Below are 57,671 nucleotides of genomic sequence, written 5' to 3'. Positions count from 1 at the left end.
GACACCGAAACCACCTAAAAGCATGGCTCCTTTATACACCATTCCGAATAATGCCATATAAGAGCTTCTTGCATGATCAGGTGCAATGTTACCCAGATAGGCCTGTTTAATCGGTACATACATGAGCTCCCCAACCGTTGCAATGAACATCGAGACGAGCAGCAGCCCAGGTTGATTGCTATAAGCCAGATAGCTATACCCCAATATGTAACAAGCGTACCCGATGAACAGTACTTTACTATCCGAGAACCTTCGCATCATAACCCCCATGAGGACGGAGAGTACAACGACAAGCACCGTATTTTCGGTGCGGATGAAGCCTAACATTTTCAACCCGTCAATACGCCAAGATTGTTCATTCCATGGGAAGAATGGGATATTCACCATCTCCCTTTCCAGCCTTACACCCACGTAATTACCAAGATGAAACTCAACAGATACAAGCAGCAGTGAAGCCAGTGTGAAGATCATGAAGGTCTTATCTCGCAGCACCATCCGATAATTGGCCCACATCGACGGACTTCCTTTTCGACCGCCTCCACTCTCTTTAGCGGCTTGTGGTTGATACATTTCATCAATAAAGAAATAAGTCACGATCAAAGTAACTAAGCCAATGACGGACAAGCCAATGAACAGCTCGAACAAGTAAGATTTGAATAGGAAAGCGCCTGCAAGTCCTGCAATGGCAAAAGATAAATTGTTCACCCAGTACATGATGGCATACATGAATTTCCGTACATCCGGAGCTGTTACATCGAGCAGCATGGTTTCATTAGCAGGACCATGAATTCCCCAGAACATACTTACAAAAATCATCAGAACAAAGGTCATCCCCGGAGATTCAAGCCAAGGCGAATTAGCCAGCGCCATTCCAATGAAACAGAGCATCCAACCTAATTCAGCAGTGAGCATCAGTTTTTTGCGCCCAATTCGATCTGCATAGTAGCCGCCTATTATCCCCGCGATAACACCAGCAAGAATGCCAAGAATGACGACTAGACCAGCACTCGTATCTCCTAATTTTCCAGAAAAATAAATCGACATGAAGGGAAGCACCATATTATTGGCGGTTCCTGATAAGAAGGAAAGCCCGATTCTTAGTTTGACATTACGATGAAAATCACGAAATCTCACGATATACCTCCGCGTATGCAAGCTTTTGACGACCGTTTTATTCACCATTGTTCAATAAATAACGAAAAAAATTACTGCTTTTCATTACTGCGTAAAAACATACCCACGCCAATTAACAGCAAACAACCGGCTAGCAGTTGAATGGTTGTGATCGTTTCTCCGAGCAAGAAGTAAGCTAATAAAGTGGCACCGAGCGGTTCCCCTAAGACAGTCATGGACACGGAAGAAGCCTTCATATATTTAAGCAGCCAATTAAACACATAATGACCAAATACCGTAGGAACAATCGCCAAAAGCAAGAATATCCCCCACTCTTTAGCTGGGTAAGCTATAAACGACACACCTGTGAACATGTTGCAGACGGCAAGCACTAGACCTGCGAACAAAAAGACGAAAAAACTGTAAACAAAAGCCGATATACGTTCTCTCAAGCTTTTGCCTAAGAGCATATGTAAGGCTACAGTAATCGTACCAACCAGAGATAACATATCCCCTTTAAGCGCTTTACCGGAAAATTGGAAATCTCCCCATCCGATACAAATAGCACCCACAATAGCTACGCACATAGCGATCAAGGCCGCTCTACTGGTCCGTTGTCCATAAAGAAGAAATGCTCCGAGCAGTACAAAGATTGGCTCTAATGTTAAAATAGCCGTCGAACTCGCTACTGTTGTAAAACGAAGGGAATCCATCCAAAATAAGAAATGCAAACCAAGCGCAACACCGGATATTACTGTTTTCAGCCAATCTCTCAGACGAATTCTAGCAATCTCTTTCCTATAATTCCACAGAAAAGGCAGCATCAAGGCATTCGTCATGAGTAGCCGGTACATCGCGATGACAGCAGCAGGCGCATCTGACCACCGAACAAAAATCGCTGAGAATGAGATGGCAATAATGCCGATCAAAAGAAATATAGAGATAGGTATTTTGGTTTTATTCATGGCATTCATGATGAGGAACTCCTTGAGAGGTTGATATCTTATAGTTGCCAAATAAGTATATAGGAGGAAGAACGGCTTGCCAATCTTTTTTAAACTTTGTTCAATTATTTGTAAAATGCATACAACATGTAAAACTTAAAAAACCCTTAGGTTACCTATATGATTATAGGCAGTAACCAAGGGCTTCTTTTTGCGTTAAGTTATAGGATTAATCTAAAACAGCTGTGATATGTTTGTTTGTTACGGACCAGTGAGATGTATTCCAGATGGATTCTTTATCTTTAAAATAAAGGATTTGTGGGGATGCGTGTTTGATTCCAAGATCCTCCGCAATTTGATTCGACACCGGACGTGATTCGATAACTTTCACTAAGAAATAATCCACATCCGCATTTGGTTTGTCGGATAAATACTCCTCATATTCATCAAGCGCGCTTGCACTTACCGGACATGTTGTACTGTGCTTAAGAACAACAGCGGGTTTCTCGGAGGAGCGATTCAGAACTTCCTGCCACTCTTCTACAGTTGTTAACTCTTTCCATGCTGACATATGAACATCTCCCTTCCTATCTAGTTAATAATGATTATAAAGTAAGCTACAACCATATGCAAATCACACAACTCGCACCCCCCCTATCTTACTGGTATAATAAATTGTAAATATTCCTATGGAAGAACAGGAGGAACATATGCAATCACCACCCCCGATCTCAAGACGTTCTTTTCTCAAGAAAGGTACTGTGCTTGCAGGCTCTTTCATCGCTTCCGGAGGTTTACTAGGCAGTTATGCTAGTTTCTTAGAACCCCAATGGGTCGAGATTACCAGAATAACTCTCCCTTTTGAACGACTCCCCAATGCCTTCCATGGTATTAAACTCTTACATTTCAGCGATATACATATTGGGCATCACTTTGACCTTCAGGATTTAGAACGTGTTGTGAAGCTTATTCAGAGAGAAAAAGCAGATATACTTAGTTTTACCGGCGATTTATTTGACGCCAAAATTACGGAAGATCCAGATTTAACCAGTCAGCTGTTGGGCAGCTTAGAGGCACCTTTGGGAAAATGGGCGGTACTTGGTAACCATGATAAGTGGATTGGGTACAACTACACGCTCCCGATCCTGCATAACGGAGGCTTTCAATCTCTCGTTAACGCTTTTCAGACGATCACCTATAAAGGACAAACCATTCAGATTGCAGGCGTTGAGGATATGTTGACGGGTAAGCCGGATATTACGAAAACCTTGCTCGGGGCCAATGCCCAAACATTTACCTTGCTGCTATCTCACTGCCCTGATTTCGCGGATAAGGTAACTGAACATGTCGTCGATTTGCAATTATCCGGCCACACACATGGCGGCCAGATAAGGTTACCGGGAGTTGGAGCTGTCATCACGCCACCGCGAGGTAGAAATTATGTCATGGGACTTAGTGAAGTGCCTAAATCGAAGATGCTTGTTTACACCAATCGCGGTATTGGAACAACAACACTCCCTTTTCGTCTTTTGTGCAGGCCGGAGATTACCGTAATTACTTTGGAAAAACGAAAACCCTGAGCGCCTAAAGCGTCTCAGGGTTTTATGTTTACTATCTAACGTGTAAAAATTGACGAAACAAGAAGACAGCCTTCAATTTTAATAAATCGTTCACTTTTTTGAAATCAACCTGTAAGAGATCACTAATCTTCTCCAAGCGGTACGTGACTGTATTCCTATGAATAAATAATTGCTTTGCCGCCTCGCTTACTTGACCATCATTACGAATGAACACCTCTAAAGTACGAATCATTTCTTGCGAGTACTCGGCATCTTTTTCGAGTAAAGGACGTAGAATTTTGGCACAGTAATCTTCCATCATGTTGGAAGACACGTTCTGGAAGAGATGCGCGAATTCGATGGTTTCATAATGAAGGACACGATCCGGCAGTCCAAGCTTGGACGCCATACGCTGCGTTTCCAAACATTCCATATAGGCTTCCCTTAATGCTGTTGGCTTTAATTTCATAGAGCTGGTGTAAAAAGCCATTTCACCGGCTTCTTCGATACATCCTGAATCACCTGCATACTTGGTCAGAAGCTGTGACAGCTCTTCCTCTGGAAACCCGTCTGTTTGATTCGTTGAATAGATCGAGAACATCATATCCTTGAACACAAAATGGTGCCCTGCCAGACTGCTTGATTTGGGATGTGATTCCATATATTGTTTTAGATTTTTGAACTTTCCTTGGGGCTGCTCTTCCACCAGTTTTTCCGGCTTATTTTTGCCAATCACACATTGATAAGCTCCGGTAAAGATCGATAATCCTCTAACTTCCGCTTGTTCAAGGAACTCCTCTAGTGAGGTTCCTTTTTCCAAGTAGCGCAAGAGATTGTTTTGTAAATCGCGCTGTGCGGATGCTTCAACATGCGATCGGAATGTATAACACATATGGAAAGTCAGGATATCTGCAGCTTGCTGGAATAAGCCTTCCTCTACGTTTGCGAGTAGAACCGCATCCGGTATAATCAACAAATGTCCAAGAGGCTCATCGTCTTGCTGATGCAGTCCTACACGATAAGCGCGTTCTTTACCTGCATACACCCAGCCTGATTTCCGTTTCCACGGCCAATTCTGGGATAGTTGATCGGGACTCCATGCGCTTGTGTTATATAAAATTTGTCCTCTAGCTCCTACTACCGCCATCGGATAACCAAGAATATCGCTTATTAATTGGAACATGGAAAGCATATTATCCTGTTTCAATCCGAATTGCATCAGCTTCTTCTGTTTCTCAAGAACAGATTGCAGCAGCTGTGTATTGCGACGGTATTCTGCGTTAAACAGAGCATTCATTTGATCAGAGAACGTGAATTGGAAGGGCATCTCGATAATCGGAAAGTGCAGCCGATCTGCTTCATCTGCAACAATCTGCGGCAGCTCCGACCAAAAACGCCCCAGCTTGATCCCTAACCCCGCAGCTCCGCGATCATTTAATTTGCGAAGTAAATTAACCGTTTCTTGCGGACTATCCTTCATCACGAAAGCCGTGGTGAAGAGCATCTCACCTGATTTCGTCCAATCCGCAATATCAGGAGCGTCCATCACATTGACTGATTTGACAATGCGGGAATCACCTTGCTTGCCTGCTACTAACTTCGCTTCCGTTAAAGGATATATGGATAATGCCTCACGAATGGTAAGATGCATTGTGCTTCCCCCTTAATGCCTTTTAAATGATTATAGGATGATCTTGCCATTTCAGTCAATGGATTTGTGTTAACTTATATGACATGTATATGAATTTTATGAATGTTTTATGACTTATTGCGTTTTTTATGTAATGTTATATGACATGGCTAGTGGAATCTAACCTTCACAACAAAGAGAGACATGCTTAGCACATGCCCCCCAATGAATCAACCCTCAAATCACTCGAAACGTTCCCGTTCCAATCGTCCCCAAATTACCTTCACGGTCAACAACACGACCTTGCGTAGTTATCATCTTACGGGATTGATGAACAAGCTCGGCCGTCACCAACAAGCGCCCCTCATAAAGCGGAGCTACGAAATGAACATTAAGATTCGTCGTTACAACCTTATCCTCCGGCCTCGCCATCATCACAACAATCCCCATCGCATTGTCCAGCAAGGAAGAAAGTACACCGCCATGTACGATCCCTATCGGGTTCAAGTGATGCGTTTTTGCTTCCAAAGCAATCGTGATGATGTTGTTCTTCATACTCACAAATTCACAGCCTAGAAAGCCCCAAAACGTTGGCTCCGCTGATGCTGCTAATTGCTGCAGTCTCTTATTCATTTGTTCGTTAGAATCATCCATAGGATTCCCTCCACTCTTCTTGTAAAGGGCTTCCCCCTAATTGTTAAACAGGAAGAGGGCCTCAAGCCTTCTTCTCTTCCTCTAGTAATTGCCTGCGCAGCACCTTTCCAATCATCGTCTTCGGCAGAGACTGACGAAATTCGACTTTCCTAGGCACTTTGTAAGCAGCCAAACGCTCACGGCACCACAATTCTAACTCCTTTTCCGTTAGCGTCATTCCCGGTCTCAGCACGACAAATGCTTTCACCGTTTCTCCCCGATATTCATCCGGTACACCTGCAACAGCAGCCTCCATTATGGCCGGATGCTCGAAGAGAACCTCCTCAATGTCACGTGGATAAATGTTGTAGCCTCCGGCGATGATTAAATCCTTCTTGCGATCCACAATCGAGAAGAAACCATCCTCGTCGATGCGCCCCATGTCGCCCGTATAAAGCCAACCATCTCTGATCGTCATGGCCGTTTCGTGCTCGCGCTGCCAATACCCTTTCATCACTTGTGGCCCTTTAATGATAATTTCGCCAATTTCCCCAATCGGCAGTTCCTGACCTGAGTCCGAATCAATAACCTTCGTATCTGTATCTGGAAAAGGGATACCAATGGAGCCTATTTTCCGAAAACCCCAAATGGGATTCGCATGCGTAACAGGGGATGCTTCCGTCAACCCATAACCTTCGATTAATCTACCTCCTGTCAATGCCTCGAAGCGCTCTTGTACCTCTAACGGGAGAGGCGCTGAACCGCTTACACAAACATTAATAGAAGAAATATCCACTTCCTTCACGCGCTTATGATTGATTAAGGCAATGTACATAGTTGGCGCACCCGGGAAAATCGTTGGCTTCAGCGTATGAATCGTGTCTAAAATCATATTGATATCAAACTTTGGAATGAGGATCAGCATCCCCGCCCGATACATAGATTGATTCAACAGTACGGTCAAGCCAAAGACATGGAAGCAAGGGATAGCCCCCAAGAATCTTTCTTCACCTAACCGAATACGATAGCACCAATGACTTGTTTGGTACGTATTCGCAATCAAATTGGTGTGAGTCAGCATGACACCTTTGGATATCCCCGTTGTCCCTCCCGTGTATTGAAGAAGAGCGATATCCTCGTCAGCCTTCACATCTACACAAATCGGGGCGCGAGAAGCTTCTCGGAGCATTTTTTTATAAGAATAAACACCATCTCCGTAAGTGACAGCAAGGTTTGCACCATCTTTTTTCATTTTAATCGGATATAACACATTTTTGGGAAAGGGTAAATAATCCTTAATCGAAGTCACAATAACATGTCGAATCGGTGTTTTCCCTTTCGCCTTTTGCACACGATCAAACAACAAATCCAACGTTACAATAACGGTTGCTCCGGAATCCGAGAGCTGGTGAACCAGCTCTCGCTCCACATAAAGCGGATTCGTCATGACGACGATCCCGCCCATCATCAGGGTTCCGAAGTAGGCAATGATAGCCGAAGGGCAATTCGGCAGCATAATCGATACCCGATCCCCCGGGCTAACGCCTAGTTCTTTTAATGCATTGGCAAAACGATAGGACGCTTCCAATACCTCCCGATAACGCAGCGTTTTCCCCAAGAAATACAAGGCAGGTCGGTCCGGAAACTTATGCGCGGAATCTACCAACAAACGTGCAAGATTATGCTTCGGGTACTCGTAAGTCGGCGCCACTTCAGACGGATAATGGCGCAGCCAAGGCTTTGCCTCATTCATACAAAACCATCCCCTTCAGGTTCTTGACATCGATGACTATACGATGAATTTCTCACCCTGAATAACACGTGCGGCGATGTCGCGCTTCAGACCAACCGTATTGACACTGCTGCGTCTGGACAGCTTTTTCAAAATTGACAATTGAGTCCGAAGAACATCTCCTTCTTCCATCGTACTGAGTGCTTCCTTCGCATATGCCTCTATTTTGTCAAATGCTTCATGAACAAATACTGTCGTGATTTGGATAACATTTTTCGCCTTTTCTTCCCCCGCTTTTTCAATCATCTTTTGCGTACGAAGAAGACCGCTTTCAGCAGCGAAAATTTGGATCATGATATCAGCTAAATTACTTAAAACTTCCTGATTTTTTTCAAGTGCCATGCCATACTTCTGCACCGCAAGTCCACCGACCATAAGGAATACCTTCTTCGCCATCGAAACCAGATGCACCTCTTCGGCTAGCGTGCCTTCGAAAGTTTGGCCAGGAACGATAGAAAGCAGTTCCGCCTGCAGCGCTTGTGCTTTTTGCAGCAAAGGCAGTTCGCCTTTCATCGCTTTCTTCACTAATGTACCTGGAATGAGCAGCCGATTGATTTCATTCGTACCTTCAAAAATTCGGTTAATCCGTGAATCCCGATAAATACGCTCCACTTTATACTCTTGGATAAAACCGTAACCGCCATGAATTTGCAAGCCCTCATCCGCAACAAAATCCAACACTTCAGACGCGAACACCTTATTAATGGAGCATTCCAGCGCATATTCAGAAATCCCTTTTGATGAATGTTTACCGGCATCAGGGCTCGTATGATCAATATCTTTGAGAATGGTATCGAACAATCCAGTCGTTCTATACACCATGCTCTCCAACATATACGTTTGAATATTCATTTCTGCCAGCTTTTTACCAATCAAAGGAAAACGTGAGATAGGTGTATTAAACTGTTGACGAGTATTCGCATATTTCGAAGCTAATTCAATCGTCTCCTTGGAAGCACCTAGACAACCGGTAGCCAATTTGTAACGGCCAATATTCAGAATGTTAAAAGCAATCAGGTGCCCCTTACCAATTTCACCCAATAAGTTCTCGACCGGCACACGGACATCTTCAAAATAAAGCGGACGCGTCGACGAGCCTTTGATCCCCATCTTCTTCTCTTCCGGTCCCATCGTAAAGCCAGGATCACCTTTCTCCACGATAAAGGCAGTGAAATCAGTTCCATTGATTTTGGCATAAACGATGAAAATATCAGCAAATCCGGCATTTGTGATATATAATTTGGATCCGTTTAAAAGGTAATACTTTCCATCTTCAGACAAACGAGCTGTCGTTTTTGCCCCCAAAGCATCCGAGCCGGATGTTGGTTCCGTTAAACAATAGGCCGCGATTTTCGCGCCTGTCGCAAGGTCGGGTAAATACTTCTTCTTCTGTTCCGTGGTGCCAAAAAATACAATCGGCAGCGTGCCAATCCCGACATGCGCCCCAATGGACAAGGCAAAGGAAGAAGCACGGGCGAGATTTTCACTAATCACAGTTGAGCTTACTTTATCCAACCCTAGTCCACCATAAATCTCGGGCACATCAGAGCCAAGTAATCCGAGATCACCCGCGCTGCGCATCAGCTTTACCGTTAAATCATAATCGAGCTTTTCCAAATGCTCATCATTCGGCATGACTTCCCCTGACACAAAATCACGCGTTGTTTCCGCAATCATGCGATGCTCTTCGGTAAAATCCTCCGGGGTCACAATATCATGAAAATCCGTATCTGAAATAACAAAACTACCGCCTACGACTTTCTCCGCCATGGTTCATCTCTCCTCTAAATTAATTGTACAAGGGTAAATATTAGGATTCATGAGGGCCTAGATAGACTCGCATGAATCCGTTCTTTTTCCATTTATCTGCTTCAATTAAACGGGATGCACTTCAAATACTCCGGCAGCTCCCATCCCGCCGCCGATACACATGGAAACTACACCATAACCGCCGCCACGACGCTGCAGCTCATGAATTAAGCTCGTTGTCAGCTTCGCGCCCGTGCACCCGAGTGGATGCCCGAGGGCGATGGCGCCACCATTCACATTCACCAAATCTTCATTTAAGCCTAACTCGCGAATAATATGAACACATTGCGAAGCGAACGCTTCGTTGATTTCAAACAGATTCACTTGGTCTTGCGTGATACCTGCCATCTGCAAAGCCTTCGGAATCGCCTTCACAGGCCCGACGCCCATAATTTCCGGCTCCACGCCGGAAAGCGCGAAGGCCTTGAACGTCGCCAGCGGCTTCAACCCGAGCGCTTCTGCGCGCTCGCGGCTCATCAGCACGGCCGCCGCTGCGCCGTCCGACGTCTGTGACGCGTTGCCCGCCGTCACAGAGCCACCCAAGCTGAACGCAGGCTTCAGCTTGGCAAGCCCTTCCACGGATGTATCGGGGCGAACGCCCTCATCCATGGCAAACACGAACTTCCGCTCGAACGCTTTGCCGCGTTCGTCAACGCCCTTCACGCTCGTGCTCACCGGCACGATCTCGTCTACGAACTTGCCTGATGCGATTGCAGCAGCAGCCTTCTGATGGCTCCGCGTTGCGAAGCCATCCTGCGCTTCGCGCGAGATGCCGAAGCGCTGCGCGACTTCTTCGGCTGTGTGGCCCATGCCCATATACACCTCGGGCATGCTTTCAACCAGCCCCGGATGCGGCGAGAGCTTGAAGCCCGTCATCGGGACGTGGCTCATGCTCTCAACGCCTCCGGCGACAATCACCTCCGCGTGGCCGAGCATAATGCGCTCCGCCGCATAAGCGATGGCTTGCAGCCCGGAGGAGCAAAAGCGATTGACCGTGATCGCCGGCACGGTCACCGGGAAGCCCGCATACAGCGACATCGTGCGGGCGAAGTTCAGCCCTTGCTCGCCTTCGGGCATCGCGCACCCGATAATGATGTCCTCGACATCACCTTTGTCGAGCCCAGGAGCACGCCGCACCGCTTCTTCTAATACGGCTTTCCCCAGATCCTCCGCTCTGGTTTGAGCGAAACTGCCTTTCTTCGCGCGACCGACTGCCGTGCGCGTTATCGATACAATGACTGCTTCTTTCATCGATTTCACCTCATTATGAGTAATAGGCATACACCATTCGGGGCTTTCTAATTAGATAGGCAAGTTCTTCTCTCTTAGTTCCGCAGTGCTTTCCCTTTGGAAAGCATGTATTGCATACGCTGCTGTGTTTTCAGCTCTCCACAAAGACTAAGGAAAGCTTCACGCTCTAAATCGAGCATATATTGCTCTGTGACTAACGTTCCTGCTGGCACATTCCCTCCTGCAAGTACGTGCGCAAGCTTATTCGCGATCAATTGATCGTGCTCACTGATATATCCGCCTTGGCGCATCGTATAGGCAGCAATTTGCATCACCGCTTTGCCATTCTCGCCAACGACACGGATTTTCTCTTGGGCAGGAGGTATATATCCCGCTGCTTCCATGCGAAGAACCGCTTGCTTCGCTTCATAAATACGATGATCCGGATTCACAACGACCGTATCCCCAGCACGCATATAGCCAAGACGTTTCGTGTCATGACCGCTCGTCGACACCTTTGCCATTGCCACCGTTTCAAAAATCGCATTAATCCACGGCTGAAGATCGACCTCAGGATCACGAACCTGTTGACTTGCTAGAAGTGCTAACTCCTTACAACCGCCACCGGCAGGAATTAAGCCAACTCCCACCTCAACGAGTCCATAATACGTTTCCGCTGAGAAAATGATTTGGTCTGCCGGCATGCAAGCCTCAACTCCGCCACCAAGCGTCATCTTGTGCGGAGCAGCAACAACTGGCTTTTCCAGCCTTTTGAGCTTCAGCATGGAGTTTTGGAATAAACGAATGATGCCGTCCACTTCATCCCACTCACCATCCTGCGCTTCCATTAACAACAGCATCACATTGGCGCCGACACAGAAGTTTTTACCTTCGTTAGCGACAACCATTCCGCGATAGTTGCTGCGTACTTCGTCCACGCTTTGCTGAATCATCGTGAGAATATCGGCACCAATGGCATTGTTCGGCGAGTGAAACTCTAAGCAAGCAACCCCGTCACCAATGTCAATCAAGCTCGCTCCGCTATTGGAGCGGATGACTTTATTTTGCTGTTTTAAAGAGGCAAGTGAAATGAGTTCTGGCCTTGTTTCAACGCCGGAAAACTCATTTTTCAGATAGTAAAAAGTTTGGCCTTCCCTGCTCTCATAAAAGCTGTCATGACCCGCGGCAATCCAAGATTTTACCCAATCAGGCACCTTACTGCCTTCCGCTTCCATTCGTTCCACAGAACGTTTCAATCCAATGGCATCCCACGTTTCGAAAGGACCGAGATCCCAGTTAAAGCCCCATTTGAGCGCATTATCAATCTCGACAATTGAATCTGCAATCTCATCTAATTTCTCTGCGGAATAGAGGAGCACTGGCTTCAAAATGTTCCACGCCAGATCCGAATAGCGATCTTTGGCACCGAGCAAGGCCTTTATCTTCCCTACCGTACCTTTGGCCTGCTTCGAAGCTTCCAAAGAGCCTGAACTGATTTTGCGGCTTGCCGAATATTCCATGGTATTTAAATCTAGGGATTGAATTTCTTTGCCAGCTTCGGACTTCACTTTTTTATAAAACCCTTGGCCTTGCTTCTCTCCGATCCAGCCTTTTTCTACCATTGTTCTTAAAATGGCCGGTGTATTGAAAACTTCCTTCTCCGCAGGGTCAGTCACAAGATCAAACACGTTATTGGCCACATGGACGAATGTATCCAGACCCACCAAGTCCAGCGTACGGAACGTCGCGCTCTTAGGACGGCCCATTGCCGGACCGGTTACAGCATCCACTTCTTCGACGGTGTATCCATTTGCAAGCATTTCACGCAAAGTAACCAAAAGCCCATAAGTGCCAATTCGGTTGCCGATAAAATTCGGCGTATCTTTCGCTTGAACAACACCTTTTCCAAGCTTCCTCTCACAAAAATCGGTCATACAAGCAACAACTGCAGGGTCTGTCTGTTCATTTGGAATCACTTCCAATAATTTCATGTAGCGAGGCGGATTAAAAAAATGAGTGCCAAGGAAATGCTTTTTAAATTCAGGGCTGGCGCTTTGGACCATGGCGTTGATTGAAATGCCCGATGTATTCGAGGAAACAATCGTTCCCGGCTTCCATACATTTTCAATACGGCTGATGAGCTGCTGCTTCGCCTGCAAATTTTCCACAATAACTTCAATAATCCAATCCACGCTTCCAAGCTTCGCTAAATCATCCTCCAGATTACCTGGTGTAATGCGTTCAGCGAAAGCTTCACTGTATAGGGGAGCTGGGTTCGTCTTCTTGAGCTTATCCATCGCATTAAGAGCAAATCGATTACGCACCTTAGGATGATCTAACGAAAGGCCGGCAGCTTCTTCTTGCGGCTGCAGCTGGGCAGGCACCATATCGAGCAATAACACAGGAATGCCTACATTTGCCAAATGGGCAGCGATACCGGAGCCCATCACACCGGAGCCGATAACGGCCGCTGTACGAATCTTTGTCATATGGAAATTTCCTCCTACATGATTTTTTCAGTTTTCGCATCAACCTTGACAAAAACGCTCGCCCTTTGGGCTGCGAAGTCGTTAATCCTAAGGCGTTCCAAACACAGACAAGGCAAGAATTTCAGCGATGTCTCTCGCTTTAACCTGTTCCTCGACCTCCTTAAGCTTCGTTCCATCCTCCACCATCGTTAAGCAATACGGACAAGCAGAACTGATAACGGTGGGTTTCACACTTAAAAGCTGTTCAGTGCGTGCTACGTTAACGCGCGTTCCTGCGGTTTCTTCCATCCACATCATGCCGCCTCCGGCACCGCAGCACATACTGTTTTCGCGAGAACGGGCTTGCTCAACCAACTCAACCCCTGGAATCGCTCGTAGTACATTGCGCGGCTCTTCATACACTTCGTTGTAGCGGCCTAAATAGCAAGAATCATGGTACGTAATACGCTCTCTAACTTCATGTTGCGGCTTAAGACGCCCCTCTTTCACCCACAGATCCAACAGCTCGGTGTGATGGAATACGTCTGCCGTAAGGCCAAATTCGGGATATTCATTTTTGAATGTATGATACGTATGCGGGCACGTCGTTACGATTTTCTGAACCTTATACTTTTGAAAAGTCGCAATATTGTCCGCACACAGCTGTTGGAATAGAAATTCATTGCCCATCCGGCGAGGTGTGTCCCCGGAATTCTTCTCCTCATTGCCCAAAATGGCAAAGGTGACACCAGCTTCCTTCATCAATTTCACAAAAGAATGCGTGATCTTGCGGCTGCGATTATCGTAAGCGCCCATGGAACCCAAGAAAAACAAGTACTCGAATTCAGGATTTTCCTTCACCGTGCGCACACCGAGTTCATCATCCGGATCTACTTCTTTGACCCATTTCACACGATCATTCCGGCTAATACCCCAAGGGTTTCCTTGTCTCTCGATGTTTTGCAGAGCACGCTGACCATCATGAGGCATGATGCCTTGCGTCAGTACAAGATGTCGGCGCAGATCGATAATCTTATCCACATGCTCATTCCCAACGGGACATTGATCCTCACAATTGCGGCAGGTTGTACAAGCCCACAGCTCTTCTTCTGTTATAACGCCGCCAATGAGCTCAACCTCAAGCGGGTTTTGAGTAGTTGGACCAGCGAAAGCAAAAGCTGGAACCCATGGTGACTTCGAGGTAATGGCGGCGCCTTTTTCCGTCAGATGATCACGAAGCTTCGTAATCAAATGCATCGGCGACAGCATCTTGCCTGTTGTATTCGCGGGACAAACATTCGTGCAGCGACCGCATTCCACACAGGAGTAGAAATCAAGCATCTGTTTCTGCGTGAAATCCTCGATTTTGCCTACACCGAACGACTCCGCCTCTTCATCCTCTAGATCAAGCGAAGCCAATTTACCAGTAGGTTCCGTGCGGCGCAGCAAGATATTGATTGGTGCTGTAATAATGTGAAAATGCTTCGACTGCGGTACATAGATTAGAAATGAGAGTAGGATCAGCAAATGCATCCACCAGCTTATATAGAAACCAACCGTAGCCGCTGTATGCGACATACCGCTAAAAGCTGCTGCGAACAGAGATGAAATTGGTGCAAATGCAGATGTCTCCATCCCTTCTTTTATTTGTTCAAACCCACCGCTGACGACGACAGATAGCATCAAGAAAAAAATGAAGAATATAACGATACTAGGCTTCCAACCGCGTTTCAGCCGTTTTAGCTTTTCTACATAACGGCGATAAGTCGCATATCCCATGGCCAGTAGAATCAGCGCTACCGTCACTTCCTGCATCAATGTGAAATAATCGTAACCTGGCATTGGTAACCCATGGCCAATTAATCCCTTCAGAATGAGATCCAGCGCCCCAAGCTGCAATATAATGAATCCATAAAAGATCACAATGTGCATGATGCCGCTCTTCTTATCCTTCAAAAGCTTGGTCTGGCCAAATACTTGAATCGCAAACTCCTTCAGACGCGCCTTCGCTTCCGTTTTCAAATTCACTGACTTACCGAGTCTAATGTACAAATAACGATGATAGACAACACGGCCAAACAAATACACCGCAAACCCCGTAACCGCCAGAAATATTAGAAACTGAATGAGTGAACCGGTCATTGAAGACCCTCCTTAGCGTTTTGCTTTAGCAAAACTTTCTTCATAAGCGTGTTCTGCGTTTTCGTAAGACTTCGTATGATTTCGTAAGATTTCGTAAGAAAAAGCGTAGCAAGTTCCATTAGTAAGTTCCCTTTCTAATCCATTTAAAGTCGACGAAAACTCGATTGTTTTGAGCGAACCAGATAATAAGAATCGAGCGAATCACACCTTCTTGCTCGAAATTCAGATAAATAAGAGCCTCTGGAGACTGCTATTTCCTCATTTTCTTTGACTTCTACAGATATAGGAGTCTTTAGGGACTCTTATTCCACTTGAATCACACCATCTCGCTCGTCATTCATTATCATTCAGATAAATAAGAGCCTTTAGAGACTGCTATTCACTCATTTTCTCTGACTTCTACAGATATAGGAGTCTCAAGGGACTCTTATTCCACATGAATCACACCATCTTGTTCGAAATCCAAGTAAATAAAAGCCTTTGGAGACTGTTATTTCCTCATTTCCTTTGACTTCTACAGATATAGGAGTCTTTAGGGACTCTTATTCCACTTGAATCACACCATCTCGCTCGTCATTCAGATAATTAAGAGCCTTTAGAGACTGCTATTTCCACATTTTCTTTGACTTCTACAGATATAGGAGTCTTTAGGGACTCTTATTCCACTTGAATCACACCATCTTGTTCGAAATCCAAGTAAATAAAAGCCTTTGGAGACTGTTATTTCCTCATTTCCTTTGACTTCTACAGATATAGGAGTCTTTAGGGACTCTTATTTCACTTGAATCACACCATCTCGCTCGTCATTCAGATAAATAAGAGCCTTTAGAGACTGCTATTTCCACATTTTCTTTGACTTCTACAGATATAGGAGTCTTTAGGGACTCTTATTCCACATGAATCGAACCATCTTGCTCGAAAGCCAGATAATAAGAGCCTCTGGAGACTGCTATTTCCTCATTTTCTTTGACTTCTACAGATTTAGGAGTCTCTAGGGACTCTTATTCCACATGAATCAAACCATCCTGCGCGAATCCAAACAATAATGAGCCAAAACCTCTATCCACCTACTGAAATCCGGAGCCTCACTCACCCCAAAAAGTAACCGCTTACATTCAACTATCGTAAAAAAGCAAGTTCCATTTGACCCTATTTCCAGAGTTGAAAAATGCTTCATTGTGAAGTGTAAGCCGGCAAATCTTCCTACTTGCTTAATCAGCTGAATAAGTCGTTGACAAGGCGTACTGCGTATTTTATGATGAGATTACGAAAATGAATGAGTATTCATTCACCGATATTTGTATTCTAACACCGAGGTGATCTCCTTGACAAGTGGCAAAAAACCAGACAAGTATTACGCAATACTCGAAGGCGCTCTGAAAGTGTTTGCTGAGCATGGCTTTCACAAATCCCAAGTATCCCGAATCGCCAAGGAAGCTGGAGTAGCCGATGGCACCATCTATCTTTATTTCAAGAAGAAGGAGGATATCTTGACCAGCCTGTTTCAGGAGAAATTAGGCGAGCTTGTAGAGAAGCTCAATCATGGGCTGAACGAACAAATGACAGCTAGAGAAGCACTACACAAAGTATGTGAGATTCATTTCAGTGTACTGGAAGGGAATATTCATCTTGCTTACCTCACCCAAATCGAGCTCAGACAGAGTGATCTCGAGCTACGCAAAGAGATTGGTCTTGCACTAAAGAGATATATTATCCTCATTGAAAATATATTAGAAAAAGGTAAGAAAGACGGCAGTTTCCGTCCTGATTTTGAAGTGAAGCTTGTGAGGCTTCTCATTTTTGGCGGCATGGATGAAGTCGTTACTTCTTGGCTCATTTCCGGGCAGAAGTATTCCTTAACCGCTCAAGTTGGGCCTACCATTGATTTTTTCATGAAAGGCATCGAGTCTTAAGGTCTGTATAACATGTATATTCAGGAAGGGGCTTGACTATGGACATTTTTGTATTGTTGAAGCAAACGTTTGATACGGAGGAAAAAATCGTCCTGCATAATGGGGCCGTTCAAGAAGATGGCGTGAAATTCGTTATCAATCCTTATGATGAATATGCGGTTGAGCAAGCGATTCAAATTCGAGATGAGCTCGGCGGCAAGGTTACTCTGCTCTCCGTTGGTCCCGAACGTACCGCTGAAGCACTACGTACTGCTCTGGCGATGGGGGCTGATGAAGCCGTTCTTATCTCCGATGAGCGCATTAAGGGCGATGAGTTCGAAGTAGCTGAAATTTTGGCCAACTATTTGCGTGGGCAGTCCGTCGATCTTCTATTGGGCGGTAATTTCTCTGTCGATAATGGGGCTGGGCAAGTCGCTATCCGACTCTCCTCCCTGCTAGGCTTACCTCATGTTGCCTCTATTACGAAGTTGGAAATTTCCGGAGGAAAAGCGGTTGCCCACCGCGATGCAGAAGGCGACATCGAAGTGATCGAGGTACCTCTCCCTGCTCTGTTCACAGCACAGCAAGGCTTGAACGAACCTCGCTATCCTTCACTTCCTGGGATTATGAAAGCAAAGAAAAAACCGTTCCAGCACTTATCGCTTGATGATATAGAGGGCGCTGAATCTGCAGTCGCCAAAACAGAACGATTGGAATTAACCCTGCCACCTGAACGCAAGGCAGGCCGCATTCTAAAGGGCGACCTTCCACAGCAAGTTACCGAACTCGTGCAAGCATTACGCAACGAATCCAAAGTGATCTAAATAAGGGGAGGCTACATTTATGAGCAAAACATTTCTCGTTGTTGCAGAAGCACGCGGCGGCAAGCTGCGGCAAGTATCTTTTGAAGCGTTACGCGCAGCGCAGCTTTCCGCTGCTGAAGGCGATGCCATCGCCGCAGTATTGATTGGTGGCGCTGGAAGCAAAGCGCTTGCTGGTGAGCTTGCAGCTTATGGCGCAGACACCATCTATGTCGTCGAAGACAACCAGCTGGACAGCTACAGCTCGGAAGCCTATTCGAGCGCTTTGCTGGCTGTCACGGACATCGCCCGGCCAGGCGCGCTCTATTTCGGCCACACAGCAGCAGGCCGAGATCTCGCACCGCTGGTCGCGGCGAAGCTCGCAGCTGGCCAGCTCTCTGACGTAACGGCTATCTCGCGCAGCGGGGATAGCGTGCAGTTCACGCGACCGCTTTACGCTGGCAAAGCCGTCGAAAAGAAAGCGTTTACCGACCCGAATGGCACATGGGTCGTCACGATAAGACCGAACAACATCGCTGCATCCGAGCCTGACACTTTGAGTCGTCAAGCTGAGGTCATCGATGTTGCTTACCCCGCTCCCTCCCTGCGCAGCATCATAAGGGAGGTCGTCAAGAAAACGTCCGGCACCATCGACTTGGCAGAAGCCAAGATCGTTGTCTCCGGCGGACGGGGCGTGCGCAGCGCCGATGGCTTCCAGCCGCTCGAAGAGCTGGCTGCCGTCTTAGGCGGCGCTGTTGGGGCTTCCCGCGGAGCCTGCGACGCGGGCTACTGCGAATACGCGATGCAAATCGGCCAGACCGGCAAGGTCGTGACGCCGGAGATCTACATCGCGTGCGGCATTAGCGGCGCCATCCAGCATCTTGCCGGGATGAGCTCTTCGCGCGTGATCATCGCGATCAACAAGGATGCTGAGGCGCCGATCTTTAAAGTCGCCGACTACGGCATCGTCGGCGATCTGTTCGAGGTCGTGCCGCTGCTGACCGAAGAATTCCGCCGTTTACTCCAGTAGCTTTTACGAAAACAGCCTGATTACAGATCATTTAAGATCTGCAACCAGGCTGTTTTTTCTATCCTAGAATTTCCGCATGACCAATTCCAGCGGTCCTCGCTTAAATTTACGTTTCCAGATTAGTGAGAATACAATTGCGACAACGAAATAGGTCACAGCATACAGCATCGAGAAGATTAAGGAACCATTTTCTAGAATACCGAATATTTCAAGAATACCTAGCCCCACAATGACATGCGTGACATAGTGTGTCAATGTCATCTGCCCTGTCTCGATGAGCGCATGGACGATACTGCGAGCATATTTGCTTTCAGCAAGATAAATGCATAATAAGATAACTAGAATTGCCGAACTCGTTGCTGAGGACATGTAAAGCATATTCGGCGGCATCGGCTTTGTTTGAAATAGATACACGGCTATTTCCGTCCCGAGATAAGTACCTCCTATTTTCAAAGCAGCTAAGGAAATTATCTCACTCCCCACCCATGCAATCAGCGAGATGATAAGCCACTTTTTCCTAACGCTTGCTTCCGAAAATTTTAGCCTACCGAACCACATCCCGACTAGAAAGAAGCAAAACCAGGGTATCGCTGGGTGAAAACCATTGAACCATGTATTCCGTAAAAACCCATTCACAGTCCAGAAATCCAAATAAGTATGAAAAGATGAGTCCCAGCCTGCTGTATAGTCGTATTTCAATAGGAACCACTGTGCACTTAACCAAATAATAACAGCTGCACCCAGCAGCATTTTACCAAAAGCACGTATCAGAAAGGAGGCTATAAACAAAAACAAAGCATAATAATGCAAAATGTCAGCGCTCCATCCAAAAAGGATCAATATAAAACCTAAGAGAAGTAGGTATAACGATCTTTTCCAGACGATAACTCTTTGCTTACGCAGTAATCCCGTATCTCCTACTCTTGCCTTTCGTGTCATAATCGTAAAACCAATCCCTGCTAACACAACAAAAACGGCAGAAGCCCTTCCCTCGAATAAACTGGCGAACCAAGATAGCCACGCAGGGCCACTGCCCTCTGCCCCCATTGCGATTTTGAAATTGACAAACATCATACCCAGTATGGAAATTGCTCTTGCCAAGTCAAGCCCTGTTATTCGTTCTCCGCTCACGTATTTATCTCCTATTCCACACTTGCTCCACACTATATTGCCACAATCGTTCGTAATCAAAAGCGAGTCCAAGCGTCATATAGTTGTCGATTTGGTCGATCACTAGTGTCAGCATCTCGGCTTTTACACTTAGATTTTCCCCACTAATTACGCCAAGATTCACTCCGTGCATGAATAAAGCAGTAAAGCCTTGAACATACGTATCAATGACAGCTTTAACAGCTTCGAGAATCCTCTCATCTCTAGTGCTTTGAATCATAAATTCTTTCATTATCAATGAATAATGAGGATCGTTACGCTGCTCTTGAATCATTTTCAGGCCGCATGTAATGAAATGCTCTTTGAAGTTGTCGGTCGTAAATTCCTTTATCGGGAAAAAGGAATCAAACCGAATCTCCTTGCACACCTCTTGAAGCAGCGAATGAAACAGAGCCTCTTTCGAGGAAAAGTGGTAATACAATGCTGGTTTTGTTATGCCAACTTCCTTTGCAATCATGGATAAGCTCGTTTTCTCAAACCCATTTCGGGCAAATAGGCGATAGGCTTCATTTAGAATTAGGTCGTAGGTCTGCATCGTTTCCTCCTTGTTTTTACTTACCGTTAGGTAAAATAATACCCATATTTTTCTAGTAGAGCAAGATGTTTTTGTATCCTAGTAAAAAAAACGAAAATCTCTCTGAAATTAATCAGTGAGGTTTCGTTTTCATGTACAATATATGCATAAATCAATTTTGTGAAGAGGTGCCCTATGACCACATTACCATCAGAAATCATACGCCAATTTTTTGAAAAAATTCGCTCCGGTCTTGCGCCGGATACAGCTAATCTCTACATGGCCGAGCAGGTGCTTGCTCATCAAATGACCGCAGAAAACGAAACCACCGTTCGCCGAACACCAGCTAATTATGCGGATCACGTTAGGGAAATGATCGCAGCCTACGGTGATTTCCACTTGGAGGTACAAGAACTTATTGCACAGGATGATCGTGTTTACGTACGCTGGAAACAGACCGGCACTCATATTGGAGAAGTTGACGGCTTTCCGCCAACTGGCCAAACTGTTATAGAGATCGCCAGCGCTGTTTATCGCATCGAAAACCAACGTATCGTAGAATATTGGATTCAAATCGATCGTGAAGGCATCCGCCTGCAGCTCCAAAGAAATGCTTAAGTCACTTCTGTTTTCCCATTGTTTATTTGTTATGTGGCACGCGAACTGTGCTTATCGATGTTGCTTGATTACCTGCATTGTCGGTTATCGTGTAAGTAATCGTGTATATTCGCTCCGTTCCATTACCTAATCTTTCCGCCCGTAACTGAAATGAAGTAACGGGCATGCCTATGTTAGCCTCAATGTCACCCTGACCACTATCCGGTTCATTACTTGTAATGGAGGTTAACACTACGGAAGCGACACCTGACCAAGCATCACTCGCGTACACCGCAGCATGAACCGTCACCATTTCATGATTCGGCGGCCAATTTGACGTTTTATCTAACTGAACAGTGAGTAATGGTGCTGTTTGGTCAATTTTAAACTCCATTGTTTTGACCTGTTCGACATTGCCTGCGTGATCCGTGCTGCGATAACTGACCTTATAAGTTCCTTCAACAAAGGCAGGAATGGAACCGGTATAGGTTATCCAAGCCCCGTTATTTACTTGATATTCTGTTTTTGCTACACCAGATAAATGGTCATACACGGCTATGCTTACCGTTACTTCAGATGTATACCATCCGTTGCTGCCGTTTGGAGTAACCGTACTTAAGGAGGCACTGCTTACAGGAGCTTCCATATCCCCCTTAAAATAAGCCCAATCCGTCTGGATTCCTACTAGCAATGCAGGTGCGCTGGCGTTTTCAATCAAACTCCCAGCTTGGGTTCCAATGGAAATCCGGGTTCCTTTCATTAAGCTTCCTGTAAATCCATTCAATTGACTTTTTTTCAAGATCCCTTCCGTCAAGACTCTTCCCGACTTCCCTGGTATAATCCGCTCTAGCGCGATGCCTACGAAACTCCTAGGTGAATCAGCAGCGCTCATGAGCCGCAGCGTGGTATTGTCGGAATCAAAACGCACAGCGGCAAATCGAGGAATGCCAACCTGGGTATTATTTTGTAAGGTTAACTGCTTATCTAGCACCTGAGGATAGTATTCCGTACCTGTAACGTTATACTCCGCCGCTCTCCCTGAAGTGCCTAGAATGCCATTCATTTTTGCCAAAATGTACGTATTGGACTGATTTGTATAATTTTCATTAAAAATAATCGTTTTGGTTGTTCCATCTTCAAAGATCACTTGAAGTGTCTTATTAATGAGGGTACAGTCCCCCAGCCTTCTTCCGAGCGTATTATTAACTTCAATGTTAGAATTCAGACCTACTTTGATGCCGGATATGTCCCAATAGCCGTATAGATAACCGCTCAGGCCACCTCCTCCGTCTCGAGTTTCATACTGACCTAGAATAGCTGGTACTGCATCACCGCTGACCCTTACACTTGAACTACTGCCTGTGGATTTACTGAACAAGGCTAGCGCTCTTCCCCTGTGCTCATCCGAATAGCCAATAGGTGTACTGTTATTAAAGGTAACCTTATAATCCGCATGATTCGCATATTGGTTTTCTGGTTTTTGTGTAATCCAAGGCGAATCGTCCTGAACCATGTAAGTCCCAATAATCTCTGTGTTGTTGAAAATAACCTCATCTTTGGTCCCACTGCCTAGCGATTGTATGATAATTGGTTTCAATGTCTCCGTAGAAACAATTTTGCTGTCGTTAATGATATTAATCTGGGGTTTGGTGAAATCCTCCCGATTATGCACATACCAACCATCAGCTTTGGATACAAACGTGCTGCCATATACAATCTCCGTTACGCCGCTGGCTGAACCATAACCCCAAGCATGGGAACCTACCCCGCTGATCCCTCCCCATACCTTGGCCGGGTCTAAGTCTGCGGGTGGAGTAACCCCCGGATGCGCTGCCATCCAGTTCTGACGATACACGACAGCTTCCAGATTGCCGTAATGCTCAATATGGGAATTTTTCACGATATGGATAGCATCCTTATTATTGCCATTGTCTTCGCTGTGAATCGGATATCTCATGTTTTTGGCGGTGACGGTGAGATTCTCCAGATTTGCGGTCCCCTTCAACCATACGGTCGATTGATTAGTAATTTCACTATTTGTGGCCGATGCGGCGTTCTCTCCTTTCAAGATAACTTGATCCCTATCAGTTCCTCGAAGCGTAGTAAACGGCTTTACCACCCAATTTTTCTCCGTGTACACGCCCGGATAGATCAGAATGACATACTGCTTGGCAGAGCTGCTATCCAGAATGCTATCATTAGCCAATTTTGGAGAGATATAATCGCCGGTTCCATCAGGCTTCACCGTCAAGGTGACTGTTTCGTAAACCCCTTCTCGGACTGTTACAGATGTAGTAGCCGTTTTGCCGCCATCCACTGTTGTAACCGTGATATGAGCGATTCCCTCCTTTTTCCCGTAAACAGCGCCATTCACGTCCACTATAGCCACCTCAGGATTGTCCGAGCTCCAAGAAACTGTCCTTTCTACCGCATTCAGAGGCTCAATGATAGCCCTCAACCTCGCTGTTGTTCCAGGATTAATTTCCATAGCCGTTTTATTCAGACTAATTCCCGAGACTCTAGCAGGGATAGGATCATTGGCATAAGTCACCGGCCGAATCTCCACGTCGTCCAGATAGTAGCTATCTGCCGCTGCTGGAAAATCCGTATAGATATACATGGTCAAATTGGTAATAGCGCCGGTTTCATTTAGCTTGAAATACCCTTCTGCCTTTTTCCAAGTAGAGGCATCCATCGCAGGCCCTGTTACCATCACCACCTGTTTGGTCTCTCCATTCACTTTGTACTGCAGACAAATCCGCAGCTTCTCCCCCGCTGTGGAGCCAGCAGCCAGCTTACCCCAAGCCGAATAATAGTATTCTTTACCATTTTCGACACCGGGGAAAAGAATTTTTCCATAAGCATACTCCTTGGTTACTTTTACTGACTGATGTCCGGAATGGTACTCCGTGGTATTTAGCTCAGCAGCGACTCTTTCACCCGAGTATGGCAGAGTACTCATTTCCATCCCTGGGTCTATTAATATATTATCTCCTGCTATCTTAAATGGGCCGGAAACATACAAGGTCTCTTCTAGCGCTTCCCAAGCAACGTTGTAACCAAATAGTTCGTTTAAATCATCAGGTGAAACCAACAGATCATAGCTCGTCGTCACAGGAACATGCTGTAAGGTTACAGTTGTATTTCCTTTATAAGCTGTAAGCTGTCCAGGTACGACCCGAATAACGTGGCCATTCTTTATCGCTAGGATAGCTCCGGTATCATCTCGTTCCGTCATAATCCCGTCCTTCGCCAGAACTTCAGCCAGCGGCAGCATGACGCTGCCGTCGATCATTTCCAGCGGAGTTACGGTTTTTATCGGTTGTCCATTCAGGTACATTTTCACTCCCGCAATGGGAACCTTCACCAATCCAATCTGGTCAATGCTGAAATCACCCGTGGCCGTAATGGGATCGAACCGGATTGCTTCGATATTTCCCGTCCACTTCTTGTTGCTCCACATGGGAACATAATAGTCCGTGTAACCGCTGTCATTTGGCTTTACAAATAAACCGATTCCTTTGGCTTCATTCCATGTTTGATCCGTTTCCGTAATGAAATAAATTTGTCCTGCCGTATCACTGGAACTATTTTTCATCCGGATATGGATATAGGGGTTTTCTTCTGCTGATATCCCTAACGCAGTCGGTGAATGAAGGCCTGGATCACTTCCCGTTGATGATCCTAAATAGTGTCCTCCTGCTATGCTTACCTGAGAGACTTGCTTCGCTACCGTCCAGCCTTCACTGTCCCCATCTGTGTTAAAATCCCACAACTTGCTGTACGTAATCGGACTAATATCCGTTATGGGAGGTACGTCCACTGTTTTTGAAGGAACAATCCGCCCTTGGGGATATAAGCCTTGGACTCTCTCCTTCTGCGCCTCTGTAGGTACCCCATCCGAATGTTCTCCGCCCTCCGTAAACACATTACGAATCGCGTTCAGATACTTGTACCCGTTTAATCCGGCAGGCATGATAAAGTGGCCTTCTCCATATTCATTCCAGTTGTCCAGAAGAACCATTTTCCGGCCCACACTGTTTGCTGGCAAAGATGGCACAAAAGTGTCCTTCACCCATTGGCTCGTTGACTGGAACTCCTCAGGCGTCGCATAATATCCGGCTGGGCCATCCCAGGCACGATCGTCCCTTCCCATGCTGACAACGGGAACCACATCCATGGAACCAGCATCTCGTTGCTGCTCCAGCTTTGTCTTTTGCAATTCTTCTTTCCCTGCAAAAGCTCCCCATGAGTAGGCAAACATCGCATCTAGTCCGGCATCATTCTTCATTTCTTGTATCAAGGAAGCGTCAGAACTTGAATTGGATATTAGAATAATAACATCATCGAAACCGGCATCTCTGGCTGCCTGTCTTACATATTCCACTTCTGCCTTAACACCTGCCGCAGTGCCTCCAAAATTCCGTTTCAAGCCAGAGTAACTAAAAATCCCAATGACAGGCTTATTGTCAACAACGACATACCTGGGATCTTTAAAATAGTATTCCATCCAATAAGGCACTACATTATTTCTGAAATCCTGGCTTCCACTAACTTTGGAGGATGAAGCCTCCCACATGATCATAAAATCGGCTTTGTCGCTGTACTTGGCATTGAAATAACCATCATGAAGCGCCGCACCCAGGCGAGGCTCCTTAATCGGCTTTCCTTCTGAGCCTGTCGGTCTGTACCAACAATACATCTGGAAGTCAATGCCATGCTCCGCCATCCATTTGATTTCCCAGTCTGCTACTTCCGGGTTGCCTTCATCATAATAACCAAGATAAGGCTTCCTTTCTGGATATGGATTGATCCGATCCCATCCAAGGTGCTGCCCTTCTCTCCACAAAGAACAAGCCTGAGCTCCTACCAGCTCATCATCCGAGTTAGCGGGAATAGGTGCGGGCACATAATCCAGAGGCTCTGCCTCCTCGTGATACAAGAAGATATCATCCAGCGACATGCTTCCCTTATTTGAGCTTCCGATTGAAAAGTTAACGCGATTAACACCGCTAAACGGGATGTCGATTTGCTCCACTTTCAATTTGCCGTTGAGATAGAGATCCGCTTTGCCGGTCATTGTATTTAATTTGATTTTTACATGATACCAGAGGTTTGGAATGTAGTCGTAGAAGGCCACATTTTGGCCGCTTGCGTTCTTATAAGCAAATTTCCCGTCTGCTGTAAGCCATTGGAAGACTGTCGAATTTTCATTTTTTAGCGTTGCTGAGAAACCATCCATTTTAACGGGAATCAATACTTTGTACTCATAAATCAAGCTTCCTTCCTGGGAAGGAAGGGATTTCTCCATACTCATCTCGCCAGTCGAATTCGTCGCGTTCATCTTCAGACTAAACACATCCGGCGGCTTTGAATTATCCATTTTCTCCACAGCAATCACACCGCCGTTCGTCTGGGACTGCCAATCTTCAGGTAAAGGGCCTTGAACCGTGGATATCAATTTCTCATTAATGGCATACCCTTTGTGAATCTTTACCGGAGCAAAAAATAGGTCTCCCGTTGTTACATCACCCGTAATAACGAGAAAGTTATCTATCAATGCCACATCGTTCGTAAAACTCTTCTCCGATGCTTTTACGATACCGTTTACATAAACCTGAACTTTTTTTGCATCCAGATTAACGATTACTTTGACTCCATATTCGACATTAGCGTTGATAGTCTGGAGATTGTGACTTACTTCACCAGTTTCCAGAACTAAACTTCCATTCATCACCCCAAGGCCGACCCCTTCGGTTCCTCCGCTTCGAAGCTGCCACTTTACGCCGTTTACGACCGTTGGCATCTTAAAACGGTATTCCAGGGTAAGGGTTCCCGTATTCTGAGATCGCATTTTTTTATTCATGGATACGGGAAGTACATCACTTGTGTCACTGATTTTAAACCAATTGTTAAAACTGTAGGAAATCGATCCTCCAGCTCTTCTCACATCCCATCCGCTGGGTACGATGTCACTCGGTTCGTAGGAAGTGGCAAGGTTAGAAAAATCTTCATCCAACAGGTATTCCGCTTTGTCCGGAGCAGTTGTTGTTTCTGCATAAACCGTGGATGTTTCCCATGGATTTACAGTTAAAGTGGCCAACATGCATACCATCATAAGAATCGCAAACAGCTTGCGCCTTGTCTCCATATCACTTACCCCCTTCATGAGTTAAGTTGTTTCATGCGCCTCTTGGCACAGCATCAACAATGTAATTCCTTGACCCCATGGCATGATAGACTGTCGGGGAATCGTGTTATACTCCTGTATACTATTTTGAATACCCGTTCCAACCGAAACATCCAGCACCGTACCCTCTTCCGTAATATGCCGAAGTACAGCCTCATACCCTTTCTCCGCACAGAGCAAGTATTTTTTATCCAAATAGCCCAAACGCACACTTTTAGATATGCCGTAGACAAAGCCCGCCGTGGCAGAGGTTTCCTCATAGGAGGAGGCATCACTTAAAATGGTAGGCCACATACCATTTTCCTTTTGAACTGCCGCCAGTGCCTCAACTTGCAGTTGGATTCTATCAAAAAACCATCTCTTCTCCTTTTCATAACCTATCAATGTTGCGAATATTTCCGGTATGCTGATCGTTACCCAGCTGTTTCCTCTAGCCCAGAGACAGCCGCTAAGATGATGATTACCCGCCAGACTGTAGCCATGGTAAAGCAATCCATCTCCCTCCTTTTGAAGGAATTCGATATGAAGCCTTGCCTGCAGCAGCCCTTCTTCAATATAAGCTGAGTTATTCAACATCTGTCCCAATTCCGTTAAGAACACACCAGCCATAAATACGGTATCTACCCACATTTCTTCGGCAAACTTATCGTTAATGACCGTATGCTCAAGAGCCCCGTTTGATAAACGTGGAGCTTCCTTCATGATCCAACTGGCAAACTTTTCAGCAAAAGCAAGGTAATGAGGTTCTCCCGTTTCTCGATAGAGCAGCAAAACCGAGAGCAACGGCGCTGTGGTATTGATGTTATAAGAAATCTTCTGGCTTTTCGCCAAGTTAGCGTCGATAAACGTTTTGATGAAGTTATAAATCTCCTGGTTTCCGGTTGTCTCATACACTTTCCGCAATCCGTACAAAGCGACGCCTGCCCCCCAGTCCCAATCGCCTTTCTTGTCTACATTAAAATCCATCTGCATGGTTGCTCGTGCTACTTTTTCCATAATTCCATTCACTTTTCACACCTCCGGTTACTCTTGCCTGACTGTTATCTGATTAAAATCGTAGGTTGATTTTTTTTCGTTAGACCTTACTTCAATAATTCCACTGTTAAAAGCTGAAAACATATAGGGCCCGTTATAGGTAGGATAAGGAAAGGTCACCTTTTCTCCATTTACGGTTCGCTTAGATTTGTCCATCGATAGTTCCCCCACCGAGGATGAGCGATACGATAACTGCATATTTACAGGATCGAAAACAACACGGTTCTGCAAAATCGTCCTGCGAAACGTTGCAAAATCCGGAATGCTCATGTCATCGCCTACTTCGCAAATGACCGCATTGCACCTACCCTGACTTCTAATTTCCCTTCTTGCGTACTCTCCATCTTCTGTCCAGTCATACCCATTGTGGATAAATAAGGAGATATAAACCTCGGACTTTCGTAGAAAAAGGTAATTCCCTTCTTCCTCAACTTCATCAAAGGCATCCCTTGGAACATGGACATGAATCCAATGCAGCTCTTGCCCCTGGGGAATCTGATACATGGTCAATACCACATTTTTTTCGCCAAAAAAGTGCCCGCAACCGCAACCCAAATCTCCCGTCCAGTAGCCATGTTCGCTTCCCTCCGTGCCTTGATGCCCAGGATGATGACTGAATATTTTCAAAGTGGTGTCCTCCACAAGGCTCAGATCCCATTGGTGCTGCTGATGATGGGCATACCAGCCCGCTTCACTTCCTAGACGGTATGAATCTTGGAAATTCACGGCTCCTATGATATACCGGGGAGTGAAATACGTATACTTATTGATACTTCCTTCCTCCTGCGGCAGCTTTTTGTGAGGCGTTTCACAAGTTATGCAATGTAAGTGCTTGCTTTCCTGGTGAACATAGGGCTGCGTTCGCCCTAGTGCAATCTCGTAAATCTGCTTACGGGGCCGATAGCCCGAACAAATGGCAGCAATGAGGCAGGGACCCTGGATTTCCCCCCGATAGCCATGCCCGAAATACAGATAGTATAGAGGAAAGGTACCGCTTCGGGCATGATCCAACGCTACTGGAGCATAGATGCGGCCATGGGCCCCTCCGTATAAACCGTCGAGGCTATCGCATAACATGTCCAGCAGCAGCAAATCCAGCATCATCTCTGCAAGCTTAACCAGTTCCAAATCGGAGGCAAAATCATAAAGACACAGCAGACACTCCATGACCTCAGGCATATAGCTGGAGGAATCAAACTCTGCCCATCCCCGCTTGGCACGAAAAACAAGGTATTCCCGGAGAAGTTTTCCTTCCTCCTCCAGAAGCTCTCTACCTATTTTTCCATACGCCTTGAAGCAATCGTGCGGATACTTTTGTGCAGCTAGATACCGGGATGTATGAAAAAGCAGCATGTGATTCTCTGACTTGTATTTGCTTTCAAAATGATGATTCAGATAAAAATTTCGAATGGAGTTGGTCGTCTGCTCTTGTAAAAGTCCAGTAAGCTCAAACTGGTAAAGAGCGCGTATAAGCTTTATGGCGGCAAAATCCGATTCCCCTTGCGGATCCCGACCGTAAAGATGGGGATGCTCAAACCACTCAGCTGATCTCACCAAACTCTGATTACTTGCCTCCACATACATGGTTTTACTCAGGTTCGCAATGGCCATACCTCCATATAAATCCTTGGACAAATCCTTCTGAATTTGCTTATCGAGCAAAAAGGTGCTTCTTTCTTCGAAGCTAATTATGGCCTTGCTTGCCAGAGATTCTGCATCGTCGGACAATGGAATGAAATCCATTTCTATCTCACCTAATCTGTCATTTTTCATTTTTTAGCAAGGAATTGGTAAATATCTTTCGTCAGGAATGCATTCTTTTTATTTTGCTCGTACCACTTCGCATACCAATCCAACGTCTGATTTTGTCCAATCTTCTGCTTCAAGCTCTTAAGGTCGTTCATCGCTTGATCAACCGAATAACCATTTCCACTAACTACTGTCTTAGCAATAAGATCCTTGCTTTGTTGGATCCAATCGTTGTTAATCTTTAACAAATCAGCCGGAAGCGTAGGCATATGCTCATTATGTGTTAACGTATACAGCGGAACTGCTGGATTCTCGTACAGGTCACGTGTTGCATTTCTGATTTTGCTCCATTCCTCAGCGTTAGGAATATCCTTGTTTATAACAGGAATGTTGCATACCTCTTTGGAATCAATGGTTGTCGCTGACATATACAAATCGGTATTATAGCCTATTTCAATTTTACGTAAATCCGGATTAATTGCTCTTGGACAACCAAGTTCATCATTTTTCCAATGTACGTTTTCCGTGCCGAATTTGAGCATTTTCCACGTCGGTTCAGCTATCATGAAATCAATCGTTTTCACTGCGGCTGCTGGATCCTTCGAGCCCGCATAAACCACCGTTGTCATCTGAAGCGGATTTAACATTCTGATCGTGTATTGTCCAAACTCTGTCTTAGGCAGCAGCATAGGAGAGATCGTTGCATCTTTATTGGTGCTGCGGAGCGTCGTTAATAAATCTACGTTAGCGTTGTCAGCCACATAAATTCCGAGCTTGCCAGACAAAAAGTCTTTCTTTGCCTTCTCGCCGTTCTTGTCCGTCAAATAATCACGATCAACAACGCCTTCGTCGAAAAGTCGTTTCTTGAAGGATACAGCCGCTTTCATCCTCGCTTCCTCTTCGATCAGCTTATCATCTTTAATAAACATCGAATTGCCATGCATAGCATCAATGGCCTCATCCCCTAAATACGCGAGTGAATAGCCGTAGGTGTCCTTCTTCCCATTGCCGTCCGGGTCTTGTTCGGTGAACGCTTTCGCCACTTTTAACAGATCTTCCGGCGTCTGCGGTATTGGCAGTGAGAGCTTTTTTAGCCAGTCGGTACGGATGAATACGGCTATTTGTACGGTGCTAGGGATAACTCGCCCGATTTCGTACAATTTGCCGTCTGGCTTTGTTCCGATCTTGCGCATAATGGGATACTTTTCCAGCATCTTGGTGTAGTTTGGCGCGTATTGTTTGACCAAATCATCCAGCGGCAGCAGCTGCTTCTGGGTATAGAGTTGATCCCGATAGCCCGTATCAAATTCATTGATTACGTCAGGAGCTTCTCCGGAAGCAAACAACGTATTAAACTTCTGCTTCGATTCAAATCTCGGAACGGCGACAAATTCGACATCCGCTGGCCCGTTTTCGTTAATCCATTTCGTCCAGCGATTGTTCGTAATCGATCCTTCCGCCGCCGGCGTGTTACCACGATCGTAGAGGGACATTTTGAGCTTGCCTCGCTTCTCTGGTGTTGATGACGATGTTCCCGATTTTGCTGGTGATACTGAGGTTCCACTACCCTCTTCTTTTGATTTACTGCAAGCCGCAAGTACCGTCCCTGCTGCCAACAAAGTCACCACTGCCATTAACGTACTTTTCTTCATTTTGTCTTCCATTTCTTTCATCCCCTTTATAAATTCATTGACTGCTATCGAATCCGTTCGGTCGTGTCGTCATCTTTCGGTTTATCCTTTAATGGCTCCAAGCATCACGCCTTTCACAAAATACTTTTGCAGAATCGGATATACGATCAGCATGGGTAGTGTCATGATCACAATGCCACCGGCTTTCACAGCCTCAGGCGACATATTCTCCAAATCTTCCGGCTGCAAGGCGATCGTCTGAATCAGCATGCTCTGACTTTGCACCATTTGCTGAACGAATACGGTCAAATTCATCTTCTCCGCATCATTGATGAATATGAGGACGCTTATAAAGGAGTTCCAGTAACCAACAGCTAAAAATAGACAAACCGTCGCGATAACAGGTAAGGATAAAGGCAGAAATATTTGTACAAGAAGCCGCCACTCCCCACAGCCGTCGATGCGTGCAGACTCCTCGATCTCTGCTGGAATGCCTTCGAAATAGGTACGCATGAGCAGCAAATTATAGGCGCCAACCAACCCTGGGAGCCATAGGGACCAGTAGGTATTGATGAGCCCAAGACTTTTCATCAGAAGAAAGAAGGGAATCAGCCCACCACTGAACATCATCGTAAACACCATGGCCAGAGTAATAAATTTGCGCCCATAGCAGTAATTACAGGACAACGCATAAGCGGCAAGAGTCGTGCAGAGCAAGCTTAACCCCGTTCCAACAATTGTAATGTACAAGCTATTCAGAAAAGATGGAATGACTCTTGATCCGATAAATAGGGTTTTATACGCTTCCAAATTGAAATGAATCGGCCAAAGCCAGACGAACCCGGAATCGATGGCCGCTGAGTCGCTGAACGATACAGCGATAATATTAAGCAGTGGAATGAGGCAGCTGACGGCAGCCAGCAGCAGAATAGTATGAACCGTAGCATTAAACCATTTTCCAGCGTAATTTTCTCTCACGTTTTCACTTCCTTTCAAGTCCGATTACCATAGGCTCTGGTTGAATTTACGGGCAATACGATTTGCAGTTAACACAAGTGTGAAGCCTACTAATGATTCGAATAACCCCATTGCAGCGGGAACGCCGAATTCGCCTCCCTGAATTCCCGTCTTGAACGTGTACGTGCTGATGACTTCCGAAATATCGGCGACTACCCGATTCTGCATCACATAGATGTGGTCGAAACCAACCTCCATGACGCGTCCTACACCAAGGATCAGCATCAAAATGATCGTGGGTCGAATGCCAGGAAGCGACACATGCCACATCTGACGCCATTTGCCAGCGCCGTCCATTGCAGTCGACTCGTATAAGCTCGGATCGATCGTCGTAAGCGCCGCTAAATAAATGATCGCCGAAAAGCCAGCTTCTTTCCAAATGCCTGCACTCAAAAACACGGCAATCCATGAGAACGGTTGATAAAGGAAGGCATACCTTTCACCGCCAAGCTTTTCCAGTATGTCGTTCACCATCCCGGAATCCTGAGAAAACAAGGTGATAAAGATGCCGCCGACAATAACCCAGGAAAGGAAATGGGGCAAATACAACAGTGTTTGCACGATTTTCTTGAACCACATTTTCCGAACCTCGTTCAGCAGTAAAGCAACTACTATCGGGAATGGAAACCCAATAAAGCTTAATAGGCTCAGCATGAACGTATTGCGAATGATCTTCCATCCTTGTGGATTGTTAAACAAATAATCAAAATGCTTTAAACCAACCCATGGACTCCCCCAGATCCCATCCCAAAAGTTATAATCCTTGAATGCAAGGACGATCCCGCCCATCGGCGCATACTTGAATAGGAGAAAACAAATAATGGCTGGAGTGAGCATGATATACAGCGGAATATTTTGCTTCAGATACTTGCTTTCCCGCTTCTTCGTATCTCTGGATCGAACCGTTTTTTTCATTTCCATAGCTGTGTGCTGCGAAGAAACTTGCATGTGACTTTACCTCCTATGTCGCCCTGCCGAGCGTGTATCGCATGGTTTGTGATCGTTGCTATCCGCTCACAACTCAACACTACATGGAATTCCCTTAGCTCGGCAATTCACACATTTAGATGTGATGCACAACTTCAATAATCCGCAGCAGATAGGGGTTTAAAAGGTATGCAGCCACGCTTGGTGGTATCACATGCACAGTTTTCACACAAGACTCCGTATCTACAATTCACTTGGATATTGGGGATAAACGGCTTATCGGCCTTCAATAAACAAAAAACGACCCATTCAGGGACTTTGTTAATCTTTCCCTGAATCGATCGTTTTCGATACTTCCTGATTATAATTGTTGGAACTCCTTGCGGTAATCGCCAGGTGTCCGGCCCACGAGTTTCTTAAAAACACGAATAAACGAAAAGGTATGTGTATACCCGACCTTCACTGCGATTTCCTGGATCGCAACGGATGTTGTGACCAGCAAATATTTAGCCTGTTCGATTCGTAGGCCAGCCAAATAATCAATGAATTTCTCACCGAATTCTTCTTTAAATAAGCGGCTTAAATAATTCGGTGTCAACTTAAATTTCTCACTCAGCATGACGAGCGAGAAATCTGGATTGTTATACTCGTTTTCGATATACACTTTCACTTGGTCAATCAGATCGTGCTGGCTTCGCTGTTCACGAAGGATATCCAACCTCTGGGAGGCATCCTCCAGAATATCATGCAGTTCTTTCTCCAATTCATCTACCGTGTCGAAGGCCGCAATCCATTCGTTAATTGGATTCATGGCATACTCTCGCCAACATTCCAGATATTCTACAGACAACCCTGACATTTCCTTATAGAAGTGAAACAATAAATAATTCATTAGATTAACAACTTGTTCCCGTGAACAAAGCTGTATGCGAATTTCCGTAAACAAGGCGCTATAATGGCGTTCCCATTCCACTTCGCCGATCCTGTAAAAATGGACCAGTTCACGAATATAAGGAAGAGATCGGAATATTTCTTCGCCCGACTTATTAGTGATATCCTTGAATTCAATGACGCTGCTGACTCCGAACGTAGTCTTATAGCTGAGTGCTTCTAAAGCTTCTTCATAGGAGCTAGATACCCTATGAATGCCCGACACTTTCGTTCCAAGTCCACAGGTGACTGTAATCGCCACATTTTTGTAGATCCAATCCACCGTTTTGCGCATGATCTCTAGGAACGGATCATCAGCTCCAGTCACATTCGGCAATTGACAGACTACGCATAACCGATGTTTTTCGATCCATTCTGGACAGATTAGGATCCCCGCATTCTGATTCAGTTCTTGAACGACGTTATCAATGATAAATTTAATCAAATATTGATCCTTATTACTATAAGTGGAGGTAAAATTCGAATACTTGTCGATCTCGAGAATGGCCACAATATATTGATCGTATGTCTCTTGAAATCCGAAACGCGATAACTCCTTTTCCCATCCCTCTTCCAGCTGAATCTGCGTCCCAGACAGTAATTCTTCGAACAAGTATCTCCGACGGTAGCTGAAATTCTCGTCGTTCTCTAGCCGATACTTGCCAAATTGCTCGAGCAAATGATCAAGGAGATTGTCAATAATTTTGAATTCATCGTGCTTAACTTGTCCTAGTATATGCGGTCTCTGCAGCGGAACGGATGAGAGCCGCTCCAGAAGTGACTGAATCGGCTTGTAGTTCTGCCGACTCGCGTATACGATCCATAGTGCACCCCCGAGAACCGTGATGATACCAATCACAAGCCAGAACGCATTGAGGTTTGACAGAAAGCGAAAAAAGACGCCATCGATGAATCCGCTGCGGATCGTCCAACCTGTGTAGTCCGATTTCATTACGGTAAAATCTTCCCGATCTAGGCTAGCTTCTCCGTCGATCGTGTCATCACCGAGGATATAATCGCCATTGGCATCAAGTAAGTGAAGATAACTGAATTTAGAACTGGACACATTGTTGACAAGCTTAGCGATCGTATGTAATTTTATATTTGCAACAAGAACCCCATCCGTTCCCAACGGCAACGGCATCCGCATGACTAGAGATACGACGGGCGTTATCACTCCGGCGTTGTCGATATACTGGCGACTTATACTCCAGCGATTAGCAGGGGGAGCGGCAATTAGCGTATTCAAATATTGGCTGTTGGAGAATTGATCGAGCCCCATCATCGACGTGTCACTTAAGACCATTTGGTCACGAGTGCGATACAAATACACCGAATCGATCTCGCTGAAGCTGTCTCGCAGCAAAATTAGTTTCTTATATACGTCGCGGTCGTTAAGATATCGGTTCTGAGATAACGGAGATGAACTGTAAAAATCGATGACAGATTGGTCATCGAGAAATGTCTGCACGATATATTGTTCGACCGTTCGCAGCTTGGAATCGATATATTGCATGGTATTTTCTGCGTAGATCTCGTTCGCCTTCAGCGCCTGCTTCTTGGACAATTCACTCATAGTGACAAAAAATATCCACAGCAGCACAATAATAACGAGAATGAAAACAGGCAGATAAGCAAATACAAGGCGATTTCTCCACTTCTTCCTCATGTCAACATCCCCTTTATTCGTACAAAGTACAACGTTACGGTTAGACAAGTCAATACTCAATTAGGAGAATCATGCACATTTAGAAGAATGCAGGCTATGATTGAACAAAGAAACCCCCTTCCAACCAAACAGGCAGGAGGGGGAATTGCAGCCTTCTATCTTTTATTCACTTCGTTATTTTAACCCCTAGATGCAACCTGCTCATTCAGCCATGCTGCAATGTCATCCATGACTTCAGCTCTATTCACTTCATTCAACATTTCATGTCTGCCGCGGGGATAAAGCTTGCTGCTAACGTTCTTAAGCCCAAGTTCCTCGTACATGCTAAGCAGCTTGCGTACCCCTTTACCACCACCAACCGGATCATCTTCACCTGCGAATACGTAAATAGGCAAATCTTTACGGATTTGGTTGACATGCTTAGCTTGATGAATCTCCTTAAGTCCTCTAAAGAAATCTCTGAAATAACCCGATGTAAACGTAACGCCGCAATAAGGATCGTCTACATACTTATCAACTTCGCTAACATCATTACTCAACCAATCAAATAGCGTTCGGTTCGGTGCGAATCTTTTATTAAAAGCTCCAAATGAAAGTGACGTAACAAGCTTACTCCGGTGATGATCTCCACGAATAGCTGCTTCTGTTGCAGCAATAGCGATTGCTGCTTGTAAAGCTGCACCTTGTTTGCCATTGGAGCCTGACAATATAATTCCTTGAACGTGGTCCGGATGCTTTGTCAGGTACGATACCATGTAGTACTGCGTTAAGAACGAGCCCATACTATGGCCCATCATAAATAAAGGAATAGGCTTTGGATACTTTTTACGGATCTCACTAGTGATCTGCCCCATATTTTCAACCATGCCATGAAAGCAATCTTTGCCAAATTTACCTACGGCTTCAGGTGTTCCTGCTGTTCGTCCATGCCCCAAATGATCGTTTGCATAGACAGCATAACCTTGGCTTGTTAATAAAGCAGCTAGCCTCTCGTACCTAACAGCCGTCTCGGACATACCATGAGCGATTTGCACAATCGCTTTTATTTCATTGGTCTCATCAGGGAGCCATTCATATACATAGTTATTAATATGGTTAGAGTCTTTCCATATAAAATGCTGCGTCTGCATAAGATCCCTCCATTAACTTTCCATTTCACTCCAAAATGTTACACCTGTTCTTCATCATTATAAAGCTTCTGATTCATGAAAACAGCCCCCTTTCCGAAGAAAGAGGGCTTGTAGACGACTTATATGCTAACCGCTTTTTAACTAACCTTTACTCGTTTGTTTTAACTGATTTTACTGCTTGCAATTGGGATTGCGGTTGAGAAGAGGCATCGAATCGTTTTCTTTCTGTTTTATCGATTTGAGCAATTTTACCATCATGAACGACGATTTGAACGGAACCGTATTCCAAGCCGTTTAACATTTGTTTAATTCTATCCACCCAAACATCGTCTAACTCTAGTGGTTTCGCCATTCTATTTCCTCCGCTTCCATTAAATTGTCCAATCGTTCCAATCTTTTTTCTGCTTTTGAATAAAGGTTAACCAGTTCCCTGTTTTCTCAAAAAGTTCTTTCGCAGAACCTGTTGTTGAATAAGTATGATCTGCTTGATAAACAAGCTCGAGTTCGCATTGCCCCTCTGATCGCATCCAGAACATCTTCTGGTATAATGGGGCATAATCGACTGGTATCGTATCGTCTGCAGTACCGTGAATAACGAGGACATCACCGTTAAATTTACGCAGTTGTTCAAACGGTTGATGCTGGGATAAAGAATCAAAAAATTGACTTGTCAATACATAGCCGTGATGATCGATTGCTCCACCAATAGGAAGTTTCTCGTATTCAGACTTGCTTACTATTCTTACAATATCATTGTGTGGATGAGCGACAGCTGACCATAATACGAGTGTTTTTACGCGATTATCTCTCGCTGCTGTTAAAACGGCAGCCGCACCGCCTAAACTATGACCCACCAAGATCACACGACTAAGATCTACACAATGAATCGTGGATGCATAATCAATGACACTTCGCGTTTGTTCAATCAGAACATCCAGTCCGCCAGCGCCATAGTCGCCAGTACTCTCACCACAACCACCGTAATCGAAACGGAGAACCAGGTATCCTTGCGAGCTAAACTCACGAGCTGCTTTCACAAATAGCCGATCCACCCCTATCCGGCTGCCAATAAATCCGTGACAGATGATAATTAGCGGCCAACGTTGACAATCAACTTGCGCGGCTCCTGATTGATTTGTCGGGTAATGTAACGTTGCGGCCAATTCGACGTCGTCGCTTTGAATTGTGATAGCATGCTCCATGATGTTAACTCCCTTTCGCATTTTCATATAATTCCGATAAGTTTAGTGAGGATTAGGTATAAACCAATATTAGCATCACCTACTAGAGGTGTCAATCCTATTTTCAACATATTTCCAGCCATTATGATTGGTCCTATTGAGACGTTTTTACCTTTAGTATGTGGATAGAAAAGACTCCCACCTTACTCTAGTGAGAGTCTTTCCATATTTACCTTTCATTAACCGCGTTTCACTCGCCGTCTGAGGATGAACTGCTTATACTGATAATAAATCGTACATCCGATGCAATAGCCCAGCAAGGCTGCACCTGCAGCTAAGAGTAAAAAGCCAGTGAAGATATACCCCACCATACTCCAGCCGATGGCAAAAGAAGCAAGTGATAAGGAAAGAAATAAAACAGCCAAAGCATTGTTAAACCTCGTCAACTCTGCGGCTTGTGTTTCCGTACCGCTTCGAGATAGAAAACGTTTAGACACCGCCACGAACAGATTCCATTTCCCACCACCTACTAGGCCAAGCAACTGAATCACCCAAAGCAAAGCAACTAGCCAAGTCCATTGAAACGCAAATGCTAGTAGGACAAAGACAACGATACCCGTTTGATTGGCCTTTACATAGGAAATTGGAACTTCCTTCACCCTCATCCCCCCTTGGTCAATCCTATTCCGTTAACCAGTCCGTAATAACAAAATCTTTCTTCGCCAATCCTTGCTCAACAAGAAATTTCTTCGTTTCTTCGATTAGCTTCAAACCATCCGGTGTGCTTGATTCTACGGGCCACTGCTCGATCTTGAAGGATGCTTTCACAACGTCTAATGGATAGCCAGAAACTTCGGCATAGAGCTTGAAATACTCCTCACTATTCTCACGAATTTCTTTAACGGCCCTAGTCCGAAGATCGTTCCAGAGCTTAGGAAATTGAGGGTTCTTAGCCAAGTAATCTTCCGTAACCACCGTTAGACTCGAGCCTTGAAGATCCGGATGTTTAGCCGCTTCATCAATGGTAACATATCCTTTTTTCAGAAGTAAAGGACCGAATCCAGTCGGATAGGCGTAGGCTGCAATGTCACCGCGGGATAGCGCAGCTTCGCCATCAGCAGGTAATAAATGCAGGATCTTCACGTCTTTATCAAGCCCTTGCTCCTTAAGCAAGTTAATTAAATATCGGCTCATATAGGAGCCTTGGGAAGTAGCAACCTTTTTACCTTTGAGATCAGCTAACGTCTTAGGTCCGTCTGCTTTAGCTACCAGCCAAGCATTCATATTGAATTGCGTTTGGTTAATCAAACGTGTCTTCAGACCGGCTGCTTTCCCATTAATAGCAGGTGTATCGCCGTAAATCCCAACATCCAGTGTTCCCGCGGTAATCGCCTCGTTCAAGTTAGGACCATTCGGGAAGTTAAAATATTTGAACTCCTTAACGCCGTATTTCTTGAGTTCGCTTTCCAAGTAACCTTTGGATTGCGCCCAGCCTTCCGGTCCTGTAATAGTTTTATTATTATTCGCCGAAATAAAACCGATACGAAGTGTTTCAGGCAGTGTAATTTTTGCTTCTGATGCTGCTGTTTTCGTTGCTGGAGCCGTTGTTTTCGTCGATTTTGCACCGCAAGCCGCTAAGAATACTGTAAATAAAGTTAAAATAAGAGCTATACTAAGTAATTTCAATGATCTCTGTGTCATATGTCTTTGGACCCCCTGATCGTAATGTGGAATAGATAATGAACGAATTAATGCGATGCCCGCATACGTTGGAAAATGATATATGAACCATCTGAGGAGGCTGTTGATTCTCTGCCTTTCCCCCAGCCTATGTTCTCTTTATAACTTCCTAATAAACCTTCTTGAACTAACTCCCCTTCGTCGACAGCTATCGTTTGCTCCGCTACTGGAGAAACATAAAGAGCATCCGTTGGGCAGTATAGCTCGCACATGAAGCAGCTTTGGCAGTCCGATTGTCTGGCGATGATCGGAATATCTCCCGCTACGGATTCGAACACATTCGTTGGGCATACGGATACACACTGATTGCAGCTAATGCAGCGATCCTTACTGAGTAGTTCAATCATTACACAACAGCCTCCTTTTTGACGCTTGAAAAGGACGGTTCAATCAAGGGCTTTGCCCATGTCGTATCCAAACCACCACTAATGATGCGATATTGCTGGTCTTGATCAACTCGAGGGAAATCCTCTCGGCGATGCATACCACGTGTTTCCGTGCGTTCCAAACCACTGGTGTACATCCATCTAGCTGTTGCCGTCATAGCTGCCGCTTCACGGACTCGAACAACATTTCCATCACTAGCTTGAATGCCCTGCTTCAGCTCATCCCAGAGATGATTCAAGCGCCCCAGCGAATTTTGCAAGCCTTCACCTGTGCGGAACCAATTACGGTCATACGGGAATACTTCGGCTTGAACGGCTTTGATAATTTCTTGCGTATCAGGAGCATCAGATCTTGTCGTTGCTTGTTTGGGTACACCTGTTGCCTCGGACAATCCTTTGGCCTTCCTATTTGAAGATCCTGCACCCAGTTTCAGTGCATATTTAGCCGAAGCCTCACCTGAGAAATACCCTGAGGACATAGCCCAAGCTGCGTTGTGACTTCCGCCGCCTGTAAATCCACCGCAGATCAGCTCTCTTGTCGCTGCATCTCCAGCTGCATAAAGACCAGGCACTTCCGTCGCGCACGTTTCGTCAATGATATGAATACCGCCAGTGCCTCTTACCGTCCCTTCAAACCGCAGGGTGACAGGAAACTTTTGTGTGAACGGATCAATACCTAGACGATCGAATGATAGAAAGAAGTTAGGCTGCGCCTGACGCATCGCTTTTTTGACAATATCATCTGCCTTATCAATTCTGGCGAAAACTTGCTGAGTCAGCAGCGTTCGAGCAATCACTGAACGCCCCTTTTGCGAGCCCGCACCTTCTATCACGCTCCCATCTTCATAGTAAAATGTTGCCCATGTATAGAAGGCAGACTTCGTTACCGGAGAAAAGGCTGGCGCTAAGGAATACGCGGTGGAGAATTCCATGCCTGATAAGTTAGCTCCCGCTTCAGCAGCTAGCAAGTACCCATCACCTGTCAAAACATTCGTCCCCAGAGCCTTGCTAAGGAAAGCACAACCACCCGTTGCAATCACGACTGAGGTCGCATCCACACGCCATGTATCTTTCGTTTGGTTATTCACCCCAGTTGCCCCAGCTACACCATGCACATCAGCTAGCAGTTCGAGCGCCGGGCTGTGGTCCAGGATACGAACTCCTGCTTTCTGCACTTGCTTACGCATAAGCTTCATGTATTCAGGCCCTTGCAAGCTCTTCCGATGAGAAGTTCCAGTTTCGTCGAGCGGGAATGGATATCCCCAAGCAGCAATTTGGTTCGTATTGGTATACGTTTGGTCTAGAACTTTCTTCATCCAACCGCGATCAGCTAAATAACCGCCAAGCGCCTCTCTGCTCTTCATAGCTTCTTCACGTTCATCCGCATTGGGATTCACGTACCATAAGCCTGTTCCAGATGGTGCCGTAGCACCGCTCGTTCCGCAATACCCTTTATCAACCAGAATAACTTTCGCTCCTTCTTTCGCCGCTGTGATGGCCGCCCATGCGCCAGAAGGTCCCCCACCAATAACTAGTACATCAGCTTGAAGCTGCAAATCAAATTGAGTCATTCCTATGTCCTCCTTTATTTTCGTTCTTCTATTCATTAAATCGAGAATGCATCGGCCGCAATTCTTACCTGCTCATACGATTGCTTCACAAGAAGCCTATCCAAAATGGTCTTCTCATAGTAAGCAAATCCACTATCATGCTCTCTAGGTCGAGAAAGTGAGATCTTTAAATCCAACCCTATTTTCCCATCTTCGATTATGATGACCCTATCAGCTAAAGCTACAGCTTCACTAACATCATGTGTGACCAACAGGACCGTGAATTGCTTCTCTAACCATAGCTGCTCAATAAGCCGCTGCATTTCAATCCGAGTTAAAGCATCCAAAGCGCCTAACGGTTCATCTAAAAGCAGCAGACGTGGATTACCGGCCAGCGCTCTTGCCAAGGCTACCCGCTGCCTTTGACCACCGGAGAGAACGGCAGGCCAATCATCCCGTTTATGTTCAAGCCCAACTTGCTGAAGTGCTTTAAAGGCGATTTCTTTGTCTCCGGATTTAACACCGATCCGCACATTATCGATATTCTTTTTCCATGGCAGCAAACGATGTTCCTGAAACAGTACCCTCGTATCTTCATGAATACCATTGATCGCTTGAGCATCTAATAAGATGGCACCGCTTGAAGCTTCATCGAGTCCTGCAATTAAACGAAGCAATGTACTTTTACCACATCCACTGCGACCCACTATCGCTACAAACTCTCCCTGTTTAATCGATAAATCAATCCCAGATAACACATGTGTTTGACCAAATGCTTTGTTTACATTCCGAATGTGCAGCTGAGTGCCTCCGCTTTTCATGCTCATGACTATTCCCCCTTCTCTAGGCTTTATTCAAGTAGTTGTGATGCCACTTCAGCCACCGATTTTCAAAATACTTGGCAATTAAATCAGATAATTTCCCCAATAAGGCGTACAAAATCACACATAATACGACAACATCCATTTGCATAAACTCTCTGGCATGTGTAGCCATATAACCAATTCCGGAATCCGCAGCAATCGTTTCGGCTACAATTAAACTGAGCCACATGATGCCTAACGAAAATCGGATGCCAAGTAAAATGTTCGCTAATGCCCCTGGTAAGATCACTTTCGCAAATAATGCGAATCCTTTGAGGCCATACACTTTACCCATTTCTACTAAACCTGGATCGACGGATCGAATCCCATGAAACGTATTGAGGTATATAGGGAAAGCAACTCCCAATGAAACGAGGAACAGCTTTGATGTCTCACCGATACCAAACCACATAATAACGAGAGGAATCATCGCTAGGTGGGGAATCGTTCGAACCATTTGGACAGAAGAATCAATGTATCGTTCGGCTATTGGGAATACCCCATTTAGCAAACCAATGACGAATGCAATGCTCCCGCCGATCAGGAACCCCAGAAAAGCCCGCTTCGTGCTCACGGCTACGTATTCGAAAATAGTTCCATCTTTAATTACACCGTATAACGCAGTTAAAACCTCCCAAGGCGTTGGCAGAATGCGCTCAGATAACCAACCGGATAGTCCAAGAACTTGCCAGAGAAGCAAAATGAGGATCGGTATGACCCAAGGCTGCCAAAACTTAGATTCCGTTAATGGTGAAGTGCGATTAGCTAGCATGTGAATCCCTCTTTCTTCTCCTCAAGTAAAGTGGCGTTAGAAAACGGAAAAGACTCCCGATTCATGCCTCAAAATGCTAAGCAAGAATGGGAGTCTCCAGTCATCTGGTCGACTCTTTTATTTAATTTATAATTCACACCTGTTTACTTGGATTTAATATGTTTACTATACTATCACCAGCTTTAGGCTGCGTCAACGATTTTTTCTACATAAAAATAACTATTCCACTAAGAATAGTTATTTTCAGATAACGATTATTCCTTCTGAAATATTCTTTCATTAATAAGCTTGCCTTTTAACATCCGAAAACCAAATGCTAAAACCTTATTTTACTCATGTAAATCATGCAATTTCCTTGTGAATTACTTATTAGAAAAATATTTCATCTTTCTTGCATAAAAATAAGGTTAGGTGTATTGACAAATAAGACCATCCGTTGGTATAGTCAGTTTATTATTCCGAGTAAACGGCTATGATTAATGAAATTAGGTGGTGTAATGTGCGAAATAAAGTATTTAAAGCTACGGTTCGATCTGTGCTTATCGGCTATTTGTTAGTACTTCTTGTCATCCCAATAGGTTCCATCTATTTGAAAGGATTTTCCTTAGGATGGGAACCATTTTGGAAAGAGGTTACAGGTCCATTAGCCTGGAAGTCCATTTTGCTAACTATTAAGCTCAGCATTGTCTCAACTATTATTCAAGCGATTGTTGGTACCATCATTGCTTATGTCCTTGTCCGATATACCTTCCGCGGCAAAAGCATTTTAAACAGCATGGTAGATCTTCCCTTCTCGCTTCCGACATCCGTAGCTGGTTTAATGTTTCTTACTCTATTAGGACCTTCAAGTCCACTAGGTGTCTGGCTCGACCATTTGGGAATTAAGCTGCTTTATAATCAAACTGCTATCGTGATTGGCCTGGTGTTTGTTACCTTTCCTTTTGTTATCCGAACTGTTCAACCCTTACTTGAACAAATCGATCCAGCAGAAGAACAAGCTAGCTTTACACTTGGTGCGGGTAGATTTTACACCTTCTGTAGAATCGTTTTCCCAGCCATCTTCCCAGGTATCATAGCCGGCAGTATGCTCGCCTTTTCTCGATCACTTGCCGAATTTGGAGCCATCTCCCTTATATCAGGCAATTTGCCTGGTAAAACGATGGTGGCATCGGTCTATATATATGGTGAAACACAGAACTTTAATCCCGAAGGCGCAGCAGCTATCTCTCTCGTGCTCCTTACATTGTCCGTCCTTATTCTTTGGATTATCAATGTACTAACACGCGGAAAGGGGCGCATAGCATGAGAAAAGTATTGATCAGTATTTCGTTTTCCGTTATTTTCTTACTTATAATGTTACCTTTTCTTGGTATTACCTTTGGTGCTTTTGAAGAAGGCCCGCAAGCTTTTTTCGACGCTCTCGTACGACCTGAAGCCCTGCATGCCATGAAAATTTCTTTAATTATCGTAGTGATTGTAACCATTCTTAATGCCATAGTCGGCATTTACGTTTCCTTAGAAATTGTCAGAGGTTCTTGGATCTCTCGCTGGTTGAAACCTGTCATCAATGCACTTATTGATCTACCATTTGCTGTATCTCCAATCATTGTTGGTTTAATGGTTATTTTGATCTTTGGTCCAAACACGGCATTTGGCACCTTCATGGAAGATCATAATATGAAAATTGTCTATGCTGTACCCGGCATGGTCTTAGCAACGATGTTCATCACGTTCCCTCTGATGGTGCGTGAAGTGGTGCCTTTACTTGAAGAGATTGGTACACAGTCGGAAGAAGCTTCTGCTACTTTAGGGGCTGGCCCCTGGCGTACATTCATTCAAATCACATGGCCAGGTATTCGCTGGGGCGTGCTATACGGTCTCATCTTAACGATCGCAAGATCACTTGGTGAGTTTGGATCAATCCTAGTCGTGTCTGGCAATATCATTAATCAAACGCAAACAGCTACAACCCTTGTTTATCAAGATGCCGAACAATTCCACCTCGTGGCAGCGAACAGCGTTGCTCTCGTCTTAGGACTCGTATCGATTTCTATTTTATTAGCACTTGAGTGGTTGAAAAGAAGAAGTGAAAAATTGAGAAGCCATTAAGGAGGAGCCCCAGCATGCATATCGAAGTCAAAAACCTAAATAAACATTTCGGGCAGTTTCATGCCATCAAGGACGTTAATTTCAGCATTACGAGAGGTCATCTGGTAGGTTTAATCGGGCCAAGCGGAGGCGGTAAAACGTCCATTCTTCGAATGTTGTCGGGATTAGAAAGTCCCACCTCTGGCGATATTTACTTCGACGGGAAACTGGCGACTCATCTTCCGGTACAAGAAAGAGGAATTGGCTTCGTGTTTCAAAGCTATGCCCTCTTCAAGCATATGACCGTTTTTGAAAATGTGGCCTATGGCTTAAAGGTTCTGAAAAAGCCAAAGGATTTCATTCAAGACCGTGTTACTTACCTTCTAGGTTTGATGGGGCTTGCCGGTAGTGAGCGCAAGTACCCTCATCAACTCTCTGGCGGTCAACGCCAACGGGTTGCTTTCGCAAGAGCATTAGCTCCTGAGCCTCAACTGCTCTTGCTTGATGAACCTTTTGCAGCCATTGATGCTAAAATTCGTAAAGAGCTGCGTGTCTGGCTAAGAAACCTCATCGATGAATTTAAAGTTACAACCCTATTTGTCACTCATGATCAGGATGAAGCCATCGAGGTTGCGGACGAAATCATTCTTGTTCAAGGCGGTAAAATTGAGCAGCAAGGAAGTCCTTGGGAGATATACACGAAGCCTGCGTCCTCTTTTGTGGCCTCGTTCATAGGAGAATCCAATATCATTTCGCAATATACCCCACTAATCGGGTTTCCTTACTTAGAAGAATTGCAGAATGATGGCAAATGGCTTCCTGACGTGAACGTGTTGATTCGACCAGAATCGATTGAAGTTCGCCCCCATGACGTGTCTCATCTCGCTACAGCCGGGGAAAAAGGCAAAGTCACACATGCTCATTTCCGTGGGGACTCCTGGTATTTGGAGATTGATACAGGAGCTATCAAGCTATTTGCATACCAGTCCGTGAAGGAAAAGATTTACCAACCTGGAGATGAGGTAAATATCCTCATCCATCACATATCCGTATTTACGAAAACGGACAATAAGTTGATTGAGAATCAGGCCAAACAAGATCCGCTGCCTGTTTTTATATAAAAATTGTGTATACATTTAGAAGGGGAGTTGTAAACCATGAAAAATTTCAAAACGCTTGGCTTAATCACAGCAACACTATTCACTGCAAGTATCGCACTTACAGCTTGTGGTACTGGCACGAAATCTGCAAGTACACCTGCGGCATCAACAGCTGCTGCAACAACCGCGGCAAGCGCTTCGCCAAAGGCTGAAAAAGTGACGATTACACTCGGAGCTTACTCGGTCGTCAAAGAATCCTTCGATCTCATTATTCCGAAATTTAAAGATCATTGGAAAAAGAAAACAGGTCAAACTGTTGAATTCCAAGAATCTTATGTGGCTTCTGGTGCTCAAGCTACTGCCATTATCCAAGGTTTTGAAGCTGACATCGCTCCACTGTCTTTGGAAGGGGATGTTCAAAAGATCGCTGAGAAGGGGTTAATTACGCACGACTGGAAAAACAATCCTTACAAAGGTAATATCACAGCTTCAATTGCTGCAATTGGTGTTCGTGAAGGTAATCCTAAAGGAATTAAAGACTGGGCTGATTTGACGAAGCCGGGTGTTGAAGTTCTGATTCCTAATCCGAGCACTTCCGGCGGAGCCAAATGGGATATTAATGCCATCTACGGCGCAGGCTTGAAAGCTTCTGAGGCTGCAGGTAAAAAAGACCCTGCTGCTGCAAAAGATCTCGTTAGCAAAGTATACAAAAACATTAAAGTATTAGATAAAAGTGGAGCCGATTCCCTTACTACCTTCGATAAAGGTGTTGGCGATGCGATCGTTACTTATGAAAATGAGCTTCTGGCTCGTATTCAATCCGGTAAAAAGTATGTTGAAATCATTCCACAATACACAACATCCATTGAGAATCCAGTTGCCCTTATTGATAAATATGTTGACAAACATGGTAATCGTGAAGTAGCGCAAGCCTTCCTAGACTTCTTATATACACCTGAAGCACAAAAAGTATTCGCAGAAAAAGGCTTCCGTTCCGTTCTTCCTGAGGTCGCTAAGCAATACGAGAAAAACTATACAACGCCTGCCGGCTTATTCAACATTGAGTACCTCGGCGGTTGGGATAAAGTGAACAAAGAGCTTTATGGCAAAGGCGCAATCTGGGAAACCATCCTTGCAGAAGGTGGAGCCAAGTAAGAACATAGGATAAGCCCGGTGCGAATGTGCAATTCGCTTCCGGGCCTTTTTTGTAATACGTCGTGTGTGCAATCCTTATTTTCCGTCTCCATCAAGCAAATTACCAAGACCGCCTAAGATGCTTCCCTCTTCTTTCCTTCCTCCCGCTCTTGATGCTGAAGCCATACGGTCAGCCAGCCTGCTGAAAGGAAGAGATTGAATCCAGACGCGCCCAGGTCCGCGTAACGTAGCGAAGAATAAGCCTTCACCGCCAAATAACGCTGTTTTAACGCCTTTGACCATCTCAATGTCGTAATCAACCTCTTGTGTCATAGCCACGAGACAACCCGTATCCACGCGAATTTCTTCTCCTGGACGAAGTACACGTTCACATATGGAGCCACCCGCATGAACAAAGGCCAATCCATCGCCTTCAATCTTCTGCATGATAAAGCCCTCACCGCCAAAGAAACCAGCCCCTAGCTTACGCTGAAAAGCAATACCTACCGAAACACCTTTCGCTGCACATAAGAAGGAATCTTTTTGACAAACCAATTTACCACCTAGATCTTGCAAATCCATCGCTATGATTTTCCCAGGATAAGGCGCAGCAAAATTAACCTGTTCTTTCCCGTGTGAGCTGTGATTCGTAAAAACCGTCATGAACAAGCTTTCACCCGTTAGTAATCGTTTACCAGCTCCTAGCAGTTTGCCCATGAATCCTTTATTATCACTGCTGCCGTCTCCAAAGACAGTCTCCATTTGGATGTTTTGATCCATCATCATCATACTACCGGCTTCAGCTACGACACTTTCTCCCGGATCCAACTCAATTTCCACATATTGCATTTCATTTCCTAAAATACGATAATCAATTTCATGTGCGTTCATTAAATTCTTACCTCCTATTTATTATTCCATAAGGACATTGTCAACGTAAATTAAGCCATTTTAGATGTTATACGATGTACTTGTGGGTTGGTTTCAGGAAACCTCATCACTTATAATTTTTCTTTAATTGTTCTACGGATTCTCTTAAAGATGTACTTGTTTTCACTTCAATCACAACGGACAAGCCATAATTTTCGGCAAAAAGAAGTCGATCATTAATCGGGACATTACCGTTATATAGGGGTTGATGGTCTGATTTATCATTGCAATCATGGAGATGCATATGCTTAATTCGATCAGTAAATTCGCGGAATACAACCTCTTCCTTAAAGTTAACTTTAGCATCGTGTCCTACATCCCATGTAAGGTGAAAATTTTCGAACTTCGCTAACATCTCGAGAGCCCTTCTGATGAATGGAATATGAAAATTGCATGTATTTTCAATCGATAAAACAACATCTAAAGAATTAGCAAGCTGATAGAGTTGAGAATATGACTCATATAGTAATTTATTAAATTCAGTTTCGTATTGTTTATTAATCCACATTCTCTCATGGGGCAGCGTAAAGTAAATGCCATTATTTAAATGCATATTCAGCGTTTGTATCCCTGCCCTACTAGCCCATTCAATTGTTTCTATAGGTTTATCTGTTAAATTAATTAAATGATTCAGAAGCTTGGTCCCTATACCACCTTTACGTTGATTCGTTTTAACATAAGCATGTCTGATTAAGGATACTTCCCCTTTATCTTGTATTCCCATGACTCCAAGTAATTCATTGTTTTCCTCTAGCCCCCAAAACATAACTCCTTCATTCATTTCATGATTTAACTCTTCCATTGTCATGTACGGTTCATGATACATATCATAAGGAATAACCCCTTCGTATGCTTGAGCGGCATCATTGATAATCTGATAGATTACATCTTTATCTAGATATTCACACAATCTGATCATGATATTGACTCCTTTGATTGTTTAGTTTGTTTTATATATCCTTTAATTCCTCTATCTCTTCACAGTGCCAAATGTAATTTTCATGTTTGGTGCATATGTTAAGTAAGAATTATCATCGAATTCCTTTGAAAATAGTATCTCAGCCTCATATTGATTCATTGCATCATTAAGCAATAATCCACGATTCACTAAATTATGAAGAAATTCCTCTTTCTCTCCAGGTAACTCCCCTAATCCTTCTTCCCTCAAAGAGTTATAAAGACTTTGCTTACTTAGCAAGTCCATATTCTGATCCAAGAAATTAACCTTATCACTTACTCTACACTCAACGTTCTTCAAACCTAATTGACTGAGATAGATAGGTAGTTTGATCCCTATATTTCCGTCCTTACCCTTTTGATTAAAATCTCCCTCGTACAATTTTTGCAAAATACCCAATTTAACCATTTTAGACTGCTCCAGTTCGTCAAGACAGTAGTTTGACATATTAGCAATCCAATGTGGTTCAAAGCAAATGACCATTCCATCATCTAAAACACAATCAATCATCTTCTGAAGTACTTTCTTTGAATCAGACATATGTAATAAAAAAGCATGGCACATAGCTATGTCATACTTTCTGTCTATTGTAACTTCTTCGATGTCACTCACGTAAAATTCTGATGGGAAAGACTGATTTTGAAAGACTTCCTTCGCCGTATTAATAAGTTCATTTCCCTTGTCAATTCCCGTATAGGTTGATCCTTCGGGTAAAAGCGGTAACAGTTTAAGCCCCAAATATCCAAAACCACTATTCAATCTTATTATCCCAGTAATATTCGGACATTTAAGCTCCTAATCTTTGTTCTAGATTTACTATCTCGTTAAAAAAGTATGTAGTATTGGTTTGTCTGGAGGACTAATATTGTCAGGTATCTCATCAATTGCAAAAAATCTAATTTCTGCTACTTCTGACTCATCTTGATTGATAACTCCATCAAATTCTTCACATATATAAGCAGCAACTACGTTATAGACCTCATCATCGTGTGGATATTTGTAATACAATTCTTGACCTGAAAATACATCTAATAATTCAAGCTTCTTGGCTTGTAAACCGGTTTCTTCAAATAACTCTCTTCTTGCTACCTGTTCCATTGTTTCCCCAGGCTCTAAGGATCCTCCTGGTAATCCCCACATGCCATTATCAGTTCTTCTCTCTAATAAAATGGAGTTATTATGAATAACAACGACACAAGCACCGGCCATAATTAAAGGTCTTGTTCCAACCATCTTTCTTAAATCCATAATGTAACCCATAGTTATATCACGCCTTTCTTCGACCGATATACAATAAATGTGAAGACACTCCTAATATGTGAGGATTCTCAGATTCTTTGTAAATCAAATTCATTACTTCTTGAAATTCTTCTTCGCCACGAGAACGCCAATAGTCAAATTGCTCTGACTTAAATGAACCAGCTATACTAGATGACCCAATCAATTTGAGGCTTTCAAATCCATGAGATTCCATGAAAGGATTAATGTCTTCTATGTTAAAATAATACGCCCCTGTGAATCTTCCTTCGTCCTTATGATTAAATATACCGGTTTCTAAAAATGAGTTTATATCCTCTATGTTATCATTCGGTTTCCAGTGTTGAGGAAATAATAAGGAAGTCGTTAGATGCCGTATCCTAGTCATGAATGCCACAAATACAAGACCATCCCGCTTAGTAACTCGATGCAATTCTTGTATGGCAGAATCCCGATCCGATGGTGTCTGTAAATGATATAAAGGCCCCAACATCAATGATGCATCAAATTGTTCATCATTGAAAATGTCTAAATTTCTTGCATCAACAATATGAAAACCTTTGAAAAACTCCTCTAACTTCAATTCGACTGCCTTCTCACCAGCTATTTCTACTAATCTCGGGGTAAGATCCGTTAGTGTAACCTCATAACCGCATTTCGCTAATTCAACTGAGTATTTACCTGGTCCAGCACCGTTATCTAAGATGTGCCCTTTCTGCGGTAGCAAACTCCTTATATGGTGCCAGTTAACTATAAATTCAATAGGTTCTCTATCAAGTCGGCCCCATTCGTCAAATCTATTATAATAATTAATCACTTTATCCATGTATATCCTCTCCTTCGTAAGTTTTTTGATAGACAGAGGAACTCTTTCATTAAAAAAATACGGATTTATCACTCCTTCTTTAATTCAATAAATCCCAAATTATTCCTCTATTTTTACAAAGTCAAAACAAAAAGGGACAGCACCCCTTGGAGTATCTGTCCTGATGCCATCGGTTCGCTTATACGGATGACTATGAATCTCGTAATAAAATTTTATAAAGTTTAATGACACTTATATGCATGCCTTCATGGTACAAATTAAAACTAAGAAACTGCTCAGGCGTCTCCAAGGTCATTCCTGCTGAAGTCGTGTAAGGTGGAACAATTTTCTCCTCTAAGCGATGACCGAGCACATCACGTATCCGCTCTTGCTGATCTTTCAGCAAGTTCTCCAACTCTTGCAAGGTAGGAACGGCAGCGGAATTGGGCCAGTTTAAAGGCGTAGTACCATACTCAAACTGCTCCTTGAACCCTTCTGGCAAACGAAGTGGAAGACCCACATATTGAAATGCGAAACGTTCAAGCACGACATAAATGTGCCCCAGCTGCCAACGGATATTATTTCGAAAGCCATCGGGAATTCGGTCGGCTGTTTCTTCGGTAACTCCATCCATCAATTTTAAGGTTTGGCCCCTCACGAAAGCCAGCTGTTTGAACAAATAGTGTTCTATCGTCCTCACTCCTTCAAATCATTGTTTATGGCATATTATACCATAATATCAAGTGACGGCTAAGGTAGTCGAAGTTATTTCCTCCAAATATACAAAAAGGACAGTTCCTAGTAAGGAACTGCCCAACGCTTCAGGGGAAATTGTATTTTCAATCAAAAAGACTACATGTTCAAATTCCGCTCTTCTTTGCGAAGCTTGCGCGCGGCAAATCGAGTTTCGGCTGTTTCGAACAGGCGTTTTTCTTCATCCGTTTCAGGGATGATTTCCGGCACCGGACACGGTTGTCCATATTCATCCAGCGCCACGAAGGTTAGGTAGGCCGTCGCAGTACGCTTCTTTTCGCCTGTCAGAAGGTTCTCCGACTCGATTTTCACATAAACCTCCATCGAACTTCGATGCGTCCACGTAACAAAGGCCTCCAACTGAATAGCCTCTCCAAGTTTGACAGGGGCGAAGAAGTCTAAGCTATCACTAGATGCTGTAACGACACCTCTTCGCGAATGACGCATCGAGGCAATCGTTGCTACCTTATCTATATATTGCATCACGCGACCGCCAAACACGGTATTGTGATAATTCGTGTCTGCCGGCAAAATAATTTCTGTCAAAACGGTTCGGGAGAGTCTTGCTGGTTTAGCTTCCATTGTGCTTGCCTCCTGATGATGACTTGACTTGGGTAACCTATCTTATTCGTAGTTTAGTTTAAGCAATCCAGCCGCTTGCTTCGCAAGGCTTCGTGCTTCCTCTACCGTATCTGCACTACTCAGCGCAACAGCCATGCGGCGTCCCACTTTTGTCTCCGGCTTACCGAAGACGCGAACCTGCGTATTGGGTACGGATAAAGCTTGCTCTAACCCGCTAATTGAATACTCTACCTGTTCACGATCCGCTTTAAGGGTATAACTAGCACCTGGCGTCAAAAGACGAATACCAGTTATAGGCAGTCCCAGAATCGCTCTAGCATGCAAGGCAAATTCGCTCAAATCCTGCGTTGCCATCGTGACCATACCCGTGTCATGTGGACGAGGCGAGACTTCACTGAAATAAACGCCTTCCTTGGTCAGGAACAGCTCAACCCCATAAAGCCCGAAGCCTCCGAGCGCGTCCGTAATGGTTTTGGCCATGTGCTGGGCGTCTGAAATTTGCTGTTCCGTCATTACATGAGGCTGCCACGATTCGATGTAATCCCCATCCTTTTGAATGTGTCCAATCGGCTCACAATACGTAGTACCTGAGACTGAACGAACAGTCAACAACGTAATTTCAGATTCAAAATGAATGAATTCTTCCACAATCACACGAGCGTTTTTCGCGCGGCCGCCTTCCATGGCGATGTTCCAGGATTGTTCCACATTCTCAGGTGTTCGGCATACACTTTGACCTTTACCCGAGGAGCTCATAATCGGCTTAATGACACAAGGTGTTCCAATTTCCGCAACGGCAGCATGTAATTCTTCGAGACTATTTGCGAAAGCATACTTTGCTGTTCGCAGCTCTAGTGTCTCTGAAGCAAGGCGGCGAATCCCCTCGCGGTCCATGGTCAAACGGGAAGCTGTAGCCGTAGGAATGACACGATAGCCCTCCTTCTCAAGCTCCACAAGAACAGGCGTAGCAATGGCTTCAATTTCAGGTACGATAAGATCAGGACGCTCTTGCTCAATCAAAGCTCTAAGCTGCTCCCCATCGAGCATATTAATGACATGGCTGCGATGTGCTACTTGCATGGCTGGTGCATTCGCGTAACGGTCAACAGCGATTGTTTCAATCCCTAGACGCTGCGCTTCGATGACAACTTCTTTCCCAAGCTCCCCGGATCCAAGCAGCATAATTTTCTTGGCTTTGTTCGATAATGGTGCTCCGTACATGAAATGAAATCCCCCTTATGTTATGTCGAAATAAGCAAATAATGGTTTGATATGTATGTAAGTAAAGAAAAAGAAAATGGAGATAAGCAGAGCATTCCATCTGGCATGAACATAAAATACCCTGATCTATTGTAAAGGATTTCGACATTAAAAGATAGATTTGAGCAGAAGTTTGCGCAAAATGGGCACCAACTGCTCGGCGAGCTCCTCTATATTGGGGACGACAATACTACTGCGCCCATACATGTTGCGCATGGCAATCCTCTCCGTTTCGTGGACAGCGCCACTGGCCAGAAAAACGCTGATGACCTCAATACCTTGTCGCCGAGCGTGCAGCACGGCTTCATAGGTGTCGAGGATACCGACATCATTGTAATTGGCTGCCGAAGGCTCGCCATCCGAGAACACCAAGAGGATGCGCTGCCGTTCTGTGCGCCGCAGCAGCCGTTCCGTCATGCGACGAATCGCGAAGCCGTCGCGGTTATCTTGCTGAGGCTCAAGCTGCAGCAGAGCCGCGCCGCTTCCGGATGCTAAGGAGGAGTTGAAGTCGACCGCAACCTGGAACAGGTTCGGCGCTTCCTTCTCCGTGACGCGATCCGCGTCCTCCCAGAATCCCACGATTTCGTGCGGGATTCGTAAGGATCGGAGGGTCTCGTGGAAGAGCACGAGACCGAGCTTGGTTTCGTCCATTTTGTCATACATGGACGCCGAGCAGTCGACGAGCAGCGCGAACGCCGCGTCGAGCTGAGGTACCGGCGCGCGCTTCTTATAGAAGAGGCGCGGCATCTCTTGCGTCATGGCTCGCGTTAGCCGCTTGTCGAGCCGCCCGAACAACCGATCGCCGCGTGGGGCGATCCGCTTCTGCTCCAGCGTGCGCCGAATGGCACGCTGCAATGGCTTCGCGAGCGGCGCTGCGCGCTCGCTCAGGCGCCTGTACCCGGCCTCCTGCGCAGCAGTCGGCCGTTCAGGCGCCAGCCACGTCGCCGTCGCATACGCGGCGACAGCGCCCTCCCCGTGCCCCGCGGCAGCGGGCACGGCAGCACTCTCGCGCCGCTCGCCGGAGGCGGCGCCAGTGCGCCCCGCGCGCATCGAGCGCCCTTGGGCGATGGCGAGCACCTGGTCGGACGCGTCGCCCTCGCGGGGCGCAGACCCCTGCGCGGCTGTGCGCGAGCCGCGCTCCAACTCAAACCGTAGCAGCCCCGGGCTGCGGTCGCTGCTCTCACGGTGCCAGGTCGGCATGCGCTCCTGGCCCGGCATCTGACGCTCCCCCTCTTGCTCGGGGAGCACATCATCATTTGCGAGCCGCTTCGCACGCTTCAGCTCGCCCTTATACCTTGCAGGCAGCGGCTCCGCCACTCCGCTGCCCGGCTGCATCCAGAAATAGGCAGCTGTCGCATCTCCGTCTAGCCAATAAGACAGCGAGTCCATCATCGTCTCGCAGCAAGCGGCAACCTCCGCAGTATGTGCTGCATCCTCAATCTGCTCCAAAATCGGATACAGCTGAGCTAACCGGCCAGAAAGTCCAGCACCAGCACCAGCATCCTCCAAGCTAGCGTGCCATTCCAACCCTGTAAACCAACCATATACCAATAAAAGAACAGCGTCTGCCAACTCACCTTTGCTCAGGTGTGTACGCAGCTTATGTTGAAAATAGACCCTATATATGCGATGCCGATGTGCGAATACGCGGGCAGTCCCCGGTCTGCGAGCTCGACAAATACGCTCTAACCGCATATCCTCACATAGAGCAAAGATCGTGTTAGCCAGCTTCGGGAGACTCGCACTTTGGCAAAAGTGTAGATATGACTTTACGGCGTCTGCCCCTGTAAACCAAGCACTACCGATACCGCGCAGGTAAACATCACTCTTCATCCCTGCCGTTTTATCAACCGCAGGATAATCCCGCCAAAACTGACTCACAGTTATACGAGCGGAAGCTTCCTCATAGTCAGCATGGAACGCCGCTTCCACCTCAAGTTCTTTGCGCTTGGTGAACATCCGGCCTAAATCTACAAGCTGCATTTGGAGCATCGCATCGATTTTATCCTCTAATAAGCTTAGCTTTCCTACAAACATTGGCTCAGAATAACGTCTCGGCCGCATTCATCACGGCTGCACGCTCCCTTTCATCCTCCAATTTATCAGCAATAGCTCGCGCAACTGCCCGCATGGGAGGAATATAAGCCGTCAAATCGCAAGCATCCAGTAGAGCTCGGATCGATCCTGCTTCATCGGGCAGCTGCCCCATTTCAATAAGGGATAGTAAATCGGCAGATAACTGTACGAATGTTCTTAGCTGCTTTTCATTCCGTAAAACAGATTTGCTCTTTAGCAGTTGAAACAGTGTCTCCCCTTGCAAATAGGGAACATCAATCGTTACAAAGCGGTTTTTCAAGGCTTCGTTGAGCGGTACTGTACCAATATAGCCTTCATTAATTGCTGCAACAACTCGGAAGTCCGGATGCGCTGTAATGACGTCCCCTGTAAAAGGGTTCGTAATCGATCTACGATAATCCAAAACACCATTGATCAAAGGTAAAGTTTCCGGCTTGGCCATATTAATTTCGTCTATGTATAGAAAATGTCCCTTCGTCATGGCTTTCATGATCGGACCGGGTATGAAGGCAATCTGAGTACGACCCTGCTCATCGTGCGATAGCGTTTTGAATCCTAGCAAGGCTTCAGCATCGAGATCAGTTGAACAGTTGACGGCATGCATGGGCTGATCAAAGAACGCTGAAACATGCTCA

48 protein-coding genes (2 of these 48 running past the window's edge) are annotated in these 57,671 nt (G+C 45.2%); 10 read left to right on the top strand and 38 right to left on the bottom strand.

Going from position 1 to position 57,671, the window contains the following annotated elements:
• The 3 genes from QFZ80_RS12080 to ytxJ form a co-directional block, all read right to left on the bottom strand.
• Positions 1 to 1,134: the 5' portion of an MFS transporter gene (locus QFZ80_RS12080; RefSeq protein WP_307559068.1), read on the bottom strand. Its footprint begins 162 nt before the window's first position; the window shows 1,134 of its 1,296 coding nt (coding positions 1-1,134); it begins with the start codon at positions 1,132 to 1,134; its stop codon lies beyond the left edge, outside the window.
• Positions 1,135 to 1,205: 71 nt separating this feature from the next.
• On the bottom strand, positions 1,206 to 2,087 hold the full coding sequence (locus QFZ80_RS12075; RefSeq protein ID WP_307546421.1) for a DMT family transporter: 882 nt from the start codon (positions 2,085 to 2,087) through the stop codon (positions 1,206 to 1,208).
• A gap of 199 nt (positions 2,088 to 2,286) precedes the next feature.
• Positions 2,287 to 2,628: a bacillithiol system redox-active protein YtxJ gene (gene ytxJ, locus QFZ80_RS12070; RefSeq protein WP_307546422.1), complete on the bottom strand. Its 342-nt coding sequence runs from the start codon at positions 2,626 to 2,628 to the stop codon at positions 2,287 to 2,289.
• A gap of 139 nt (positions 2,629 to 2,767) precedes the next feature.
• On the opposite strand from ytxJ, the gene QFZ80_RS12065 reads away from it, so the two are divergent.
• Entirely contained in the window at positions 2,768 to 3,637 is an 870-nt protein-coding gene (locus QFZ80_RS12065) for a metallophosphoesterase (RefSeq protein WP_307546423.1), read from the top strand.
• A 31-nt stretch (positions 3,638 to 3,668) separates the two neighbouring features.
• Here the strand turns inward: QFZ80_RS12065 and QFZ80_RS12060 are convergent, their stop codons facing one another.
• From QFZ80_RS12060 to QFZ80_RS12030, 7 genes are all read right to left on the bottom strand, one after another.
• Positions 3,669 to 5,267 carry a PucR family transcriptional regulator gene (locus QFZ80_RS12060; RefSeq protein ID WP_307546424.1) on the bottom strand — a complete coding sequence of 533 codons (1,599 nt, stop codon included), beginning with the start codon at positions 5,265 to 5,267 and terminating at the stop codon, positions 3,669 to 3,671.
• A 216-nt stretch (positions 5,268 to 5,483) separates the two neighbouring features.
• The gene (locus QFZ80_RS12055) at positions 5,484 to 5,900 is read right to left on the bottom strand and encodes a PaaI family thioesterase (RefSeq protein ID WP_307546425.1); all 417 of its coding nucleotides are present in this window, start codon (positions 5,898 to 5,900) and stop codon (positions 5,484 to 5,486) included.
• A 61-nt stretch (positions 5,901 to 5,961) separates the two neighbouring features.
• Entirely contained in the window at positions 5,962 to 7,632 is a 1,671-nt protein-coding gene (locus tag QFZ80_RS12050) for a long-chain-fatty-acid--CoA ligase (RefSeq protein WP_307546426.1), read from the bottom strand.
• A 36-nt stretch (positions 7,633 to 7,668) separates the two neighbouring features.
• On the bottom strand, positions 7,669 to 9,441 hold the full coding sequence (locus QFZ80_RS12045; RefSeq protein WP_307546427.1) for an acyl-CoA dehydrogenase family protein: 1,773 nt from the start codon (positions 9,439 to 9,441) through the stop codon (positions 7,669 to 7,671).
• Between the two features lie 105 nt (positions 9,442 to 9,546).
• On the bottom strand, positions 9,547 to 10,731 hold the full coding sequence (locus tag QFZ80_RS12040) for an acetyl-CoA C-acyltransferase (RefSeq protein WP_307559065.1): 1,185 nt from the start codon (positions 10,729 to 10,731) through the stop codon (positions 9,547 to 9,549).
• 74 nt (positions 10,732 to 10,805) lie between these two features.
• Positions 10,806 to 13,199, bottom strand: coding sequence for a 3-hydroxyacyl-CoA dehydrogenase/enoyl-CoA hydratase family protein (locus QFZ80_RS12035; RefSeq protein ID WP_307559063.1), 2,394 nt, complete (start codon positions 13,197 to 13,199; stop codon positions 10,806 to 10,808).
• A gap of 87 nt (positions 13,200 to 13,286) precedes the next feature.
• Entirely contained in the window at positions 13,287 to 15,320 is a 2,034-nt protein-coding gene (locus tag QFZ80_RS12030; RefSeq protein ID WP_307559061.1) for a (Fe-S)-binding protein, read from the bottom strand.
• 1,325 nt (positions 15,321 to 16,645) lie between these two features.
• Between QFZ80_RS12030 and QFZ80_RS12025 the strand changes: the two genes are divergently transcribed.
• Genes QFZ80_RS12025 through QFZ80_RS12015 form a run of 3 tightly spaced genes read left to right on the top strand, consistent with a single transcriptional unit; the run spans position 16,646 to position 19,042 of the window.
• Positions 16,646 to 17,233 carry a fatty acid metabolism transcriptional regulator FadR gene (locus QFZ80_RS12025; RefSeq protein ID WP_307559058.1) on the top strand — a complete coding sequence of 196 codons (588 nt, stop codon included), beginning with the start codon at positions 16,646 to 16,648 and terminating at the stop codon, positions 17,231 to 17,233.
• 38 nt (positions 17,234 to 17,271) lie between these two features.
• Positions 17,272 to 18,036 carry an electron transfer flavoprotein subunit beta/FixA family protein gene (locus tag QFZ80_RS12020; RefSeq protein WP_307546432.1) on the top strand — a complete coding sequence of 255 codons (765 nt, stop codon included), beginning with the start codon at positions 17,272 to 17,274 and terminating at the stop codon, positions 18,034 to 18,036.
• Between the two features lie 19 nt (positions 18,037 to 18,055).
• Positions 18,056 to 19,042, top strand: coding sequence for an electron transfer flavoprotein subunit alpha/FixB family protein (locus tag QFZ80_RS12015; RefSeq protein ID WP_307546433.1), 987 nt, complete (start codon positions 18,056 to 18,058; stop codon positions 19,040 to 19,042).
• 63 nt (positions 19,043 to 19,105) lie between these two features.
• On the opposite strand, the gene QFZ80_RS12010 is transcribed toward QFZ80_RS12015, so the two are convergent.
• Entirely contained in the window at positions 19,106 to 20,173 is a 1,068-nt protein-coding gene (locus QFZ80_RS12010; RefSeq protein ID WP_307559056.1) for a DUF418 domain-containing protein, read from the bottom strand.
• Positions 20,174 to 20,177: 4 nt separating this feature from the next.
• Complete coding sequence (locus tag QFZ80_RS12005) at positions 20,178 to 20,747, bottom strand: TetR/AcrR family transcriptional regulator (protein WP_307546435.1); 570 nt, start codon at positions 20,745 to 20,747, stop codon at positions 20,178 to 20,180.
• A gap of 174 nt (positions 20,748 to 20,921) precedes the next feature.
• Here QFZ80_RS12005 and QFZ80_RS12000 point away from each other — a divergent pair, with 174 nt between their 5' ends.
• Entirely contained in the window at positions 20,922 to 21,344 is a 423-nt protein-coding gene (locus QFZ80_RS12000; RefSeq protein WP_307559054.1) for an ester cyclase, read from the top strand.
• 22 nt (positions 21,345 to 21,366) lie between these two features.
• On the opposite strand, the gene QFZ80_RS11995 is transcribed toward QFZ80_RS12000, so the two are convergent.
• The 16 genes from QFZ80_RS11995 to QFZ80_RS11920 form a co-directional block, all read right to left on the bottom strand.
• Entirely contained in the window at positions 21,367 to 27,474 is a 6,108-nt protein-coding gene (locus QFZ80_RS11995) for an OmpL47-type beta-barrel domain-containing protein (protein WP_307559052.1), read from the bottom strand.
• 21 nt (positions 27,475 to 27,495) lie between these two features.
• On the bottom strand, positions 27,496 to 28,521 hold the full coding sequence (locus QFZ80_RS11990; protein ID WP_307559050.1) for a glycoside hydrolase family 88/105 protein: 1,026 nt from the start codon (positions 28,519 to 28,521) through the stop codon (positions 27,496 to 27,498).
• Positions 28,522 to 28,536: 15 nt separating this feature from the next.
• The gene (locus tag QFZ80_RS11985; RefSeq protein ID WP_307559048.1) at positions 28,537 to 30,291 is read right to left on the bottom strand and encodes a hypothetical protein; all 1,755 of its coding nucleotides are present in this window, start codon (positions 30,289 to 30,291) and stop codon (positions 28,537 to 28,539) included.
• A gap of 26 nt (positions 30,292 to 30,317) precedes the next feature.
• On the bottom strand, positions 30,318 to 31,961 hold the full coding sequence (locus QFZ80_RS11980) for an extracellular solute-binding protein (RefSeq protein ID WP_307559046.1): 1,644 nt from the start codon (positions 31,959 to 31,961) through the stop codon (positions 30,318 to 30,320).
• A gap of 69 nt (positions 31,962 to 32,030) precedes the next feature.
• The gene (locus QFZ80_RS11975; RefSeq protein WP_307559043.1) at positions 32,031 to 32,906 is read right to left on the bottom strand and encodes a carbohydrate ABC transporter permease; all 876 of its coding nucleotides are present in this window, start codon (positions 32,904 to 32,906) and stop codon (positions 32,031 to 32,033) included.
• Positions 32,907 to 32,930: 24 nt separating this feature from the next.
• A complete protein-coding gene (locus tag QFZ80_RS11970) occupies positions 32,931 to 33,866 on the bottom strand; it encodes an ABC transporter permease (RefSeq protein WP_373460397.1) in 936 nt (311 codons plus the stop codon).
• 367 nt (positions 33,867 to 34,233) lie between these two features.
• Entirely contained in the window at positions 34,234 to 36,471 is a 2,238-nt protein-coding gene (locus QFZ80_RS11965) for a helix-turn-helix domain-containing protein (protein WP_307559041.1), read from the bottom strand.
• 179 nt (positions 36,472 to 36,650) lie between these two features.
• Complete coding sequence (locus QFZ80_RS11960) at positions 36,651 to 37,601, bottom strand: alpha/beta fold hydrolase (protein WP_307559037.1); 951 nt, start codon at positions 37,599 to 37,601, stop codon at positions 36,651 to 36,653.
• Between the two features lie 148 nt (positions 37,602 to 37,749).
• Positions 37,750 to 37,953, bottom strand: coding sequence for a YezD family protein (locus QFZ80_RS11955; protein WP_307559034.1), 204 nt, complete (start codon positions 37,951 to 37,953; stop codon positions 37,750 to 37,752).
• Positions 37,954 to 37,972: 19 nt separating this feature from the next.
• Positions 37,973 to 38,803, bottom strand: coding sequence for an alpha/beta hydrolase family protein (locus QFZ80_RS11950; RefSeq protein ID WP_307559032.1), 831 nt, complete (start codon positions 38,801 to 38,803; stop codon positions 37,973 to 37,975).
• 218 nt (positions 38,804 to 39,021) lie between these two features.
• On the bottom strand, positions 39,022 to 39,441 hold the full coding sequence (locus tag QFZ80_RS11945; RefSeq protein WP_307546445.1) for a DUF4395 domain-containing protein: 420 nt from the start codon (positions 39,439 to 39,441) through the stop codon (positions 39,022 to 39,024).
• A 22-nt stretch (positions 39,442 to 39,463) separates the two neighbouring features.
• On the bottom strand, positions 39,464 to 40,483 hold the full coding sequence (locus QFZ80_RS11940; RefSeq protein ID WP_307559028.1) for an ABC transporter substrate-binding protein: 1,020 nt from the start codon (positions 40,481 to 40,483) through the stop codon (positions 39,464 to 39,466).
• A 47-nt stretch (positions 40,484 to 40,530) separates the two neighbouring features.
• Complete coding sequence (locus QFZ80_RS11935; RefSeq protein WP_307546447.1) at positions 40,531 to 40,869, bottom strand: 4Fe-4S binding protein; 339 nt, start codon at positions 40,867 to 40,869, stop codon at positions 40,531 to 40,533.
• Positions 40,869 to 42,479 (bottom strand): FAD-dependent oxidoreductase, encoded by a 1,611-nt coding sequence (locus QFZ80_RS11930; RefSeq protein WP_307559026.1) that lies wholly within the window; start codon positions 42,477 to 42,479, stop codon positions 40,869 to 40,871. Before QFZ80_RS11930 ends, QFZ80_RS11935 begins: the two co-directional genes overlap by 1 nt.
• A 35-nt stretch (positions 42,480 to 42,514) precedes the next feature.
• Positions 42,515 to 43,285 (bottom strand): ATP-binding cassette domain-containing protein, encoded by a 771-nt coding sequence (locus QFZ80_RS11925; protein WP_307546448.1) that lies wholly within the window; start codon positions 43,283 to 43,285, stop codon positions 42,515 to 42,517.
• 16 nt (positions 43,286 to 43,301) lie between these two features.
• Positions 43,302 to 44,093 carry an ABC transporter permease subunit gene (locus QFZ80_RS11920; RefSeq protein ID WP_307546449.1) on the bottom strand — a complete coding sequence of 264 codons (792 nt, stop codon included), beginning with the start codon at positions 44,091 to 44,093 and terminating at the stop codon, positions 43,302 to 43,304.
• Between the two features lie 499 nt (positions 44,094 to 44,592).
• On the opposite strand from QFZ80_RS11920, the gene cysT reads away from it, so the two are divergent.
• Genes cysT through QFZ80_RS11900 form a run of 4 tightly spaced genes read left to right on the top strand, consistent with a single transcriptional unit; the run spans position 44,593 to position 48,436 of the window.
• The gene (cysT, locus tag QFZ80_RS11915) at positions 44,593 to 45,399 is read left to right on the top strand and encodes a sulfate ABC transporter permease subunit CysT (RefSeq protein ID WP_307546450.1); all 807 of its coding nucleotides are present in this window, start codon (positions 44,593 to 44,595) and stop codon (positions 45,397 to 45,399) included.
• Positions 45,396 to 46,202, top strand: a complete 807-nt coding sequence (locus QFZ80_RS11910) for a sulfate ABC transporter permease subunit (protein WP_307546451.1) — start codon at positions 45,396 to 45,398, stop codon at positions 46,200 to 46,202. The genes cysT and QFZ80_RS11910 overlap by 4 nt, the downstream gene beginning before the upstream one ends.
• A 14-nt stretch (positions 46,203 to 46,216) precedes the next feature.
• Entirely contained in the window at positions 46,217 to 47,302 is a 1,086-nt protein-coding gene (locus QFZ80_RS11905; protein WP_307546452.1) for an ABC transporter ATP-binding protein, read from the top strand.
• A gap of 36 nt (positions 47,303 to 47,338) precedes the next feature.
• Positions 47,339 to 48,436, top strand: a complete 1,098-nt coding sequence (locus QFZ80_RS11900; RefSeq protein ID WP_307559024.1) for a sulfate ABC transporter substrate-binding protein — start codon at positions 47,339 to 47,341, stop codon at positions 48,434 to 48,436.
• 75 nt (positions 48,437 to 48,511) lie between these two features.
• Here QFZ80_RS11900 and QFZ80_RS11895 read toward each other — a convergent pair whose 3' ends face one another.
• The 9 genes from QFZ80_RS11895 to QFZ80_RS11855 all read right to left on the bottom strand — a co-directional run bounded on the left by QFZ80_RS11895 (position 48,512) and on the right by QFZ80_RS11855 (position 56,178).
• Complete coding sequence (locus QFZ80_RS11895; protein ID WP_307559021.1) at positions 48,512 to 49,306, bottom strand: TIGR00266 family protein; 795 nt, start codon at positions 49,304 to 49,306, stop codon at positions 48,512 to 48,514.
• Positions 49,307 to 49,412: 106 nt separating this feature from the next.
• Complete coding sequence (locus QFZ80_RS11890; RefSeq protein WP_307559020.1) at positions 49,413 to 50,264, bottom strand: GNAT family N-acetyltransferase; 852 nt, start codon at positions 50,262 to 50,264, stop codon at positions 49,413 to 49,415.
• A gap of 51 nt (positions 50,265 to 50,315) precedes the next feature.
• The gene (locus QFZ80_RS11885) at positions 50,316 to 51,080 is read right to left on the bottom strand and encodes a methyltransferase domain-containing protein (RefSeq protein ID WP_373460396.1); all 765 of its coding nucleotides are present in this window, start codon (positions 51,078 to 51,080) and stop codon (positions 50,316 to 50,318) included.
• Positions 51,081 to 51,119: 39 nt separating this feature from the next.
• Positions 51,120 to 51,563 (bottom strand): NUDIX hydrolase, encoded by a 444-nt coding sequence (locus QFZ80_RS11880; protein WP_307546458.1) that lies wholly within the window; start codon positions 51,561 to 51,563, stop codon positions 51,120 to 51,122.
• Positions 51,564 to 51,570: 7 nt separating this feature from the next.
• Positions 51,571 to 52,386: a class I SAM-dependent methyltransferase gene (locus tag QFZ80_RS11875; protein WP_307546459.1), complete on the bottom strand. Its 816-nt coding sequence runs from the start codon at positions 52,384 to 52,386 to the stop codon at positions 51,571 to 51,573.
• Positions 52,387 to 52,576: 190 nt separating this feature from the next.
• The gene (locus QFZ80_RS11870; RefSeq protein WP_307546460.1) at positions 52,577 to 53,065 is read right to left on the bottom strand and encodes a DinB family protein; all 489 of its coding nucleotides are present in this window, start codon (positions 53,063 to 53,065) and stop codon (positions 52,577 to 52,579) included.
• Positions 53,066 to 53,217: 152 nt separating this feature from the next.
• Positions 53,218 to 53,700, bottom strand: coding sequence for an acyl-CoA thioesterase (locus tag QFZ80_RS11865; protein ID WP_307546461.1), 483 nt, complete (start codon positions 53,698 to 53,700; stop codon positions 53,218 to 53,220).
• A gap of 42 nt (positions 53,701 to 53,742) precedes the next feature.
• The gene (purT, locus tag QFZ80_RS11860) at positions 53,743 to 54,921 is read right to left on the bottom strand and encodes a formate-dependent phosphoribosylglycinamide formyltransferase (RefSeq protein WP_307559019.1); all 1,179 of its coding nucleotides are present in this window, start codon (positions 54,919 to 54,921) and stop codon (positions 53,743 to 53,745) included.
• Positions 54,922 to 55,068: 147 nt separating this feature from the next.
• Positions 55,069 to 56,178: a nitric oxide reductase activation protein NorD gene (locus QFZ80_RS11855; protein WP_307559017.1), complete on the bottom strand. Its 1,110-nt coding sequence runs from the start codon at positions 56,176 to 56,178 to the stop codon at positions 55,069 to 55,071.
• Positions 56,179 to 56,216: 38 nt separating this feature from the next.
• Here QFZ80_RS11855 and QFZ80_RS11850 point away from each other — a divergent pair, with 38 nt between their 5' ends.
• Positions 56,217 to 56,474, top strand: coding sequence for a hypothetical protein (locus tag QFZ80_RS11850; RefSeq protein ID WP_307546464.1), 258 nt, complete (start codon positions 56,217 to 56,219; stop codon positions 56,472 to 56,474).
• A 527-nt stretch (positions 56,475 to 57,001) separates the two neighbouring features.
• Here the strand turns inward: QFZ80_RS11850 and QFZ80_RS11845 are convergent.
• Positions 57,002 to 57,671, bottom strand: the 3' portion of a protein-coding gene (locus QFZ80_RS11845) for an ATP-binding protein (RefSeq protein ID WP_307546465.1). It continues 218 nt past the right edge of the window; 670 of the gene's 888 nt are visible here — the last part of the coding sequence; its start codon lies beyond the right edge, outside the window — the gene reads right to left on this strand; its stop codon occupies positions 57,002 to 57,004.

This window comes from Paenibacillus sp. V4I7 (genome assembly GCF_030817275.1).
Classification (GTDB): domain Bacteria; phylum Bacillota; class Bacilli; order Paenibacillales; family NBRC-103111; genus Paenibacillus_E.
Note: the sequence above shows the minus strand (reverse complement) of the source record. Positions and strands in the feature narration are given on the sequence as shown.

Coding starts and splice junctions, on each gene's coding strand:
- QFZ80_RS12075 (WP_307546421.1), bottom strand. CDS start 2,087: ATGAATGCCATGAATAAAACCAAAATACCTATCTCTATATTTCTTTTG.
- ytxJ (WP_307546422.1), bottom strand. CDS start 2,628: ATGTCAGCATGGAAAGAGTTAACAACTGTAGAAGAGTGGCAGGAAGTT.
- QFZ80_RS12065 (WP_307546423.1), top strand. CDS start 2,768: ATGCAATCACCACCCCCGATCTCAAGACGTTCTTTTCTCAAGAAAGGT.
- QFZ80_RS12060 (WP_307546424.1), bottom strand. CDS start 5,267: ATGCATCTTACCATTCGTGAGGCATTATCCATATATCCTTTAACGGAA.
- QFZ80_RS12055 (WP_307546425.1), bottom strand. CDS start 5,900: ATGGATGATTCTAACGAACAAATGAATAAGAGACTGCAGCAATTAGCA.
- QFZ80_RS12050 (WP_307546426.1), bottom strand. CDS start 7,632: ATGAATGAGGCAAAGCCTTGGCTGCGCCATTATCCGTCTGAAGTGGCG.
- QFZ80_RS12045 (WP_307546427.1), bottom strand. CDS start 9,441: ATGGCGGAGAAAGTCGTAGGCGGTAGTTTTGTTATTTCAGATACGGAT.
- QFZ80_RS12040 (WP_307559065.1), bottom strand. CDS start 10,731: ATGAAAGAAGCAGTCATTGTATCGATAACGCGCACGGCAGTCGGTCGC.
- QFZ80_RS12035 (WP_307559063.1), bottom strand. CDS start 13,199: ATGACAAAGATTCGTACAGCGGCCGTTATCGGCTCCGGTGTGATGGGC.
- QFZ80_RS12030 (WP_307559061.1), bottom strand. CDS start 15,320: ATGACCGGTTCACTCATTCAGTTTCTAATATTTCTGGCGGTTACGGGG.
- QFZ80_RS12020 (WP_307546432.1), top strand. CDS start 17,272: ATGGACATTTTTGTATTGTTGAAGCAAACGTTTGATACGGAGGAAAAA.
- QFZ80_RS12015 (WP_307546433.1), top strand. CDS start 18,056: ATGAGCAAAACATTTCTCGTTGTTGCAGAAGCACGCGGCGGCAAGCTG.
- QFZ80_RS12005 (WP_307546435.1), bottom strand. CDS start 20,747: ATGCAGACCTACGACCTAATTCTAAATGAAGCCTATCGCCTATTTGCC.
- QFZ80_RS12000 (WP_307559054.1), top strand. CDS start 20,922: ATGACCACATTACCATCAGAAATCATACGCCAATTTTTTGAAAAAATT.
- QFZ80_RS11995 (WP_307559052.1), bottom strand. CDS start 27,474: ATGGAGACAAGGCGCAAGCTGTTTGCGATTCTTATGATGGTATGCATG.
- QFZ80_RS11985 (WP_307559048.1), bottom strand. CDS start 30,291: ATGGATTTCATTCCATTGTCCGACGATGCAGAATCTCTGGCAAGCAAG.
- QFZ80_RS11980 (WP_307559046.1), bottom strand. CDS start 31,961: ATGGAAGACAAAATGAAGAAAAGTACGTTAATGGCAGTGGTGACTTTG.
- QFZ80_RS11970 (WP_373460397.1), bottom strand. CDS start 33,866: ATGGAAATGAAAAAAACGGTTCGATCCAGAGATACGAAGAAGCGGGAA.
- QFZ80_RS11965 (WP_307559041.1), bottom strand. CDS start 36,471: ATGAGGAAGAAGTGGAGAAATCGCCTTGTATTTGCTTATCTGCCTGTT.
- QFZ80_RS11960 (WP_307559037.1), bottom strand. CDS start 37,601: ATGCAGACGCAGCATTTTATATGGAAAGACTCTAACCATATTAATAAC.
- QFZ80_RS11955 (WP_307559034.1), bottom strand. CDS start 37,953: ATGGCGAAACCACTAGAGTTAGACGATGTTTGGGTGGATAGAATTAAA.
- QFZ80_RS11950 (WP_307559032.1), bottom strand. CDS start 38,803: ATGGAGCATGCTATCACAATTCAAAGCGACGACGTCGAATTGGCCGCA.
- QFZ80_RS11940 (WP_307559028.1), bottom strand. CDS start 40,483: ATGACACAGAGATCATTGAAATTACTTAGTATAGCTCTTATTTTAACT.
- QFZ80_RS11935 (WP_307546447.1), bottom strand. CDS start 40,869: ATGATTGAACTACTCAGTAAGGATCGCTGCATTAGCTGCAATCAGTGT.
- QFZ80_RS11930 (WP_307559026.1), bottom strand. CDS start 42,479: ATGACTCAATTTGATTTGCAGCTTCAAGCTGATGTACTAGTTATTGGT.
- QFZ80_RS11925 (WP_307546448.1), bottom strand. CDS start 43,285: ATGAGCATGAAAAGCGGAGGCACTCAGCTGCACATTCGGAATGTAAAC.
- QFZ80_RS11920 (WP_307546449.1), bottom strand. CDS start 44,093: ATGCTAGCTAATCGCACTTCACCATTAACGGAATCTAAGTTTTGGCAG.
- QFZ80_RS11910 (WP_307546451.1), top strand. CDS start 45,396: ATGAGAAAAGTATTGATCAGTATTTCGTTTTCCGTTATTTTCTTACTT.
- QFZ80_RS11905 (WP_307546452.1), top strand. CDS start 46,217: ATGCATATCGAAGTCAAAAACCTAAATAAACATTTCGGGCAGTTTCAT.
- QFZ80_RS11900 (WP_307559024.1), top strand. CDS start 47,339: ATGAAAAATTTCAAAACGCTTGGCTTAATCACAGCAACACTATTCACT.
- QFZ80_RS11895 (WP_307559021.1), bottom strand. CDS start 49,306: ATGAACGCACATGAAATTGATTATCGTATTTTAGGAAATGAAATGCAA.
- QFZ80_RS11890 (WP_307559020.1), bottom strand. CDS start 50,264: ATGATCAGATTGTGTGAATATCTAGATAAAGATGTAATCTATCAGATT.
- QFZ80_RS11880 (WP_307546458.1), bottom strand. CDS start 51,563: ATGGGTTACATTATGGATTTAAGAAAGATGGTTGGAACAAGACCTTTA.
- QFZ80_RS11875 (WP_307546459.1), bottom strand. CDS start 52,386: ATGGATAAAGTGATTAATTATTATAATAGATTTGACGAATGGGGCCGA.
- QFZ80_RS11865 (WP_307546461.1), bottom strand. CDS start 53,700: ATGGAAGCTAAACCAGCAAGACTCTCCCGAACCGTTTTGACAGAAATT.
- purT (WP_307559019.1), bottom strand. CDS start 54,921: ATGTACGGAGCACCATTATCGAACAAAGCCAAGAAAATTATGCTGCTT.
- QFZ80_RS11855 (WP_307559017.1), bottom strand. CDS start 56,178: ATGCCGGGCCAGGAGCGCATGCCGACCTGGCACCGTGAGAGCAGCGAC.